Raw genomic sequence first — 55,304 nt, 5'->3', positions numbered from 1 at the left:
CTTGCAGTTCGCGCCATCCAATCATTGACCGGTACCGCGCGCCCGCTTTCCGGCTCCCGCCGAGCATGCACGTGTCGAGAATGCTGGCGGCCGTCGCTCAGCCCTCTCCGGACAGCCGGACGAAATCGTCGAACAGCGCCGAGACGAGCGCGCGATGGCGCGTGTCCTCAGTCGGCAAGCTCGCAGCATAGAGGTTGAGCAGATGGCGCGCCTTCACAGCGGCCTCCGGCCAGGACGCAGCGGGAACCGTCATCATGCGATGTTCGAGATCGGCCTCGCGCTCGCGCAGCTCTCTGACATGGGCCTCGACATCGGCCAGCGCGCGGCGCAGGTCGGTAGCCTTTTGCGCGGCCATGCCACGGCGCTTGTCGAGATCGACCGGCTGGTCAGTCATTGGCGATGCTCGCGTCTGCAGCTTGCGCATTCGCAAGATCGACAGAGCCGATCGACAGCATCTCCATGGCACCGCCCCCACCTTCGGCGGGCACGGTGATCATCGTGGCAACCCGGCGATAGGCGGCGAAGGTCAGGCCTTCGATCGTCTCCTCGTCGGTGACGACCTCATAGGCGCCGGCCGGCAAGATGCGCTCGATGCCGCGGATGTGGAACGGATGCCTGAAGGTGACGGTCTCTCGCCGCGAGCGGATGGTCATGCGCACGCCTGCCTTTCGCAAGTGAAGCCCCAACCGGTGCCGCTGGCGCGAGCATGCGCCTTTGGCGCGGCAATAGCCAGCATTATCGTTTCCGTTTCCGTACGAACGGTAATGTCGCGGTGCGACGGCAAGAGGCACTTAACGCTCGCTATTGTTTCGGCGCGGGCGTAGGATTGTTGTTGTTACCGCGCTTCTCGATGGCTTCGACCGGTGACCGAGGGCATGTGTGCTCCCGCCGAAGGCTTCGCAGGAGCGTTCGATGTCGCGTGTTCGAATATCGGAATGGATCGTGCCATCGATGATCGTTCCGCTTTTTCCTCTGCTTCTCGTGTGTGCAGCCGCGGTCCTCAATGGGTAGGACAACACGCGTGCCGTATCTGGTCAGCGGGACCAACGAATACGGCAGTTCCAATCTCGGCCGCGGGACTGCGGCGGTCGCGCTACGCCTCGCGGAAAAACTGCTTCGCGAGGGCTACATGGACGTCAGGGTCTGCACCCCGCGCGGCCGGATCCTGCAGCCGAACGAATTCGATGAACTTAAACCAGCAAAGGAGAGCGACATGGCAAAGGGCCAGCAACGCGGCAACCGCGAAGCCAAGAAGCCGAAGAAGGACAAAGCCAAGGTGATCGCCGCGGCCCCGTCCCGCAAGGATGTAGCGTGGCAGCCGGATTTCGGACCTGCGAAGAAGAAGTAGCGAGGAGCTGCATTTGAGGCGCGACAAACATGTCGCGCAGCGCTTGAAGGCACAGGTTCTGATGCGACGCCGATCCCCTCCGACGCCGCAACTCCGTGATCGCGCGCAAAGAAGCTGTCGGCGGGCATCGTGCCAGGATTGATCAGCCGGTGACGGATGCTCCAAGCAGGTGCGCGCTTTCACAAATGCACGATGGGCGGACGACGAGTTGTCGAGGCATTGAACGGAGATCGCGCGAGAGGCATCAAAATTCGTTGAAATCTCTTGTGAAAACGTCCTGTGAACGATAGCTGCGGCGAGGGGGCACGCGGCTAGCGTTCCAACGCGCAAATCTGGACCGTCGGTTGCCGATGTCGGATAATTGCGTGGGTCTGGTGCGGCGCCTCCGCTCCCCAGGCTCCTCACATATGAGACACTCTCCATGGCACAGGCGGGCGCCCTCGCGCAGAAGCTCGAACGGTTCTTGCATTTGAAGGATGCGCCGCCAACGCTGGTCACGCGTTCGCTGCGCAGCGCCGAGCTCGCGGTCACCGAGACACGGGATGACCATCCCATTACGCGTCTCTCCGAGTCGATGCCCTCGGAGGACGCCTATCTCGTCAGCCTCAAATTCCGCGACTTCGCTGATTGCGAGTGCTGGGAGCGCGGCCGATGCGTGATCAAGCGCGATATCCGCGCCGGTGCCACTTATCTGTACGACCTGAAACGCGATCCGCGCTACGTGATCGACAAGCCCTTCCATTCTCTGTTCTTCCATCTGCCCCGTTCGGCGTTGGACGACATGGCGAGGCAAAGCGGCGCGCCGCGGATCGGTGAGCTCGCCTATCAGCCCGGCGTTGGCCACGACGATATGACGATCCGCCATCTCGGCGCGTCGTTCCTGGCGGCGTTGCGGCAGCCTGAAGAGGCCAACCAGCTCTTCATCGACCACATGATGCTTGCGTTCACCGCACATGTTGCGACGACCTATGGCGGGTTGCGGCGCGCCGCCGAGCCGGCGCGCGGCGGCCTCGCCCCCTGGCAGGTGAAGCGGGCTTGTGAAAGGCTGGAGTCCGATCTCCGCGGAAAGCTTTCGCTGGAGAAGATCGCAGCCGAGTTCGATCTGTCGGTCAGTCATTTTTCGCGCGCATTTCGCGTGTCGACCGGCCTGCCGCCGCATCAATGGCTGCTGCGCCAGCGCGTGGACACGGCCAAGCAATTGATGACGGTGCGCGACCTGTCGCTGGCGGAGATCGCGATATCGGCCGGGTTCGCCAATCAAAGCCACTTCACCCGGGTGTTTTCCTCGGCGGTCGGCATCAGCCCGGGAATGTGGCGCCGTGAGGCGCAGGGCGTGCCGGACGGCGAAACGTGACCCCTCCGCTCAGCTGCGCCTTGTCTGAGAGATGGCGTAGGCGTCGCGCCGCGCCGCAAACATCTCGTCCGGCGGATGGCCGATGCCTTCGGCAAGATTGGCTGGATTGAAAACGGACGCGTCGCACGCTTCGTTTGGTTCAGTGCCCGTTATCACGATCGTTCCGAGGCGCACCGCTTCGCGTCCATCCTCGTCGGGCCAACGGATGGTCACGTCCATGACGGGATCGCCGGGACGGTCCAGCAGCGCCATCACGCTGAACCTGACATCGCGCGCCGCGATCCGGGAGTCGAGATCGCGCAGCAAGCCGGTGGACTTGGCCGCGTCCTCGGCCGACCTGCGTTCTTCGCCGACCGGCGCGACCTTGAACTTGATGAACCGTGTCTCACCCTTCGCGTTCGTTGCGGGAAAGGCGTGCACGCCCCAATAGGTCGTGCAGGCGAGGCTTGCCGGCGGCGGATTCGCGGCAAGGTAGCTTGCCTGACGCAGCGTCTCCGGATTGGCGGCGGAGAATGCCTCGACTCGAGCCATGTCCGGCTTGCCGTCCGGTCCCGGCATGCGCGCCTGCAGGAAAGCCAGCATCTGGTCGAGCGTTCTGGCGAAATGAACCGGGGCGCTCTGGGTGAGAATCTCGGACTTCTGATTGCCGCCGCCGAGCCGGAAGCTGAAGCCGCGCAGCGAGCGACCGTCCGTATCGACCGCGTTCGCGGAGACGCCGTCCGCCGAGAAACGCGCCAGCACCCGGGAGGGCATGGTGAAGCTGCGGGACTTGGTGATCTCCTTGGCCTGATCCGAGGGGGCATAGGTGCCGCGAACGCATCGGCCCCAGCAAAAACTCGCGCGCACCTTGGGCTGAAGACCGGCAACCGCCCTCAGGACATCGACAACGGACATCGGTGTGGCTGCGCCGTTCGGGGGCTGAGTCAGAACGGAACCTTTGGATTCGAGCGATGGGCTTGTTTGTGGCGCAGGGTGCGCCGAAAAATCTTTCCCAAAGCGGACATGCCTTGTCCGATCCTGCGACGAATCTCGCAACTCGCTGGCTCGGGACCAGCCGCTCGCTCGAGACACGACTAGGGCATGTCCTCAACAAGCGATGGCCGCCTGATGTTCGGTCTGCCGCCTACGCCGAAGAGCGAATGGTCTCGCAGGTCGCAGATGGGCCAGTAGCGGGACCTGCCATAGATGGCCGCTACAAACCTAATCGGCGACCGCTGCTTCCTGAAAGTCTCCTTGCCTTTCGCCGGTGTCAGAGCGACGGGATATTCGGTACCGGCCAGGCGATACGCCGTGATGTCGATGGAATAACTTCGAGAACGCCGCCGCTGTCTCGTAACCAACTCTGCTGGCAATTCGCGCGATGGGCTCATCGCTGGCTTCCAGCAGGAACGCCGCTTCCGCCATGCGGCGTTCGACCACATAACGGTGCATGGACTGGCCGACGAGCTTGGTAAAGCGCGCCGAAAACACCGAGCGGCCGAGCCCCACGCGGTGGCCAAGGTCGCTCAGGGTCCAGGGCTTCTCCGGGTTTTCGTGGATCAGCTTGAGTGCCGGTCCGATATGTGGGTCAGATATGGCACCGAGCCAGCCGCCTTGTCCGGGACTGAGAGACGCGATCCAACTTCGGAGCACCTCGACAAAGAGCACTTCCGTCAGTCGTGAGAGCGCGACGCGTTGACCGGGACGCTCAAGCGCGGACTCGCTGACCATGCGGCGCAGGATCGCTTCAAGCCAACCTCCGTCCGTTGTCGGCTTCAGCAGGAGCACGGGCGGCAGTAGCTCCAGCACACTGCCAAACAGCGGCCGTGACACTGTGAAATTGCCGCAGATCATCGTCGAGAGTGGCTTTGCTCGGCTGCCGTGGCGGATGACGCCAAACCGCGACGACGCTCGATCGATATCTATGATCCGCAGAGGCTTGGCCCGGCGATCCGAATAAAAGACATGGGGCTCGCCGCGTGTGATGACGACAAAATCGCCCTCGCTCATCTGGATTTCCGGACCCTGGCCGAGCGCCAGGGTCGCAGAGCCCTCGCTGAGATAGTGAAACAGGGCGTAGGGGCGCGCCGGCAACTCAAGATGCCAGGGATGGCCGAGCTCGAAGTGAAAGAGCAGCGTGCCGCCGAGGCGAACACGATCGAGCACTTGGGCGAGGATGTCCATGTCGCCAAAGCTAGACCAGTGGACGATCCGACACAACATCCGGACGATTGATCTCTATCGTCCGAACTGTCCGCGAACTAGGTCATGCCGCGGGCCGACGTCACGTACGGCAACCATCTTGCCGATGGCAGATGCAAGAACCGCGACCTTGCTGGAAACGCCTGTCCATTCCGCCGGACCGAGTTCGTCCGACATGCCAACAGGAATTATCAATGCGAAATATCCTCCTCTCAGTCGCCACCGTCCTTCTGGCCGGAACGGCCTTGGCTGGCTCCGTCCATTCCGCAGAACTCCCGAAGGGAGCAGCCCACAACATCGTGCTCGTGCACGGCGCTTTCGTGGACCAGACGAGCTGGCAGCCCGTTGCCAATATTCTCACGAAGAAGGGCTACAACGTTACGCTCGTGGAAAATCCGCTCACTTCGCTCGCCGCCGACGTCGATGCCACCAAACAGGCGCTCGCGAAGCAGGACGGCAGGACCGTATTGGTTGGCCACTCCTGGGGCGGCGTAGTGATCACGCAGGCCGGCAACGATCCCAAGGTTTCGGCGCTGGTCTATGTTTCGGCCTTCGCGCCAGAGGTCGGTGAATCCCTGGCGTCGCTGGCAAAGGCCGGTCCGCCGACCGAAGGCGGCAAAGCGATCCATCCCGACGCAAAGGGCAATTTGTACATCGATCCCAAGGTGTTTCCGTCAGCCGTCGCGGCTGACCTTCCTCCGGAAATCGCTGAGCACCTCGCCAACTCGCAGCTTCCGTTGAATCACGTTGCCTTCGAAGCCCCCGTCGACATTGCGGCCTGGCATGACAAGCCGACGTTCTATGTCATCAGCACGAAGGACAAGGTCCTCGCGCCGGAGGCGCAGAAGTCGTTCGCAGCCAGGATCAAGGCTCAGACGACGGAAGTCGCCGGTAGCCATGCCTCGCTCGTCGTCCATGCGAAGCAAGTCGCCGAGGCAATCGAAAAGGCCGCACTCGCTAAGTAACGGTACCGCTCCCGGTCCTTTCGCGCCGGGAGCGCGCCCGCTCGCTCAGAGAATGCAGAACGCGGACCGCGATGGCGAACCAGACAAAGCCGCGGAAGGGCCAGCGACATCCAAGGTCTCGATCGCGCGGCTAGGCCAATCCCCACTCGACTATTTACATCCGGAGGATGACATGACTCAACTCGACATCGCGAGCCACGACGCGGCCACGCTCGAAACGGCACCGACCCGTTACGTCGAAGGCCACGGAATCCGCTTCGCCTATCGTCGCCTCGGCCCCGCGACCGGAACGCCGCTAGTTCTCCTGCAGCACTTCTCCGGCAACATTGATGCGTGGGATCCCGCCGTCGTCAACGGTCTTGCCGCCGATCGCCCCGTCATCGCATTCGACAATGCTGGGGTCGGTCGCTCGACCGGCCAAACGCCTGACAATATCGCTGCGATGGCGAGGGATGCATTCGCCTTCATCAATCTCCTCAGCCTTTCTGAGGTTGACCTGCTGGGCTTTTCTCTCGGCGGCTGCGTCGCCCAACAGATCGCAGCTGAGCACGAAAGGCTGGTCCGGAAACTCATCCTCGTCGGCACCGCGCCAAGAGGCGGAGAGGAACACCTGTTAGCGGTTCTGCAGGAGGCGTTTTCCCAAACCGATGCGCCGGATCCCCGTCTACCGCTGTTCTTCACGAAGTCGTCCGCCAGCCGGTCGTCAGGCTTGGCCTTCCTGAAGCGGACGAAGTTGCGCAAGGACGATCGGGACACCGATAACGGCAACGCGGTTACCGATCCGCAGGCCAAGGCTCTGATCACCTGGTGCGCCACACCTGATCCCGAGCACGCCATTCTACGCGCCATCCGGCAGCCCGCTCTTGTGGTCAGCGGCAGCCACGACACCATGCTGCCCGCGAACAACGCCTACGCAATGTTCAAGGAACTCGGCAACGCTCAGTTGGTCCTCTATCCCGATTCAGGGCACGGTGCCCTGTTTCAGTATCCCGACATGTTCGTCAGCCACGTCAGGACCTTCCTGGAAGCACATCCCGCGGCTGCATGATCTCGCCGCGTTCCGACGCACCATCGGACGCACCTCATCAATGATAGTTGTCACGGAGGACAAAATGACAATCGCTAAAGTCGAGGTGGAACGTTTCAGCCTCACGAGCGCAAAGCCATTCGAGGCTGTTGTCGCCACCCTCAAGTCCGCGATCGGTCAACCTGACATGGTCAACTTTTTCAAAGAGACGAGGGCTACAAACTCCTTCCCGGATCTGGAGCGCGTCGTACAACGCGGCCTCGGCCGGACCGACCTTATGCTCTTCGCGGAATTCGACTTGGGCGACATTCTGCGTCGCGAAACTGGATCCAGGACGCCCAAGATCAAACGGTTCGTGGTAGGCAATCCACTCATCATGAAAGAAATGGTCAAGCACGTGCCCGATGCTGGATCTTATGCTCCAGTCACAGTACTCGTCGATGAGCGTCCCGATGGCGTGCACGTCTCTTACGATAAAATGGAGAGTTATCTACTGCATTATGGCAGCTCGAAAGCACTTGCCGTCGCCCGAGATCTCGATACGAAAATCACAACCTTGCTACGCGAGTGTGCAGGCTAAAACGCTCTGATGAAATCTTCGGCCGATGGAGTGGGTAACTCATATCAATCGCGGAACGCGACAGGCGTTATCATGACGCGAGCCAGACGTCGAAAGGGAATGCCCGCATGTACAAGACACTTGTTGTCACTGTCACTGCCTCGGTTCTTTCCGCCGGGGCTGTCGCGTCTGATTCCGCTATCAGGAAAGAGCCGCTGGATGCTGCGACCCTTAGCGCGATCAAATCGAAGTTCGGCAGGCTGATGGAATTGGCCAACAAGCACGATTTCAAGGCTCTCCATGAGATGTTCTGGCAATCGCCCTCCACACTATTGGTAGCTAAGAGCGCGATCCAGTCTGAGGGGAACTGGGCCGGCTTTTGGGGCAACGAGGCGATTGATCAGAAGCTTCACGATATCGGCAGCTCCGGTCCGGTCGTGCTTGAGCCGGATTACTCCAAGCTCAAGGTTGTCGGTCTGACCCGTGACGTCGCCGAGTCTTATGTGCCGATGAACATCACGGTCTCTTATGCGGGGCAGGACGGAACAGCCAAGCCGTTTCTAATGATTATCAATTGGCTTCGCGTCGAGAAAGATTGGAAGATCGCTTCCGAAATCATTCTGCCGGTGCCGCCCGTACCGACCGCGAAGGACTAGGCGCAAGGCTTCGACTGTTCGGCGGCGACGCCTCCGGCGGCAGGTCCGCTCGGGTCAATCGAGTCGGTTTGGCCCGGTCAAAGTGGCGTTCGGTTTACACCTCACGACCGATTGAGCGGTCGGCCGGAATTTGTCGCGACGAGGCCGCTGGCGAAAGTATGCGACGGGTCGAATGCCGCAAACGACCTGATGAGTCCACGCATCCATCCGATCGGTCTCCGACTACGGGTCAACCTAACCGACCGCGAGGTCGGAGGGGAATTCCTGTATTGGCCCGTGGAGCCGGTCGGTCCCGATGAGGCCCGATCAGGGCTCGACGCGGACCACTTCGACGTGGTCCGACGCCAATCCCGTCCTGCGCCTGAGATCCGTGATCGCGCGCAGGAAACTGTCGGCCGGCGTCGTCTCCGGATCGATCAGCCGGTGCAGGCGAAAGCCGTCTTCCAGCGCGAGCACGACGGAGGCCATCCAGGGCGGGTTCAGATTGTCGTTGCGCCCGTTGCTCTTCAATGTCGCCTCGACGATGTCGGCGACCAGCTTGCGCCGCGCGCGCAGGCGCTTGGCAAGCTCCGGGCGACGCTTTTCGGCGCGTGCGACGAACAGGATCATCTCCATGTGGAGGAGGGGCGAGCGGCCGAGCGGATCCTGCCGGCTGCGATCCATCGTCTTCAGCGCCGCGATGAAATCGTCGAGATTGTCGTGCTGCGCGAGGATGTCCATGTTGCGCCGGATCGACTGCTCGACATGGTCCTCGAGCATGGCGATGATCAGTTCGTCCTTGCTCTTGAAGTTGGAATAGAACGCCCCGCGGGTATAACCTGCCGCCGCCGCGATCGCCTCGATGCTGGCGCCGCCGATGCCGTCCTGTTCGAACACGCGGGCGGCCGCCTCGAACAGCCTGTCGCGCGTGTCGTCCCTGGTCGGTCTCGTTCTCACCCTTGACATCGGCACAGGTTAGGGCAGACTGCAATTCAATACAACAATGTATCGAGTTTCAGGGATGGTTACGCTGCGCATGAGGGGCTGCCCGGCGTATTCGATTCATGCGGCAACCGGTCTGAGGTCACCATGAACGAGCACGTGCAAGGCGCCGGAGGCGGACCGCTGTTCAACCCGCTCTCGCCGGACTTCATCCGCGATCCCTATCCGCATTACGACCGGCTGCGCACCCTCGATCCCATCCATGTGACGCCGTTCGGCCAGTTCGTCACCAGCCGCCACGCTGACGTCAGCCTCGTGATGCGCGACAAGCGCTTCGGCAAGGATTTCGTCGAGCGCACCACGCGCCGCTACGGCCCCGAGATCATGAACGAGCCGGTGTTTCGCAGCATGAGCTACTGGATGCTGCAAGCCGATCCTCCCGACCACACCCGCCTGCGCGGCCTCGTGGTGAAGGCCTTCACTGCCCGCCGGGTCGAGGACATGCGGCCGCGAATCCAGCAGATCGTCGATGAGGCCATCGATGCCGTGATCGATCGCGGCCACATGGACCTGATCGAGGATTTCGCCTTCCGCCTGCCCGTCACCATCATCTGCGACATGCTCGGCATCCCCGAGGAGCACCGCGAAGTCTTCTACAAGAGCTCGCGCGACGGCGGGCGGCTGCTCGATCCCGTGCCCTTGTCTGCGGAGGAGATCAAACAGGGCAACGCTGGCAACCTGATGGCGCAGATGTATTTCCAGCAATTGTTCGAGCTGCGCCGCCGCACTCCCGGGGATGATCTCATCACCCAGCTCGTGCAGGCCGAGGAGGACGGCAACAAGCTCACCAACGAGGAACTGACCGCCAACATCATCCTCTTGTTCGGTGCAGGCCACGAGACCACGGTCAACCTGATCGGCAACGGCCTGCTCGCGCTCCACCGCAATCCGGATCAGCTGGCGCTGCTCAAGGCGCGGCCGGAGCTGATGGAGGGCGCGATCGAGGAATTCCTGCGCTACGATTCCTCGGTGCAGATGACCGGGCGCGTCGCGCTGGAGGATGTCGACCTCGGCGGCGCGAAGATTCCCAAGGGCGAGACCGTGCTGTGCCTGCTCGGCTCGGCCAACCGGGATCCCGCGGTCTATCCCGATCGGCCCGACCGGCTGGACGTCACCCGCCAGAACGTGAAGCCGCTGTCGTTCGGCGGCGGCATCCATTTCTGCCTGGGTGCCCAGCTGGCGCGCATCGAGGCCGAGATCGCCATCGCCACGCTGCTGCGGCGGCTGCCCGACTTGCGCATCGACGACGTCGAAAACCCGGAATGGCGGCCGACCTTCGTGCTGCGTGGCCTGAAGCGGTTGCCGGCGAGCTGGTGAGGCCTGCCGGCGTTAACCTCCGCGCGCAACAGTCGCTGTGACTTCGCCACACTTCCCTCTATATAAGGGGCTGTTCCGGCGCGCCTGAGGCCCTCAGGTTCGGCCCGGGCCGGTTTGGCCGAGGGGAGACCCGTGCAGACGACGCTGCTCGGATTGGCGATTGCCTTCATCATTGCGCTGCTGGCCGCGCTCATCGGGCCTTACTACGTCGACTGGAACCAGTTCAGGCCCCAGTTCGAGGCGGAGGCCGGCAAGATCATCGGCGTGCCGGTACGGGTCGCGGGCGAGCTCGACGCGCGGCTGCTGCCGGCGCCGACCCTGCGGCTCCGCGGCGTCACCTTTGGCGGCAACAACGATCTCGGCCGCCTGCGCGCCGACAAGCTCGACGTCGAGTTCAGCCTGGGCTCCCTGATGCGCGGCGAGTGGCGCGCCACGGAGCTTTCGGTGGGCGGCATGGCGGTCGATCTCGGCCTGGATGCGCGCGGGCGGGTCGATTTGCCGTCGAGCGCGAGCGGCACCTTCAACCTGGCATCCCTCGCCATCGAGCGGCTGAATCTCACCGGCCGCATCGCCCTGCATGACGCTGCCAGCCGCTCGACGCTCGAATTGAACGACATCGCCTTCTCCGGCGACGTGCGCTCGCTCGCGGGCTCGGTGCGGGGCGACGGCAGTTTCAGCGCTGCCGGGGTGCGCTACCCATTCCGCGTCTCCTCCGGCCCGAGCGCCGACGGCAGCGCGACCCGTCTCCACTTCAACATCGATCCCGGCGAGCGCGCCATCCTCGCCGATCTTGAAGGTGTGCTCGCCTTCGACAACCGCCAGCCGAAATTCGACGGCGCGCTGACGCTCGCCGTGCCCGCGACAAAGAAGGCGGGAGAGGCGGGGCCGACGCCCTGGAAGCTCGCGACCAGGCTCAAGGCCGATCCGGCCGGCGCGAAATTCGAGCAGATCGACGCGAGCTTCGGCACGGAGGACACCGCGCTGAAGCTCGGCGGCGTCGGCGATCTCAGGTTCGGTGCCTCGCCGCTGCTCCGCGCGGTGCTGTCGGCGCGGCAGGTCGATGCCGACAGGTTGACGGCCAGGGACGATGCCGATGCGCAGCGCGTCCTGCCGGCGCTGCGGGCGGGCCTTGCGGCGATCCCGCAGACGCCGATCCCGGCACAGATCGAGTTCAACGCCGATCAGATCATGCTCGGCGGCCGTCCGCTCCAGAACATCGCGGCCGAGCTTCAGACCGACGGACGCTCCTGGACCTTCCGGCGGTTCGAGCTGCGCGCGCCCGGCATGACGCAGCTCTCGCTCAATGGCGCGGCTCCCGGCGCCGACAGTTTCAGCGGCCGGCTCAGCGTCGAATCGTCCGACCCGGACACGCTGGTGGCCTGGCTCCAGGGTCGCAGCGAGATCAGCCGCCGCAGCACGCGGCCGCTGCGCCTCGCCGGCGACGTGACCATCGCCGCCAATCACCTCGCCATCGACAGGCTGAAGGCCGACATCGACGGCGGCGCCGTCGAAGGCCGCATCGCCTTCGTGCAGACCGGCGCGAGCAAGGGCTCGCGGATCGACGCGGAGCTCAAGGCCGACCGGCTCGACCTCGATGCCGCCGCGAGTTTCGTCCGCGCGCTTGCGGGGCCGCAGGGCGAGTGGCCGGACGAGGCGAAACTCTCGCTCGCTATCGGCCGCGCGATCTCCGCCGGACAGGAGCTGCGGCCGTTCGCAGCCAAGCTCGCCTACAGCCCCGCATCGCTGTCGTTGGAGCAATTGCGCTTCGGCCAGGCCAGCGGCGTGACCACGGAGGCGAGCGGCAGCTTCGACCGCACCAAAGCCACCGGCAAGCTCGCGCTGAAATCCTCGGCCAATTCGCTGCGTGAGCTCACCGCGCTGATCGAGCCGTTTGCGCCAGCGGTGCGCGCTCGCTTCGATGCCCTGCCGTCATCACCCGGCGCGACCCGTCTCAAGCTCGATCTCAGCCTCGACAGGAACACCGAGCATGCCGATCGCAGCAATGCCCGGATCGTGCTCGACCTCGACGCGCCGCAGCTCAAGGCGACCACGACCCTGGTCGCGCAGACGCCGGCGGCCGCCATCGGAGGGATCGACCTCGAAAGGTTGCGCAACAGCGACTTCACGCTGGACACCAAGGGCTCGGCATCGCAGGCCGGCGCGCTGCTGGCGCTGCTCGGGCTCGATCGCGTCGTGGCCGCGGGCGAGGGCGCCTCGCAATTCGAAGGCCGGCTGAGCGGCGCCTGGCGGCGACCGCTGCAATTGAACGCGAAGCTCAGCGGCGGCGGGCTCGATGCGGATGCGCAAGGCAGCGTCGAATTGTCGGAGCCGAAGGCCAGCGTGAACCTGCGCGTGCGCAACGTCAATCTGGCGCCGCTGCTCGGCACCGGGCCGGCCGACACATCGGCGCAGAATGTCAGCCTGTCTTCCCGCCTCACGCTGTCAGGCAATCGCCTGACCTTCGACGATCTCGACGGCAATGCCGCGGGCTCGCATCTGCGCGGGCATCTTTCGATGACGCTCGATCAGGAGAAAAGCGTCGACGGCGAGGTCGGCCTCGACTCGCTCGATCTTGCGCCGGCGCTCGCAATCGCGATCGGCGCGGCCGGACATGAGTCCGGCGAGCCGTTCAGTCCGGGACTCGTCGGCGGCTGGCGTGGCCGCATCGCCTTCCAGGCCTTGCGCGGGACGTTGCCGGGCGGCATCGAGCTGCGCCCCTTCGGCGGCACGATCCGGAGCGACGGGCAGTCGCTCGCGTTCGATGCGCTCAAGGGCGGCGTCGGTGGCGGCGAGATGTCCGCGAGCCTCGACGCGCTCAACGGCGCGAATGGTCTTGCGCTGAACGCGCGCATCGAGCTCGGCAATGTCGATGCGGCGACGCTGCGCTATCGTGACCTCGCGCTGTCCAAGGGGCGCGCCTCGGTGCAGATGGCGCTGACCAGCCAGGGCCGCAGCGTCGCGGCCCTCACCGGCGCGCTCGCCGGCAACGGCACGGTGACGCTCGAGTCCGCGGAAATCAGCGGCCTCAATCCGCGTGCGTTCGAGATCGCGATCCGCGCCAGCGACGGCGGCCAGGTCGCCGACGACAACCGTCTGCGGCAGCTCGTCGAGCCCGCGCTGTCGGCCGCTCCCATTACGATCGCCTCGGCACAGATCCCGTTCACGATCCGCGACGGCCGGCTGCGCGTCGGCGCGACGTCGCTGGAGGCCAAGAACGCCCGCGCCATCGTTTCCGGCGGCTACGACATTCCCGCCGACCAGGCCGACATCCGCGCCAGCCTGACGCCGATCATGACCGGCCTCTCCGGCGCCCCGCCGGAGATCCAGCTGTTCGCGGCAGGGCCCCCCGACAGGCTGAGCCGCACCATCGACCTCACGCCGCTGTCGTCATGGCTTGCGGTGCGCACGATCGATCGCGAGACGCGTCGGCTCGATGCCATCGAACGCGGCGAGCCCCCGCCGGCCACCGCTGCGCTGCCGACGCTGGTGTCTCCGGATGCAGCGCCTGAGCAGGCGCCGGCCCATGTGCCCCTGCCGGGTCAGGACCCGCGCCGCATGCCGGCAAGGCCCAAGGCGGAGTCGAGGCCCGCGCCGACGCCGCGGGCGCCGCAGGCCGCTCCCGCCGCGCCCAGCCCGCCGCTCGCAAGCCAGCAGGCCGCTCCGCTGCCGCCGCCGATCGAGGTGAAGCCGGCTCCGGGCCCGCCGCCCGCCAAGCCCAGGCCGAAGCCGCCGCTGGTGCTGACGCCGCAGAATCCGTAGCGCGCTTTTGGTTTGCCCGGACCGAGCCGCGGGCTCGCTCACCTCTCCCGCTTGCGGGAGAGGTCGCGCCGAAGGCGCGGGTGAGGGCTTTCTCCTCCAGGGGAAAGTCCCATTGCGGAGACACCCTCTCCCCGACCCTCTCCCGCAAGCGGGAGAGGGAGCGCACCTCCCGCGCAGCACCTTGCTCTTCCGTTAACGCGTCCCCTCGCATTTGAACGAATTTTCGTCGGCAAAACTGATTTGCCGATTTTACTGAATTCTCGCGTTTCATCTCTAGCGTCGGTTCCCAGAGGAATTCGGCGTCGCGCCAAGAGCGGCGGGACGGCTTGCCAAACGGCTACCAAGAACTGGGGTGATCGAGATGAACGGGGCGAAATCGCTTCTACAGGATCTGGACGACGCGATCGCGCGCGGCACCGACGAAAGCCGGGCGAAGGCGTTGTGGCATGCGACCGATATCCTGATCACGGGCCGCTACAGCGACGACGAGATCTCCACGTTCGGCGAGGTCATCGGTCGGCTCGCCGAGGAGATCGAGGTCGCCGCGCGGGCGCAGCTCTCGGAGCTGATGGCGGCCTGCGATCACGCGCCGCTCAACGTCATCGAAAAGCTCGCGCTCGATGACGAGATCGAGGTCGCCGGTCCCGTGCTGCGCGAATCCAATCGTCTCGACGAGAAGATGCTGGTCGAGAGCGCCCTGACCAAGAGCCAGTCGCATCTGCTCGCGATCGCCCAGCGCAAGTCGATCGGCGAGGCCGTGACCGACGTGCTGGTCAAGCGCGGCAACCAGGAGGTCGTGACGTCGGTTGCCAGGAACGACGGCGCGCGCTTCTCCGGATCGGGCCTGTTGCACATGGTCCGCCGCGCCGAGGGCGACTCGATTCTCGCCGAACAGCTTGGCCTGCGCAAGGACGTGCCGCGCCACATCTTCCAGCAGCTCATCTCGAAGGCGTCGGAAGACGTCCGCCGCCGCCTCGAGACCGAGAGGCCCGAGATGATGGCGCAGATCCAGAGCTCGGTGACCGAGCTCACCGGCGATCTCCAGTCCAAGTTCGGCCCGTCCTCGCGCAGCTATTTCGTCGCCAAGCGCGTGGTCACGACGCAGTATCGGCAGGGCAACCTCAATCAGGACTCCATCTCGAACTATGCGCGCCAGCACCGCTTCGACGAGGTGCAGATCGGCCTGTCGCTGCTCTCGTCGCTGCCCGTGGACGTGATCGAGCGCGCGCTGATGGACCGCAACCGCGAGATGATCCTGGTCTTGTGCAAGGCGCTCGACTTCTCCTGGGACACGACGATGTCGCTCCTGTTCCTCGGTGCCAAGGATCACCTGATCACGGCGCGCGAGCTCCAGGACAACGAGCGCGAGTACGGCCGGCTCAAGATCGAGACCTCGCGCAGCATCTTGAAGTTCTACCAGTCGCGCAAGAATGGCGCGGGTGCCGAGACCGTTACGGGCCGTCAGCCCGAGTTCCAGGTCCACTAAAGCATGATCCGGAAAAGTGCGCAGCGGTTTTCCGAAAAGATCATGCTTAAACAACAACCTGAAGCGCGATGATTCATCCTGGTCGCATCGCGCTTTAGTCGGGTGCACTGAGCATCATCCCGGAATTCGAAGGGGAGTATTTGCAATGTTGCCTCAATTCGGAACCGCCGTTCGCAAGAAAAACCTCGGCAATGCCGTCACCGCCGATCTCGGCGGCGGAGCACCGGACAAGGCGTCGGTGGACGCCGCCTGGCTCGTGCTGGAAGCCGCCAACGATCTCGGCGACCACGCCGCCGTCGATGCCTGCCGTCGCGTCATCGACGCGGAGTTGAACGGCGCGGTCGCGGGCAGCTCGGATGTCGATCTCGTGCTGGGGTATTTCCGGTAGGCGTCGGTCAATCCTGCCTGACGCACCGAACCTCAAGAGTTCAGGAAAGAGCCGGAGCGTTTGGATTGCGTATCAATTTGAAGGGTCGACTTCGCGGCATTCAGCGCCGCGGCCAGCTCGTCGATGTGATACGGCTTGGCTAATATCTGGATACCCGCCGTTTCGGCTTCATGGATCGCGGCCTCGGCGTATCCGCTGGTCAGCAGTACGGGTATGTCGCTGCGCCGTCTCCTGATCTCCCGCGCGAGTTCCACGCCATTCATGCCGCCCGGCATCATGATGTCCGAAAAGACGAGATCGACAGAACGACCATCGGCCAGAGCACCGAGAGCAGCTGCAGCGCTGGCGGCCCGCGTGACTTCGTAGCCGAGCTGACCAAGCATCTCACCAACGAGTGCGGCCACCTCGTCGTCATCTTCGACCAGCAGGATTTGGCCCTGGCCGTTCTTCTTCGGCCGTACCGCCCTGTTGAAATCGATCAAGTGTCGTTGCTTGGAAGCGGGATTCAACGAGCGGGGCATGTAGAGCTCGATGCGGGTGCCCCGACCGACTTGAGATTTGATGCGGACTGTCCCGCGTGACTGGGTCGCAAACCCGTGGACCTGCGCGAGCCCCAGTCCGGACCCCTTGCCGACGTCCTTGGTCGTGAAGAACGGCTCGAAGACCCGCGACAGGATCTCCGGAGGCATGCCGACGCCCGTATCGATGACCGACAGTCGTACATAGTCGCCGGCGATCTCCCCGTCATTCAGATCAGGCAGATTCTCGGCGCGGACGACGATGGTGCCGCCGTTGGGCATCGCATCCCGGGCATTGACGGCCAGATTGAGAATGACCAGCTCGAGCTCGCCGGGATCGACCTCCACCGGCCAAAGAGCATCCGGGAAGTCGAATTCGACGTGGACGTCGCCTCGCAGGCTTCGATCGAGCAGCTCGCGCATACCGCCGATCTGCATGGCGACGTCGACGGCTTCGGGGCGCAGCCTCTGCCGGCGTGAGAATGCCAGCAGCTGCTTGGTCAGGCTGGCGCCGCGCTGCGCGGCCTGGACCATCCCGTCCATCAGGCGCCGGCGCCGGTTTGGATCCGTCTGGCGGTCGAGCATGTCGAGGCCGCCGGAAATCACCATCAGCAGATTGTTGAAGTCGTGCGCGACCCCGCCGGTGAGCTGGCCGATGGCTTCGATTTTCTGCGCCTGGCGAAGCGTCTCCTCGACGCGAGCGCGCTCGTTCATTTCGAGACGCAGTTGCTCGTTGGCCTCCTTCAGCTCTCGCGTGCGCTCGACCACCAGTTTTTCGAGCTCCTGCGCAGTCTGCTCGCGCGCTGCGATCAGGGCCCGGATCTCATATTGACGCCGCCGCGCCCGCATCGCCGATTGAACCGCGCTGGTCAGCGTGATCGGCTGGACCGGTCGTTCGAGCAGCGAAACGTTGCGAAGCAGGGCGACGATGTCGCGGCGCCAGGCGACGACCGCGGGCTGCTCTCGATGGCTGGTGAGAACGACAAAGGGGAGGTCGGACCATGGCGGTTGGCTCGCGATCCATTCAGCGAGCGGCGCCGTGTCTTTCCCGAATAGTCCTTCCTCGGCAAGAAAGACCGCGCCCACGCCGGCACTCATCTCGCTGACGAGTTCGGGCAGACTTCGGCAGTTGACCGCTTCGAGGCTCGCACCGCGGAAAAGCTCGGCCGACGCCGGGCCGTCGCGGCCGATCGGAGCGAAAATGAGAACACGGTGACCGCGGTCGGCGCTCATCAGGCCGATCCTTCGGGGATGTCCGTGCCGGTATAACGCGGATTGCCCGAAAAGATGCCCATGAAGTTCGTGAGGGGCGGGCCGAGCTTGACACCGGTGCTGCCGAGCCGAAATTCGCGGATGGTGTGCTCGTGGTTTCCGCTGCGCTTCTTGACGACAGACAAGGCGCGCCGCACCGATCCGCCGGACTCGAAATAGCGCAGCATGAGCACTGCGTCGCTCAAATAGCTGATGTCGAGCGGCGTATCCATCGGACCAACCAGCCCATGTTGAGCGAGGATCAGGATGGTGAGCACGCCCTGCTGCGCCAGGTAGGTCAGCAGTTCGTGCATTTGCAGGATGAGAAACCGCTCGTCCGGCATCGCGTTCAGGTAACCGTTGAGGCTGTCGATGATGACCACGCGGGCGTTGTCGATTTCCGCGCTCCGGCGCAGGGTTGCCGCGAACTCGCCCGGCGACAGCTCGGCTGGATCGATCTGTTGAAACCGAATAAGGCCGGACTCGACGTGCTTTTCGAGAGGCAGGCCAAGCGTCCGGGCACGAGCTTCCACGGTGCCACGACCTTCATCGAAGGCAAAAAACGCAGCGTGCTCGCCACGTTCCGCGGCCGCTATCGCATAAGTGAGCGCGAGCGAGGATTTGCCAACACCGGCAGCGCCGATGAACAGGGCGTTGGTGCCGCGCTCGAGCCCGCCTCCGAGGAGTTGGTCCAGCTCGGGATTGCCGCTGGGCGTGAACTCGCCGGGAAACGATTTGTGATGCTCGGCCGCCACGAGGCGCGGGAAGATCCGCAACCCGCCCTTTGCAATCGTAAAGTCGTGGAAGCCGCCGCGGAATCGAATGCCACGCATCTTGATCACGCGGATCCGTCGTCGCTCTGCCCCGTAATCGATCGCGAGCTGTTCGAGCATGACGACGCCGTGCGCAATCGAATGCAGTTGCAGATCGTCCTGGGAGGACGAGAGATCGTCGAGGAGCACGACGGTGCAATTGCGGTTGGTGAAGAAGTGCTTCAAGGCCAGCACCTGACGCCTGTAGCGAAGCGGGTTCTGGGCGAGCAGACGCAGCTCGGAGAGGCTGTCGAGCACCACGCGCGTGGGGTTGATCCGTTCGACTTCCTTGAAGATCAGACCCGTCGTTTCGCTCAATTCCATTTCGGCGGGATGGAAGACCGTGAGCTCCCGCTCCGGATCGAGCGTGGTCTCGGGCGGGACCAGCTCGAATATGTCCACCCCTTGCAGGGACCAGCCGTGCCGCTGCGCGACCACAGTCAGCTCCTGCTTGGTTTCGGACAGGGAAATATAGAGCACGCGTTCGCCATCACGCACGCCGCTGAGAAGGAATTGGAGCGCAATAGTGGTTTTGCCCGTGCCCGGCCGCCCCTCGTACAGATACATCCGATTGGCGTCGAAGCCGCCGCCCAGAATGTCATCCAGGCCGTCACTGCCGGTCGAAACTCTCGGTAAATCCTTGAGGGCGCTGTCTGGAGCGGCCCGGGATGGCCTAGTCATTGAACCCCTTACGCAGGTTTCGGAAGCACGCTGTTGCCCAAGCGTCTACAAGCTGGGCTGGACCAAGACAGGTCCGTACAAGGAACTCTTCAGCAGCGGCCGAGTTCCCGGCGAGCCGTGTCCTGCCGTTCAGAAGTAGGTGCGGATGACGCTCGTTCTGTCGGTTCAAAATTGAACACAAGCCGATCCGAACTTCAGCGCGCTCCAATCCGGTGATTGGGACATTCACAGCGGATGCGGTAGATCACCACGTCCTCGCCGTGGCGGTTCGTGCTCCGCTCGAGGAGGTAGTTCGAATTCTCCAGCACGCGGCGGGATGCACCGTTCTCGACATTCACGATGCCGATGACGGACGTTAGCGTGAGCTGTGTCAGTCCGATGCGCGTCATCGCCGTCGCGATCTCACCGGCAAGTCCCCGGCCCCAGAGACTGCGCGTGAACGCGTAGGCGATCTCGATCTCGTCGATGTCATCCACCAGGATGTGCCGGAGGCCCGCCCGTCCTGCGAACGCCCCGTCGCTCGTTCGCAGCGCCCACAGCCCAAAGCCATATCGGTCCCACTTCCGCATCGAGATGCAGCGCGACGAGGTCGGCGTGTTGACTGCTCACGGGATATGGTCGGGCAGCAGCTTGATCTGAATCAAGCACGCCGATGACAGCCGCACCAAAACGCATGGCAAAGGCTGGTGCCATCTTGGTGTGCGCAATGATCTCGACTTGGTACGTCACCTTTGAACTTCGAAAACGGGGTCTGCTCTTGAGAGCGCGGAGCCCGCGTGAGACGAAGACGTTTGCGACAGAGGCCGAGGCCAAGCTGTTCGCGCGCGCAAAGCTCGATGATGGCCTCGCTGTCTTCGCTGGCACGATCAATCCGCACCTTCCCCGGCGACTCATTCCAGCGTCCTGCATCGCCGCTTGGCTTGCCGAGGAAGAGGACGACGCCGCAGCGCCTCGAACGTCGGATGCCGATTAAGCACGTTACCATGCATAGCGATCGCCCTTGAGTGTTGCCATTTTGGTACGGGCCTGAAGTCCGCTCGCGCCTAAACTTTTGGATGTTCGCAGCACTTGTGCACGCCAGCCTGCATAAGAGCTCGTTTCAACGGAAGAATATACGAGCAAAGGGGATGAGACGATGAAGGGATTTTCAATAGCTGCGATCGGCTTCGCGGCGCTGAGCATGACGGCTCCGGCCATGGCAGCCGACATGGCCGTCAAAGCAATGCCGCCGCCGGCGCCGGTGGCGGCGGTCTACAACTGGAGCGGCTTCTACATTGGCGCCAACGGAGGCTGGGGGCAGAGCCATGGCTGCGTTGATTTCGTAACGCCCGCAGGGACAGTCGCAGGCGGTTGCGCCGATCGCTCCGGAGGCCTCGTGGGCGGACAGATCGGGTATCGCTGGCAAATCAATCAGTTTGTGCTCGGCCTGGAAGCGCAGGGCGATTGGGCCGAAATCAAGAACACGCGCGTCAGCCTGATCGATCCATTGATCTCGACCACAGGCAAGATCGACGCCATCGGGCTGTTCACGGCCCAACTCGGTTGGGCTTGGAACGCCTCGCTATTCTACGTGAAGGGCGGCGCAGCCGTGACGCGCAATCGCTTCGATGTATTCAACAACGTCACCGGGGTCGGCCTGGCCTCGGCAGGCCACACGCGCTGGGGCGGCGCTCTGGGTGTCGGCTGGGAATACAGCTTCACGCCGAACTGGTCGTTCGGCATCGAGTATGACCATCTCTGGATGGGTCGTGACAATTTCGGCTACGCAGGCGTGGTCACGCCCGGAGGGTTCATCCTCACCGGTAGCGGGGTCAGCCAGGATGTGGACCTGGTCACGCTTCGGTTGAACTACCGCTTCGGCGGATACGGGGCGCCGGTCGCGGCTCGCTATTGACCTCAAGTCTTCCCGGTGAACTCAGGCCCCGGCATCGACCGGGGCCTTTTTCACGGGCCGCCGAACATACGCGAGGGATGTCCGGCGCGTTCAACGCCAATTCTGCCGGTCGAGGTCGGCGAGTTGCCTTCTGTCCATGATGACGATGTGACGTTGGTTGTTGTCGATGAAGCGAAGGATGCCGAGCTTGCGCAAATACGACAGCGCCCGCGAGATGGTCTCGAGCGTCAGGCCGAGATAATCCGCGATGTCGCGCCGGGTCATCGGCAGCGCGAGAATGCCTGCCGCGGTGAGCCGCCTGTCCATTTCGATCAGGAAGGCGGCAACCCGCTCCATCGACGCGGATCAACGGGTCGCCAGAGTGGAGGCGAGTGACCGGTCTTGCGTTCTGGCGAGGCAAAGGGTCATTGGATCCTACGCACGGCAATCGACAAAATCAGGAGATGAGGATGACCCGCTTGCTTCTCCCAATTGTATCGGTTGGCTCAATTCTGGCGTCGATGGTGAGTGGCTCGAGATGGCCCAGTCATCCTCAAGATTGAACACAAGCAGGTCCGGACTTCAGCATGCTCCAATCCGGTGATTGGAACATTCACCGCCGGATACGGTAAATCACGACATCCTCGCCGTGGCGGTTCGTGCTCCGCTCGAGAAGGTAGTTCGATTTCTCCAGCACGCGGCGGGATGCACCGTTCCCGACATTCACGATGCCGATGACGGACGTTAGCGTGAGTTGTGACAGTCCGATGCGCGTCATCGCGGTCGCGATCTCACCGGCAAGTCCCCGGCCCCAGAGGTTGCGCGTGAACGCGTAGGCGATCTCGATCTCGTCGATGTCGTCCACCAGGATGTGCCGGAGGCCCGCCCGTCCTGCGAACGCCCCGTCGCTCGTTCGCAGCGCCCACAGCCCAAAGCCATACCAGTCCCAATGCGCCATGTTGACGTCGAGATATTCCTTCGTTGTCTCGGCCGAGCGCACGCCGCCGAGGTGACGGGACACCTCGGGATCGAGATGCAATGCGACGAGATCAGCAAGATCAGCCTCGCGCAGTCGTTCGGCGGTCAGTCGTTCGGTGACGAAGCGATCGATGGAGCCAGATGGACGCATTTCGAGAAGGTCGCCATGCCGTAGCGGGCCGATGATGCCATTATGCCGCTGTTTTGCCCGACGATGCAAGCGGACTTAGGATAATCCGTAAGTCATTGTTTTCACGGCTCCCGTCTACTGTGCATGGGGTTGTTTTCGCGTTTTTGATATGGCGAGGGCTATCCCGCCCCGAACGCGACAGCGACGTTGTACGTCACGAGGCTCGCCGCATAGGCCAGCACCAACATGTAGGCGAAGGTCACGGCCATCCAGGCCCAGCTTCCGGTCTCGCGCCGGATCACGGCCAGCGTCGAGGCGCATTGCGGGGCGAAGATGTACCAGGCCAGCAGCGACAGCGCGGTCGCCAGCGACCATTTCGTCGCCAGCACCTGGCCGATCTGCTCGGCCGCTTCCTTGCCGCCCTCGATCGCATAGACGGTGCCGAGGGCTGCGACCGCGACTTCGCGCGCCGCCATGCCCGGGATCAGGGCGACTGCGATCTGCCAGTTGAAGCCGACCGGCGAGAGCAGCGGTTCGAGCGCCTTGCCGATGATCGCGGCGAGACTGAAGTCGATGGCGGGTTCGGTGGCGCCCGCGGGCGGCTGCGGGAACGAGGCCAGGAACCAGATCAGCACCATCATCGAGAAGATCGTGGTGCCGGCGCGTTGCAGGAACATCTTGGCGCGGGTGTAGATGCCGATCGCGATCGATTTCAGCCGCGGCATCTTGTAGTCCGGCAGCTCCAGCATGAACGGCGCCGGCGCAAAGTCGCGCAGCATGAAGAATTTGATCAGGAACGAAACCAGCAGCGCACTGATGATGCCGGTCGCATAGAGGCCGAACATCACGAGGCCCTGGAGGTTGATGAAGCCCCAGACGTCCCTGGCCGGAATGAATGCCGAGATGATCAGCGTGTAGACCGGAATGCGCGCCGAGCAGGTCATCAGCGGCGCGATCAGGATCGTGGTCAGCCGGTCGCGCTTGTTGTCGATGACGCGCGTCGCCATGATGCCGGGAATGGCGCAGGCAAAGCTCGACAGCAGCGGAATGAAGGCGCGGCCGTGCAGGCCGGCGCCGCCCATGATGCGGTCCATCAGGAAGGCGGCGCGCGCCATGTAGCCGAAATCTTCCAGCAGCAGGATGAACAGGAAGATGATGATGATCTGCGGCAGGAACACGATCACGCTGCCGACGCCCGAGATCACGCCGTTCTGGAGGAAGCTCTGGAGCAGGCCGCCGGGCAGGGTGGCTTGGACGAACTCGCCCAGCGCGTCGAAGCCCGAATTGAGCAGGTCCATCAGCGGCTGCGCCCAGGCGAACACCGCCTGGAACATCACGAACAGGATCAGCGCGAGCACGATGAGGCCGCCGACCGGATGCAGCACCACGGCGTCGATCCGCGCGGTCCAGGTGTCGGGCCTGGCAGGCAGGCTGACGCAGTCGGCGATGATGCGGTCGGCCTCGCGCTGGGTGGCGCGCAATTCGCTGACGCTGAGCGCGCGCCAGCTGTTCTCCCGCGGCTCGGCGGCGAGCTTGGCCGAGATGTCGTCGGTCAGCTTGAGCAGATCGGCCGTGCCGCCCTTGCGCACCGCGATCGAGGTGACCACGGGCACGCCGAGCTCCTTGGCGAGCCGCTCCGCGTCGACGGTGATGCCGCGGCGGCTCGCGATGTCGAACATGTTGAGCACGAGGATCATCGGCCGTCCCGTGCGCTTGAGCTCGAGCAGCAGGCGGATGGTCAGGCGCAGATTGGTGGAATCGGCGACGCACAGCACGAGGTCGGGCACCGTCTCGCCGCTGGCCTTGCCGAGCACGAAGTCGCGGGTGATCTCCTCGTCCGGGCTGCGGCCGCGCAGCGAATAGGTGCCGGGCAGGTCGACCACCGAGACCTGGCGTCCCAAGGGGGTGACGAAGAAGCCCTCCTTGCGCTCGACGGTGACGCCGGGATAGTTCGCGACCTTCTGCCGGCTGCCGGTCAGGGCGTTGAACAGCGAGGTCTTGCCGCTGTTCGGCGTGCCCACCAGGGCGAGATGCAGCAGGGGTAGTTCCATGTGATCAGGGCCCGGATGAGGCGTCCCGTCGCTATCTAGGCGACGATGATGGCCATGGCTTCGCGACGGCGGACCGCGATGGTGATGCTGTCGACCCGTACGGCGATCGGATCGCGCCCGACCAGCCCCTCATGCAAGATCTCGACCCGGGCGCCCTCGACGAAGCCGAGTTCGATCAGGCGGCTTTCGAGCTCGACGTCCGAGAGCGCCGAGCCCGCCTGCTTGGCGGAAAGGTGCTGGATGACGCCGGTATAGCCACGCTGGGCCAGACCCAGCGGCATGTGCGGACGCGTGTCAGTGGTGTCGGTCATGCCCTGTATTTTCAACGCAAGGCATTGAGGTCAAGCGCGCACGCCCGCGGAAGCTGCACCTTAGAGTGATTTTAAAGTGTCGCAGCCGGGGTGCCGTCGTGGGCACCCCCGAAGGCTACTGGGCCGGGACCTTGTCCGGCTGGGCGGCCATGGCGCGGCTCTTGAAGTAGTCCAGGACGAAGAGGCGGATCGCCGACGACAGATTGCCTTGCTGGCGGTTGTTGTCGATCTCGCCGACCAGCTCGGACAACGTCATGTTGCGCAGGCCGGAGATCTCCTTCATGCCGTTCCAGAACGCCTCTTCCAAGCTGACGCTGGTCTTGTGGCCGGCGACGACGATTGACCGCTTCACGACGGGCGACTTCATGGCTGCTCCTCGTGATCGATCCGGTGCTGGTCCAGATGCTCCTTGGCCTGGTCCGCCCGCTTCTCCTCCGCCGAGCGTGCCGCCTTCGTGCGACCGAATTTCGCCCGGTTGGCGTCCGCCTGCTTCGCCGAGGCTTCCCGCTCGGCGCGCTTCCTGAATCGATTCAGGTTGATGACGTTCCCCATGCCGCGTCTCCATCATCCGATCCTCGCTAGGCAGGATGAAACATTCAGAAACAGGGTGCCGCGTTGCGCCCCGAAAGACTTGATCGCCATTCGCTCGTCCTCGTCAATCGGCCCATCGGACCATCAAACGATGAATTTCGCCCGTCGAGGGCAGTAGAGCTGCGTAACACGCCGCTCCGCCGTAACATTGACGGTAATCAAATCCCTCCCCCAAAACCGCATATTTCTGGAGGGCCGAGGCTCCGTATCATTACGGATGGCTGTCGGAATTCGGAAATCTATCCCGGGCTGGTCATCTTCTCGGGGCGTACCAGACGGTCGAACTCGGCGGCCGAGACGAAGCCGAGCCGCAACGCCTCCTCCTTCAGCGTGGTGCCGTTGGCATGCGCCGTCTTGGCGACCTTTGCCGCGTTGTCGTAGCCGATCTTCGGGGCCAGCGCCGTGACCAGCATCAGCGAGCGCTCCATCAGCTCCTTGATGCGCTTTTCGTCGGCGCGGATGCCGCTGACGCAATGTTCGGTGAAGGAGCGTGCGGCATCCGCCAGCAGGCGGATCGAGTGGAGCATGTTGTAGGCGAGCACGGGCTTGTAGACGTTGAGCTCGAAATGGCCCTGGCTGCCGGCGACGGTGATGGCGGTGTGATTGCCGAACACCTGGCAACACACCATGGTCATCGCCTCGCATTGGGTCGGATTGACCTTGCCGGGCATGATCGAGGAGCCCGGCTCGTTTTCCGGCAGGATCAGCTCGCCGAGGCCCGAACGCGGGCCGGAGCCGAGCAGGCGGATGTCGTTGGCGATCTTGAACAGGCCGGTCGCGATCGAATTGATGGCGCCGTGCGCCAGCACATAGGCGTCGTTCGAGGCCAGCGCCTCGAATTTGTTGGCGGCGCTGGTGAACGGGAGCTTCGTGATGCGGGCAACATGCTTTGCGAACAGTTTTGCAAAGCGCGGCTTCGAGTTGAGGCCGGTGCCGACGGCGGTGCCGCCCTGCGCCAGCGGATAGAGGTCCTTCACCGCGACCTTGAGCCGGGCAATGCCGCTTTCGACCTGCGCGGCATAGCCGGAAAATTCCTGGCCCAGCGTCAGGGGCGTCGCATCCTGGGTGTGGGTGCGGCCGATCTTGACGATCTTTGCGAACTCCTTCTCCTTCTTGCGCAGCGCGCGGAGCAATTCGCCGAGGGCAGGGACGAGATCGGCATTGATGCGGCTTGCGGCCGCGATGTGCATCGCGGTGGGAAACGAGTCGTTCGACGACTGGCTCATGTTGACGTGGTCGTTGGGATGCACCGGCTTCTTGGCGCCAAGCTCGCCGCCGAGCAGCTCATTGGCGCGGTTGGCGATCACCTCGTTGAGGTTCATGTTGCTCTGCGTGCCGGAGCCGGTCTGCCACACGACAAGCGGAAAATGATCGTCCAGCCTGCCTTCGATCACCTCGCGCGCGGCGCGGATGATGGCGCCCGCGCGGCGCTGGTCGAGCAGGCCGAGCTCGAGGTTGGACTGCGCGGCAGCGAGCTTGACGATGCCGAGGGCATGCACCAGCGAGATCGGCATGCGATCGGCGCCGATGCGAAAATTCTGGCGCGAGCGTTCGGTCTGGGCCCCCCAATAGCGGTCGGCGGGGACCTCGATGGGACCGAAGCTGTCGGTTTCGATGCGGGTCGCGGAGCGTGAGGGGCGGGTCGTCTTGGCGGTCGTCTTGGCCATGAGCACATCCATTTTGCCGCGCGAAAGCCGCACGGCCTTTTCGTGTGCTTCTCTATATAGGCAGTTTGGCTCTGTGCGACGGGCTCGGGCCCAGTCTAGATCATTTCTTGCGGAAACGATCGAGCCGCACGACCTCGGCGCCGCCTTGGCTCGGCGGGGTCGGCTCGTCGGTGGCTTCCGCTGTCTCGGTCGCAGGTGCCGGCACCGATACAGCCGACGGCGCGGGCGCTGCAGGCAGAGTCTCGGATGGCACCTCGGCGACGTCGGAGGTGTCGAACTGGAGGCCGAACTTCACGGACGGATCGAGGAAGCTCTTGATGGCACTGAACGGCACCACCAGCCGCTCCGGAATGCCGCCAAAGGACAGGCCGACCTCGAAGCGGTCCTCGAGCACGGTCAGGTCCCAGAACTGGTGCTGGAGGATGATCGTCATCTCTTCCGGATATTGCGCGAGCAGTCGCGGCGACAGCTTCACGCCCTCGGCCTTCGACACGAAGGTGATGAAGAAATGGTGCTCGCCCGGCAGGCCATGGGCCGCGGCATCGGTCAGCACCTTCCGCAGCACGCCGCGCAGCGCGTCGCGGGCCAGCACATCATATCGGATATGATCGGTCGCCATGGTGGTCCTGTTGCATCCCCGAAGCCGGACCCTGCCGGCCCGACTCGCCAAGCCGCAATAGTACCGCGCCTGAGGGGTGAGCAGGAGTCCCCGCCGGGGAAGAAATGAAAGAGTTAAAGTGGAGGCTTCTGTTGCCAGGTGCCTCCGAACCCCGCCTAACGGAGCTTAACCCGCTAGGACTTTAGAGTGGTCTTTCAAACTGCGTTACGCAGCCTGAGCAACCGGAGCAAAGTTGTCGTTGGCAACTATTGCAGTAGCCCGATAACGGCGGAACAATACCGGGAAAAAGTACGCCCTTTACGCCCTCGTCGATCCTATTTCGCCCCCGCCAAAACCCGCTTCTGGGCTAGCCCGATGGTGGGCTTTGGTGGAGGCGCCGGGTACCGCCCCCGGGTCCGAATGGTTTATTGCGACGACCGTTTATTTCCATAGCCGGCGAACCGGCATCCCCAATATAGGGCGCAAAGCTTTCGAAAAACAGGGGTTTCGAGCGGATTGGCTGCGGTTCCCTTTGGATAGGTTCCGGTTCGTCTTGGCCGCGGCGCGACCCTCGTTCTAAGCTCCTGACATGTCCTCGGATTCAGCACCGGCCGTCCAAGAGCCGGATCTCGCCACCGCACCGCCAAGCCTGATCGCGCTGTTTCTGGCCTTCGCCAGGATGTCGCTGGCCGGTTTCGGCGGGGTCCTGGTGTTTGCCCGCCGCGCGATCGTCGAGCAGCACCGCTGGATGACCGCGGACGAGTTCAACGAGACCTTTGCGCTCTGCCACTTCCTGCCCGGGCCCAACATCGTCAATCTGTCGATGGTGTTCGGATCGCGGCTGCGCGGCATCGCCGGCGGCATTGCCGCCTTCGCCGGGCTGTTGCTGCCGCCGACGCTGATCATGACGGTGCTTGCGATCGCTTACGCCCGATTCGGCGATATCGAGGTGCTGCGCCGTATCCTTGCCGGCATCTCCTGCGCGGCGGTCGGCCTCTTGATCGCCGTGGTCTTCCGCATGATGACGCCGCTGCTCAAGCGGGCGGATCCCTTCGCGGTGATCCTGATGCTCGGCGTGTTCCTCGCCATCGGCGTGCTTCGCCTGCCGCTCCAGGCGGTGCTGCTGGTCGCGATCCCCATCAGTATCGGCCTCACTTATTTCCTGCGGCGGAAAGTAGCAGCATGACCGGCCACAGCCCGATCTGGTCGCTGATCTCCACCTTCGGTCTGATGTCGCTATTCGCCGTCGGTGGGGCTGCGGCAGCGGTGCCCGAGATGCACCGTATCGCGGTCGAGGTGCATCACTGGATGACGGACAAGCAGTTCGCGGACGCCTATGCGATCGCGCAGCTCTCGCCAGGTCCGAACGTGCTTATCGTGACGTTAATCGGCTATGCCGTGGCCGGCATCCCCGGCGCGCTGGCGGCGACGCTGGCGATGTGCCTGCCGACGGCGCTGCTTGCCTATTATGTCAGCCGGCTCCTGAATCGCCCCAGCCAATCGCGCTGGCCCGGCCTGATCCAGGCTGCATTGGTTCCGCTCTCGATTGGCTTGATGGCGGCGAGTGCCCTGATCCTGGCCCAGTCCACCGATCGCAGCATTGCTGCACTGCTTCTGACCGCAATGGTTGCGGTGATGGCATCCGTCTCGCGCGTCAATCCACTGTGGCTCCTGCTCGCCGGGGGCGTGTTGGGTTTTGCTGGCATTGTGTAATGAAAATCGCTAGGCAGTGATCCGGGCGGGGGATCCAGTTCCAGCCGATTTAGAACAACAGTGCTCGTGACTTACGGGTCGCGGAGGAGACAGGCATGGCCGACACGATGGGCCACTCAGCGACAGCCATCCGAAACACAAAGGTGGCGCTCGGCTTTTGTCTGCTGGCGATTGCGCCGCAGATTTTCGAATTGATCTGGTCGACCGGAACACTCTTCGGCTGGGGGACCGGCCGCGGCCCGGCGACGGTCGTCACCAGCCACGCGACGGCGCTGCTCGCCGGCGCACCCGGTGCCATATTCGGATCGTTCGGCGGCGGCACCAAGAAGATGTCGTCCGAGGTGCTGCTGGCGCTGATCTATTCCTATCCGCTGTTCGCGGTGGCGATCCTCACGCTGTTCATGACGATCCGCTCGGCGCAGGACTATGTCGGTGGCGTCGTCCTGATGGCGGTCGCCCTGCTCGCCCTGTGGGCGTCGAGTGATTTGCAGGGCATGCGGGGCTTCTCCTTTGGCGCAGGGACCGCGCCGCGCATGTTCGGCGGACTGCTGGTCGCCTTGTCCGCCGGCATCGCCCTGACCGGCCTTCTGACCGATGGGCCTGCGATGGCCCATTACTCCTGGCGCGGACCGCTGTTCGTGGTGGCCGCGATCCTCTTCTTCGCGCTGGCGATTCGGCCGCTCGGCGTCGTGGTCACGGCCTTCGCGAGTTTCATGATCGCGGCGACGGGCTCGCACGAGACGCGGTGGCTCGAAGCGGCGATCGTCGGCGCCTGCCTGACGCTCGGTTGCGCCATCCTGTTTCCATACGTGCTCGGGCTGCCGATGCCGATGTTTCCGCGTTTCCTGATCCAGTGAGGGCGTGATGGATATCTTTGCCAACCTCGCTCACGGCTTCGCCGTCGCCTTCTCTCCGATCAATCTCCTGATGTGCCTGATCGGCGCCCTCGTCGGCACGCTGGTCGGCGTTCTCCCGGGCATCGGCACCATCGCGACCGTCGCGATGTTGCTGCCGATCACCTTCGGACTGCCGCCGGTCGGCGCGCTGATCATGCTCGCCGGCATCTATTACGGTGCGCAATATGGCGGCTCGACCACGTCGATCCTCGTCAACATACCCGGTGAGGCGACATCGGTCGTCACCGCCATCGACGGCCACCAGATGGCCAAGCAGGGCCGCGCCGGCCCGGCGCTGGCAATCGCCGCGATCGGCTCGTTCTTCGCCGGCTGCGTCGCGACGGTCTTGATTGCCATCCTCGGCGCGCCGCTCACGAAACTCGCGCTTGCGTTCGGCCCGGCCGAATACTTCTCTCTGATGGTGCTCGGCCTGATCTTCGCGGTGGTGTTGGCCAAGGGCTCGGTGCTGAAGGCGATCGCGATGATCGTGTTCGGCCTGCTGCTGTCGATGGTCGGCTCGGACATCGAGACCGGCGCCTCGCGCATGGCCTTCAACATTCCCGAACTCGCCGACGGTCTCGGCTTTGCGACGGTCGCGATGGGCGTGTTCGGCTTTGCCGAGATCATCCGCAACCTCGACCATGGCGCCGGGATGAACCGCGACCTCGTGCAGCAGAAGATCACCGGCCTGATGCCGACCAGGAAGGACCTGATCGACTCGACGCCGCCGATCCTGCGCGGCACCGTGCTCGGCTCGATCCTCGGCATCCTGCCCGGCGGCGGTGCGGTCATCGCATCGTTTGCGGCCTATACGCTCGAGAAGAAGCTGGCCAAGGACCCGTCGCGGTTCGGTCGCGGCGCGATCGAGGGCGTGGCGGGGCCGGAGAGCGCCAACAACGCCGCGGCGCAGACCTCCTTCATCCCGCTGCTGACGCTCGGCATCCCGCCGAACGCGGTGATGGCGCTGATGGTGGGCGCGATGACCATTCACGGCATCGTGCCGGGTCCGCAGGTGATGCAGAAGCAGCCGGATCTCGTCTGGGGCATGATCGCCTCGATGTGGATCGGCAATCTGATGCTGATCATCATCAACCTGCCGCTGGTCGGAATCTGGGTGCGCCTCTTGCGCGTGCCGTACCGGCTGATGTTCCCCTCGATCGTGATCTTCTGCGCGATCGGCATCTATTCGGTGAACAACGCACCGGTCGACGTCATCCTGGCCGGTATCTTCGGTCTCGTCGGCTACTGGCTGATCAAGCACGATTTCGAGCCGGCGCCGTTGCTGCTCGGCATGGTGCTGGGACCGCTGATGGAAGAGAACCTGCGCCGCGCGCTGCTGATCTCGCGCGGCGACTGGAGCGTGTTCCTGACGCGTCCGTTGTCGGCGGTGCTGCTGGCGGTTGCGGCGGGCCTTCTTGTCCTTACGGTGCTACCGGCGTTGCGCGCCAAGCGCGACGAGGTGTTCACCGAGTCCGAGAACTGAGGTCGCCGCCCAACGGCGCGCCGCGTCCTGCGTCGGCGCGCCGCATTCGGAAGTCGAATCGACTCGTGTGACGGCTTCGTGAAATGAAAATAGCGGCCTTTGGGCCGGCAGTGTGTTTGTGTCCAAGGGGATCCACATGACCTTTCTTCGCGCGCTCACGGGCGCATGTGCCGCAGCGCTTGCTTCGCTGGGCACCTTCATCGCGGCGGCCGAGGCGCAGACCTACCCGACGCGCAGCATCACCATGATCGTGCCGTTCGCGGCCGGCGGGCCGACCGACGTCGTCGCGCGCATCGTCACCTCGCACATGGCGCAGACACTGGGACAAAGCATCATCATCGAGAACGTCGTCGGTGCCGGCGGCACCACCGCGACCACGCGCGCCGCGCGCGCGGCCAATGACGGCTATACGCTGATCACCGGTCATATGGGCACGCATGCCGCATCTGTGCCGCTCTATCCAAAGCTCGCCTACCATCCCGAGAAGGACTTCGAGCCGATCGCGCTGCTCGCAGGCACGCCGATCCTGATCCTCGCGCGCAAGGACTTTCCGCCGAAGGACCTGAAGGAGTTCGTCACCTATGTGAAGGCGAATGCCGAGAAGGTGAACGCCGCGCATGCCGGCGTAGGCTCGGTCTCGCATGTCTCCTGCGAATTGCTGCACTCGATCCTCGACATCAAGCCGGTCGGTGTGCCCTTCAACGGTACGGGACCTGCGATGAACGCACTGGTGGCGGGCCAGGTCGATTACATGTGCGACCAGATCGTCAACGCCGTGCCGCAGATCAACGCCGGCACCATCAAGGCCTATGCAATCGCAACGCCGGAGCGCAATCCGTCGTTGCCCAACGTGCCGACGACGGCCGAAGCGGGCCTGCCGAAGTTCCAGGCCCAGGCCTGGAACGCGATGTTCGCCCCCAAGGGAACGTCGCCCGCGATCGTAGCGAGCCTGAACGCTGCGGCCGTCAAGGCGCTCGATGACGAGACCGTGCGCAAGCGCCTGCTCGAGCTCGGCAGCGTCATCCCCGGCCCCGCCGAACGGACGCCGGAATCGCTGGCCGCCCTCGTCAAGAACGAGATCGCGAAGTGGACCCCGGTGCTCAAGCCGGCAACTTAGGCAATCCGATCAAGCTGATAGGCAGAAGGGCGGAACGCAGGTTCCGCCCTTGTCGTTTGTGCCGGGGACACTCATTTTTCCGGGTATAATCACCGCGGACAGCGAATCGCAGCTGTTGCAGCATGGGGGTGGCCGTTAACTTCGCCGCCTCCCCCGAGGCTGCCGTCTTCCTAAGGTTTTTGGCACATGCACCAGTATCAGGACCTGCTCGAGCGGATTCTTTCAGACGGCGCCGAGAAGACCGACCGGACCGGTACCGGCACGCTTTCCGTGTTCGGCCACCAGATGCGTTTCAATCTGTCCGCCGGCTTTCCGATGCTGACCACCAAACGGCTGCCGCTGAAGGCGATCGTGCACGAGCTGTTGTGGTTCCTGAAGGGCGACACCAACATCAAATATCTGCGCGACAACGGTGTCACCATCTGGGACGAATGGGCGGACGCCAATGGTGATCTCGGCCCAGTGTACGGCCATCAATGGCGCTCCTGGCCCACGGCCGACGGGCGCAGCATCGACCAGATCGCCAATGTCGTCGACATGATCAAGCGCACTCCCGATTCCCGCCGGCTGATCGTCACCGCCTGGAATCCGGCCGACGTCGAGAAGATGGCGCTGCCGCCCTGCCACCTGCTGTTCCAGTTCTATGTCGCGAACGGCAAACTGTCGTGCCAGCTCTATCAGCGCTCGGCCGACGTCTTCCTCGGCGTGCCCTTCAACATCGCCTCCTATGCGCTGCTCACCATGATGGTGGCGCAGGTCACCGGGCTGAAGCCCGGCGACTTCGTGCACTCGCTCGGCGACACCCATCTTTATTCCAACCATCTGGAGCAGGCCAAGCTCCAACTCACCCGCGCGCCGCGCGCGCTGCCGGTGATGCGTATCAACCCTGATGTAAAGGACATCTTCTCCTTCCGCTTCGAGGATTTCGAGCTCGTCGGCTACGATCCGCATCCGCACATCAAGGCGGAAGTCGCGGTCTAGTGCAGATGTCGTTGGCCATCCGTCGTGCGCAGGCCGGAGAAGCCGGCCTCGTTCTGTCCTTCATCCGCGAGCTTGCCGAATACGAAAAGCTCTCGCACGAGGTGGAGGCGACCGAGGCTGACATCGCCGACGCGCTGTTCGGTGAAAGGCCGCAACTCTATTGCGCGATCGCCGAGTGGAACGGTGAGCCGGTCGGCTTCGCGGTGTGGTTTGCGAATTTCTCCACCTTCAGCGGCCGCCACGGCATCTATCTCGAAGATCTCTACGTGCGGCCGTCGCATCGGGGCAGGGGCCTCGGCAAGGCGCTGCTGGTCCATCTCGCCAGGGAATGCGTCGAGAACGGCTGGTCGCGCCTGCAATGGGCGGTGCTCGACTGGAACGCGCCGTCGATCGCGTTCTACAAGTCGCTGGGCGCAGTCATGATGGACGACTGGACGCTGTGCCGCGTCACCGGGCCTGCGCTGAGGCGGCTTGCCGGGAGTGCGCCCTGATGGAGATCGTCTTCGTCGTCGCGATTGCGGAGAATGGCGTCATCGGCGCCGGCAACGCCATTCCGTGGCGATTGAAATCCGACATGGCCCGCTTCAAGGCACTCACGATCGGCAAACCGGTGATCATGGGCCGCAAGACCTTCGAATCCCTGCGCCGGCCGCTGCCGGGCCGCACCAACATCGTGATCACGCGCGATGCGGCGTATCGTGCCGCGGGCGCCGTCGTCACGACATCGGCTGCGGAGGCGGAGGCGGTCGCGCGCGGCGATGCCCTGCGGCGTTCGGTCACTGAGATCGCGGTGATCGGCGGCGCCGAGATCTACCGGCAATGGCTCGATCGCGCCGATCGCCTCGAAATCACCGAAGTGCATGCGCGGCCCGAAGGCGACACGCGTTTCGACATCGACAAGGCCGGGTGGGAGGAGACCACGCGCATCCGTCATCCTGCCGGACCCGACGACAGCGCCGATTTCTCCTATGTGACATATCGTCGGCGGGCGGCCATTAACCGCATTCGCCAATGTTTACATTGACTTTTTCGTGCCTGAGCATAGCTCGGAAGACGGCCCGGGTTGCGTTGTAAGGGACCTGCCTGTCCCCTATAAAGCCGGACCGGACAAAGCGGGCGGGGGCAATTCCACCCTGCCGAGGAGATCATCGAATGCCGTGGAAGAATCAGGGCGGTGGCCCGTGGGGCTCGGGTCCAAAGGGACCATGGGGCTCAGGCCCGCAACCGGTCGGGCCGAGGCCGCCGGATCTGGAAGACCTTCTGCGGCGCGGCCAGGACCGCCTCCAGCAGATCATGCCGGGCGGCTATTTCTCCGGCATCGGCATCACGCTGATCATCCTGCTGATCGTTGCATTCTGGCTGCTGTCGGGCTTCTTCCGCGTGCAGTCCGAAGAGCTCGGCGTCGTGCTGCGCTTCGGCAAGCATGTCCGCACCGTGCAGCCGGGCCTGAACTATCATCTGCCTTATCCGATCGAGACCGTGCTGCTGCCGAAGGCGCTGCGCGTCAACACCACCTCCATCGGCATGACGCTGATCGACGATCCGGCGCGGCGCGGCCGCTCCATTCGCGACGTGCCTGAAGAGAGCCTGATGCTGACCGGCGACGAGAACATCGTCGACGTCGACTTTACCGTGCTCTGGCGCATCAAGCCGGACGGCGTCGGCGACTTCCTCTTCAACATCCAGAATCCCGAAGGCACCGTGAAGGCGGTCGCCGAGAGCGCGATGCGCGAGGTGATCGGCCGCTCGCAGATCCAGCCGATCCTGACCGGCGCGCGGAACGTCACCGAGCAGAACGTGCACGAACTGATCCAGAAGACCCTGGATAGCTACGGCGCGGGTATCCAGATCAGCCAGGTGCAGATGCAGAAGGTGGATCCGCCGGCGCAGGTGATCGACGCCTTCCGCGACGTACAGGCGGCGCGCGCCAATCTCGAGCAGCTGCAAAACGAAGCGCAGACTTACGCCAATCAGGTGGTGCCGCAGGCGCGCGGCCGTGCCGCGCAGATCCTGCAGGCTGCCGAAGGCTACAAGGAGCAGGCGGTCGCCGAGGCCAAGGGCCAGAGCGCGCGCTTCCTGAAGGTTTACGACGAGTACAAGAAGGCGCCCGACGTGACGCGTGAACGGATCTATCTGGAGACCATGGAACGCGTGCTCGGTGGCGCGGACAAGCTCATTTATGACGGCGGCAGCGCGTCGGGGCAGGGCGTCGTGCCCTATCTGCCGCTTCCCGAACTGACGACCAAGCGGCCGCCTACCACCGGTCCGCAGTCGAGCGGAGGCAGCCGATGAGGTCTCCGGTCACAGGTTTCGTCACGCTGCTCGGGCTGCTTCTGGTCCTGATCGTAGCTTACATGTCGCTGTTCACGGTGCAGCAGACCGAGCAGACGATCGTGCTCCAGTTCGGCCGGCCCGTCGACGTCGTCACCGCGCCCGGCCTGCATTTCAAGGCGCCGTGGAATTCGGTGATCAACATCGACAAGCGGATCCTCGACCTGGAGAATCCGTCGCAGGAAGCGATCGCGTCCGACCAGAAGCGGCTCGTGGTCGACGCCTTCGCGCGCTACCGCATCAAGGACGCGTTGCGCTTCTATCAGAGCATCGGCTCGATCCAGGCTGCCAACGTCCAGCTCACCACGCTCCTGAACGCGGCGCTCCGCCGCGTGCTCGGCGAGGTCACCTTCATCAACGTGGTGCGCGACGACCGCGAGAAGCTGATGCAGCGCATCCGCGACCAGCTCGATCGCGAGGCCGACGGCTACGGCATCGAGGTCGTCGACGTCCGGATCCGCCGCGCCGACCTGCCGGATCAGAACAGCCAGGCGGTCTACCAGCGCATGAAGACCGAGCGCGAACGCGAGGCCGCCGAGTTCCGTGCACAGGGCGGTCAGAAGGCGCAGGAGATCAAGTCCAAGGCCGACCGCGAGGCCACCGTGATCGAGGCAGAGGCAAGGTCGCAAGCCGATCAAACGCGCGGCATTGGCGACGCCGAGCGCAACCGCCTGTTCGCCGAGGCCTACGGCCAGGACCCCGACTTCTTCGCCTTCTACCGGTCGATGACGGCCTATGAGAACGGGCTCCGTTCGAACGACACCCGCTTCCTGCTGCGACCGGATTCGGATTTCTTCCGGTACTTCAGCAACCCGTCCGGCAAGATGGCGACCGAGACGCCGGCGAAGCCGTAAGCTAGACAAGGGCGGCCGGTCTGGCCGCCCTTTGTCCAGACAAGAACAGTATAGCGGGGAGGTTCCATTCCGATGAGGTCCATTGCGTTCGCCGACTTCCTCATCGGCCTAGGCATCCTGTTCGTGCTGGAAGGCTTGATGTTCGCGGCCAGTCCCAACTGGATGCGCAAGGCCATGAAGAGCGCTATCGCTACGCCGGACAACGTCCTGCGGGCGGTTGGGATCGGTTCGGCCGTGGCCGGTCTGGTCCTGATCTGGGTAATCCGGCGCCCGATTTAGGGCATCAGGCCAACGCCAAAGTGAAGGCGTCAGACCGGTTTTCGTCGTATTGTCGGGGTCTTGAGGCCCGTTAAGCTCCGCGCTTGCGCCGTGCCCCCGTTCGAGCGCAGTCTGGCGCCGAATCCCTTTGTCTGGAGATCACAATGACCGCTGCCACCACTGCCCCGTCCCGCTCGCGCCGTCGCGTGCGACTTGGTGTGCGAATTGGGCTGGCCGCGCTCGCCGTCGGTGCTTTCAGCGCGTTCGGCACGCCGGCCTATGCGCGCGGACCGGATGGCATCGCCGATGTCGCCGAGAAGGTGATCGACGCGGTCGTCAACATCTCGACTTCCCAGACGGTCGAGGCCAAGGGCGGCGGCGGCAGCAACACTATGCCGCAACTGCCGCCCGGCTCGCCGTTCGAAGAGTTTTTCGACGACTTCTTCAAGAACCGCCGGGGTCCCGGAGGCGGCAGCAAGGGCGGCGACAACCCGCCGCGCAAGACCAACTCGCTCGGCTCCGGCTTCATCATCGACGCATCAGGCGTCGTCGTCACCAACAACCACGTCATTGCGGACGCCGACGAGATCCACGTCATCCTCAACGACGGCACCAAGATCAAGGCCGAGCTGGTCGGCGTCGACAAGAAGACCGATCTCGCCGTGCTCAAGATCAAGCCGCCGAAGCCGTTGGTCGCGGTCAAGTTCGGCGACTCCGACAAGCTGCGCCTGGGCGACTGGGTGGTCGCGATCGGCAATCCCTTCAGCCTGGGGGGCACGGTGACCGCCGGCATCGTCTCGGCCAAGAACCGCGACATCTCATCAGGACCGTACGACAGCTACATCCAGACCGACGCCTCCATCAATCGCGGCAATTCCGGCGGTCCGCTGTTCAACCTCGACGGCGACGTCATCGGCGTCAACACGCTGATCATCTCTCCATCCGGCGGCTCCATCGGCATCGGCTTCGCCGTGCCGTCGAAGACGGTGGTGGGCGTCGTCGATCAGCTCCGCCAGTTCGGCGAGCTGCGCCGCGGCTGGCTTGGGGTGCGGATCCAGAGCGTCACTGACGAAATCGCCGAGAGCCTCAACATCAAGCCGGCGCGCGGTGCGCTGGTCGCCGGCGTCGACGACAAGGGTCCGGCCAAGCCCGCCGGCATCGAGCCCGGCGACGTCGTCGTCAAGTTCGACGGCAAGGACGTCAAGGATCCGAAGGACCTCTCCCGCGTCGTCGCCGACACGGCGGTCGGCAAGGAGGTCGACGTCGTCATCATCCGCAAGGGGCAGGAAGAGACCAAGAAGGTCACGCTGGGTCGCCTCCAGGATCCCGACAAGGTGCAGGCCGCGGTGAAGACCGACGAGCCGGCGCCGGAGAAGCCGGTGACGCAGAAGGCGCTTGGCCTCGATCTCGCAACGCTGAACAAGGATCTGCGCACGCGCTACAAGATCAAGGACAGCGTCAAGGGCGTGGTCGTCACAAATGTCGACACCAATTCCGACGCAGCCGAGAAGCGCCTGTCCGCCGGCGACGTCATCGTCGAGGTGGCGCAGGAAGCCGTTTCCAGCGGTGCCGACATCCAGAAGCGGGTCGATCAGCTCAAGAAGGACGGCAAGAAATCGGTGCTGCTGCTGGTCTCCAACGGCGACGGCGAGCTGCGCTTCGTGGCCCTGAGCGTGCAGTAGGAAACGCACGGTGCCGTAAGGTGGGCAAAGCGAAGCGTGCCACCATCCTTCTCTCCACCATCACGGCGTGAAATGGTGGGCACGGCGCAAGGGCGCCTTTGCCCACCCTACGGCCGCTGAGTGTGCGGCAAGAGGCTACACGTCGACGAACTCGTCGCGCCGATAGCCCTGCGCATACAGCAGCGCGGTGAGATCGCCGTGATCGATCCGCGCTGCCGCGGCAGCCGCCACCGCGGGCTTGGCGTGATACGCCACGCCGAGCCCGGCCGCCTGAATCATCGCGAGATCATTGGCGCCGTCGCCAACCACGACCGAGTCGATGTCGTCGAGATCGAACGACTCCATCAAGTCCACCAGCGTCGCTAGCTTTGCCGCGCGGCCGAGGATCGGCTCCTTCACCTCGCCGGTGAACTTGCCGTCGCGCACGACGAGCTCGTTGGCTCGGTTCTCCTGGAAGCCGATCTTGGTGGCGACCGCGGTCGTGAACAGCGTGAATCCGCCGGAGACGAGGCAGGTGTAGGCGCCGTTCGCGCGCATGGTCGCGACCAGTGTTCTGCCGCCCGGCGTCAGCGTGATGCGCTTGGCCAGCACCTCGTCGACCACGCTTGCGGGCAGGTCCTTGAGCAGCGCGACGCGCTCGCGCAGCGCCGGCTCGAACTCGATCTCGCCACGCATCGCGCGCTCGGTGATGGCGGCGACATGCGCCTTGACGCCGACGAAATCGGCGAGCTCGTCGATGCATTCCTGGCCGATCATGGTGGAATCCATGTCGGCGAGAAAAAGCTTCTTGCGCCGGGCGCCGGCTGGCTGCACGACGATGTCGATGGGCTGGTCGCCGCGGAGCTCGCGCAACCGCTGCTCGATGGCGTGACGGTCGCCTTCGAGGTTACTGTCGGTGCCAAAGGGGATGTCGACCGCGACGCCGTCGAACAGCCAGTGCGCGGGCGCCGCCTGTGGCAGCACGGCGCGGGCGCCGTCGACGATGGTCGAGTCGAGTGCGGGATTGTCAGGGTTGCAGATCAGCGTGGCAACGAGGGACATTGAGGTTTTCGTGAGCGAGGGGCATTCAAGCAAGGCCGTGCTTATCGCAGGCCCGACCGCCAGCGGCAAGTCGGCGCTGGCGCTCGAGCTTGCCCTCGCCACTGGCGGCGTCGTCATCAATGCCGATTCCATGCAGGTCTACCGCGACCTCCGCATCATCACGGCACGGCCGACGGCGGCGGACGAGGCGCTCGTGCCGCATCGCCTCTATGGCCATGTCGATGCGGCCGTGAATTTCTCGGCTGGTGCCTGGGTCAGCGACGCGGCGAAGGCGCTCGATGAAGCAAGGGCTCAAGGCCGTCTGCCGATCTTCATCGGCGGCACCGGGCTCTATTTCAAGGCTCTGACGGCCGGCCTCTCCGTGGTGCCGCCGATCCCTGCCGAGGTGCGCGACGATGTGCGTGCGCGGTTGGAACGGAATGGCGTCGAGGCGCTGCACGCGGAACTTGCGCGCCGCGACCCAGCTGCCGCCGAGCGATTGAACCTGCGCGACCGCACGCGGATTGCGCGCGCGCTCGAGGTCATCGAGGCGACCGGGCGTTCGCTGCTCGACTGGCACCGGGAGGGACAGCCACCGCTGCTGCCGAAGGACAGTTTTCGCGCGGTGTTTCTCGCGCCCGAGCGCGACGAGCTCTATGCCCGCATCGATGCCCGCTTCGGCGCCATGTTGGGAGCCGGCGCGTTGAGGGAAGTCGAACGGCTCGCCGCCAGACACCTCAATCCGCTGCTGCCGGCGATGAAAGCCCATGGCGTGCCGGCCTTGATCCGGCATCTGCGCGGCGAGCTCAGCCTGGAGGAGGCCGCCAGCATCGGCCGCGCCGACACCCGCCATTACGCCAAGCGGCAATTCACCTGGTTCCGGCACCAATTGCCGGAATTCGAATGGGTCAGGCCGGAGGAGGCGAGGGGTTGGCTCGCGGCGGTCGTGAAGGCGGGCAAGGCTTCCGACTGACGCGCTTTTGTGCCGGGTTCCCCGAATTTACCTCTCGCCGAGCTGCGGGAACACCGCTACACTGCCAAAATCGCGTGGGAATGGCCGCATTGCCTTGACATCCGGGCTTTGGCCGCTATGTTTCGCGCAACCTTTGGGAAGCCGAGCCCTGCCATGCGTAACATTATTACCAAACTCCTTATCGCCGTCGTACCCAGGCACACCGCCGGGGATGGCTAGCTGCCATCCACAAGACAGGCGGTGTGCATGGGCCCTCTTCGGGGCCTTTTTTATTTCCCGAACCCGACACGAACGAAGCCACTGACAACAGCGCATCCGGAGCAAGCCAATGAGCGACAAGAGCCACGATCCGAACCAGATGACCGGCGCCGCGATGATCGTCCGTGCGCTCATCGATCACGGCGTGACCGACATTTTCGGCTATCCCGGCGGCGCGGTGCTTCCGATCTATGACGAGATCTTCCAGCAGAGCGAGGTCCAGCACATCCTGGTCCGCCACGAGCAGGGCGCGGGCCATGCCGCCGAGGGCTATGCGCGTTCGACCGGCAAGCCGGGCGTTGCGCTGGTCACCTCCGGTCCCGGCGCCACCAACATGGTCACGCCACTCACCGACGCGCTGATGGACTCGATCCCGCTGGTTTGCATCTCCGGCCAGGTGCCGACGCATCTGATCGGCAACGACGCGTTCCAGGAATGCGACACCGTCGGCATCACGCGCCCCTGCACCAAGCACAATTGGCTGGTGCGCGACGTCAACGATCTCGCCAAGGTGCTGCACGAAGCCTTCTATGTCGCGACCTCCGGCCGTCCCGGCCCGGTGCTGGTCGACGTGCCCAAGGACGTGCAGTTCGCGACCGGCACCTATCACCCGCCCCGCAAGTCCGACGTGCACCGCTCCTATGCGCCGCGTGTGAAGGGCGATGCGACGCAGATCCGCAAGGCCGTGGCGCTGCTGGCCAATGCCAAGCGCCCCGTGATCTACAGCGGCGGCGGCGTCATCAATTCCGGCCCCGAGGCGACCAAGCTCTTGCGCGAGTTGGTCGAGGTCACCGGCTTCCCGATCACCTCCACCCTGATGGGTTTGGGGGCGTACCCGGCCTCGGGCAAGAACTGGCTCGGCATGCTCGGCATGCACGGCACCTACGAGGCCAACATGACCATGCATGATTGCGACGTCATGCTGTGCGTCGGCGCGCGCTTCGACGACCGCATCACCGGCCGCGTCGATGCGTTCTCGCCCGGCTCGAAGAAGATCCACATCGACATCGATCCGTCCTCGATCAACAAGAACATTCGCGTCGACGTGCCGATCATCGGCGATTGCGGCAACATCCTCGGCGACATCCTCCAGGTGTTTAAGGCGGAGGCGAAGAAGCCCGACATCAAGAGCTGGTGGCAGCAGATCGCGCAGTGGCGTGCCCGCAACTCGCTCTATTACAAGAAGAGCAACGACGTCATCCTGCCGCAGCACGCGATCCAGAGCCTGTTCGAGGCGACGCGCGGCAAGGACACCTACATCACGACCGAGGTCGGCCAGCACCAGATGTGGGCGGCGCAGTTCTACGGCTTTGAGGAGCCGCATCGCTGGATGACGTCGGGCGGACTCGGCACCATGGGCTATGGCCTGCCGGCGGCGGTCGGCGTGCAGGTTGCCCATCCCGACAGTCTCGTCATCGACATCGCGGGCGATGCCTCGGTGCAGATGACGATGCAGGAGATGTCGACGGCAGTGCAGTACGAGCTGCCGATCAAGATCTTCATCCTGAACAACCAGTACATGGGCATGGTGCGGCAGTGGCAGCAGCTGCTGCACGGCAACCGCCTGTCGCATTCCTACTCGGAAGCGCTGCCGGATTTCGTCAAGCTCGCGGAAGCCTATGGCGCCGTCGGCCTCCAGGTGCACAAGCCCGCCGATCTCGAGGGCGCCATCAAGGAGATGATCTCGGTCAAGCGCCCAGTGCTGTTCGACTGCCGCGTCGCCGCGCTGGAGAACTGCTTCCCGATGATTCCCTCCGGCAAGGCGCACAACGAGATGCTGTTGCCGGAACAGGCGAACGATGAAGCCACCGCGAAGGCATTCGCCGGCGGCAAGGCGCTGGTGTGAGCGCGATGTCCGCAAACTCCGATGTCATCGCCCGGTCCGACCGGGCGCTCCAGTCCGCTGTGGCAGGTGCGGAACGCTCAGGCGCCGGTGATGACTGGATTCCCGCCTTCGCGGGCATGACGAGAGACTTTCGAAGGGGACGACAATGAACCAGCCCGCATCCGCCTATTTCATCGAGGATCGCCACGATCCCAACGAGACGCACACGCTTGCGGTGCTCGTGCAGAACGAGCCGGGCGTGCTCGCGCGCGTCATCGGCCTGTTCTCCGGTCGCGGCTACAACATCGAGAGCCTTACGGTCTCGGAGACCGAGGCCCAGAAGCATCTGTCGCGCATCACCATCGTCACCACGGGTACGCCGATGGTGATCGAGCAGATCAAGCACCAGCTCGATCGCATGATCCCGGTCTACCGCGTCGTCGACATGACCCTGACGAAGCGTTCGATCGAGCGCGAGCTGGCCATGGTGAAGGTGCGCGGGCAGGGCGAGCACCGGGTCGAGGCGCTCAGGTTGGCGGATGCGTTCCGCGCCCGCGTGATCGACGCCACCACCGAGAGCTTTGTGTTCGAGATCACAGGCAATACGGACAAGATCAATCAATTTATCGACCTGATGCGCCCGCTCGGCCTTGTTGAGGTGTCGCGTACCGGCGTCGCCGCGATCGGTCGCGGACCTGAGGGGATGTGAGCCATGTTGGCGCGCGACTGGTACTACAACGAGCGGAACCGGATGGGGATCGAGCCCGCTGTGGCATCGATCTACGACAGCCATGACGATGCCGATCTGCGGGCGCGCGCCGCGCTGAAAATGCTCGGTGTGCAGCGCGGCTGGCGTATCGCCGATATCGGCTGCGGCAACGGCGTGCTCGCCACCGAAGCTGCGCTGATGGGCGCAGAGGTCGACGCCATCGACATCTCGCCGGCGATGCTGGCGCTCGCCGAGATCTACGCCCGCGACCGCAAGGCCCCGGTGCGCACCCAGTCGGCGGGCCTGCTCAGTTTCGCCTACCGGCCGGCCTCCTATGACCTGATCGTCAGCGAGTTCACGCTGCACCATCTGCCGGATTTCTGGAAGGCGGTGGCGATGTCGCGGATCTATCGCGCGCTGAAGCCGGGTGCGAGCTTCTACCTGCGCGACATCGTCTACACCGCGATGCCCGACGCGGTCGAGCGTGACGTCGAGCAATGGGCCGACTTCCAGATCAAGAACCACGATTTCGCGCGGGAGAGCGTGGTGACGCATATGCGCGACGAATATTCCACCTTCGGCTGGGTGATGGAGCGGATGCTGGCCGACGTCGGCTTCATGCTGGTCTCGGCCGACTACCATGCACCCATGCACGGCACGTATCTGCTGCGCAAACCGAAAGCCGGCGAGCAAGGCTAGAGCTGTGAGAGCAGGCTGTCACTACAACATAGCTGCGCTCCCTCCCCCGCTTGCGGGGGAGGGCTGGGGAGAGGGTGTCTCCACAAGCGAGAACGCTCCAGAGGAGAAAGCCCTCACCCGGCGCTTCGCGCCGACCTCTCCCGCAAGCGGGAGAGGTTAAGGGGGGTGGAATGAAGCCCGCCGACATCCTCATCGCCGCCACGGTGGCGACCATCTGGGGACTTGCCTTCGTGGCAAGCCGGATCGCGCTCGACGAGCTGTCGCCGGAGTTGATGACGGCGCTACGCTTCACCATTGCCGCGGTGCCGTGCCTGTTCGTTCGCAAGCCGAAGGTCGCCTGGTCGCTGCTGCTGGCGATCAGCTTCACGCTGTTCCTCGGCCAGTTCCTGTCGCAGGCCTACGGCATCGCCCATGGCGTGCCGGTCGGCTTGACCAGCGTGGTCGTGCAGAGTCAGGCGCTGTTCACCATCGGCTTTGCCGCGCTGGCGTTCGGCGAGCGGCCGACGCCGCTGCAGACGCTGGGCATCGTCGTTGCCGCAGCGGGCCTGCTGATGATCTGCGGCACCGTTGGCTATGATTTCAGCGTCGCGGCCTTCGCGGTGCTGATGATCTCGCCGCTCAGCTTTGCCGTCGGCAATCTCCTGCTGCGCAGCGCCCGCGGCGTGCCGATGTTCGACCTGTTCGCCTGGCTATGTCTCGCCGCGGCGGTGCCGCTGTTCGCGCTGGCGCTGATCGCCAATGGGCCGGCGCCGACCTGGACGTCGCTGACCCACCTATCGCTGACGTCGGCGCTCTGCATGCTGATGCTCGGCGGCATCTCCACCAGCATCGCCTATTGGCTGTGGGGCCGCCTGCTGCGCGACTATCCCGCCGCGCAAGTGGTGCCGTTCGCGCTGCTGGTGCCGTTCGTCGGCTCGGCCGCCTCCAGCATCGTGTTCGGCGAGCGGTTCGGACCGTTGCGCCTCGCCGGCATGCTGACCGTGATCGGCGGCATCGCTGTGATGGTGCTGGCGAAGCGCCCGCAAGTCCTGCCGAAGACCGCGTGAGGTGAATGTGACCTACTCGCTGTTCTACGCCTTCCTCGCCTTCATGGTGGTGATGTACTTCACCCCGGGGCCGAACAACATCATGCTGTTGTCCTCCGGCCTGACCTACGGCTTCCGGCGCACGATCCCGCATATCGTCGGCATCGTCATCGGCTTCGCCTTCATGATCGCAGCCGTCGGCCTCGGGCTCGGCACCGTGTTCCTGGCCTATCCGATCCTCCAGACCATCCTGAAATATGCCGGCGCCGCCTACCTGATTTACCTGGCCGCCGTGATCGCCATGTCCGGCCCGGCGAAGCCGGGCGAGGAGAAGGCCCGCGGCCCGATGACCTTCTGGGGCGCGGCGATGTTCCAGTGGATCAACGCCAAGGGCTGGGTGATCGTGATCGGCACCATCACCGCCTATACCGCGATCGCCCAATTCCCGCTCAACATCGCCATCCAGACCGTGATCAGCCTCGTCGTCGGCACGGTCTCGACCGTGGTCTGGGCCCTGTTCGGCACCGCGCTACGGCCGGTCCTGACCTCCGAGCGGCTGGTCCGCGCCTTCAACATCCTCATGGCGGTCCTGCTGCTCGCTTCCCTCTACCCCGTTTTCATGGATGCATGATGTCGCGGATTTCCATGCAGAAACGGGTTTCCCTCAGGGCTGAAAATGCTCTAGACAGCCCCCGAAATCCGCAAATTTCACCCTTCGGACACTGACCATTGGCCGATTTTTGGCCCTGAACGAGGAAACGACCATGCGTGTTTACTACGATCGCGACGCCGACCTGAACCTGATCAAGGGCAAGAAGGTCGCCATCGTCGGCTATGGCAGCCAGGGCCACGCCCATGCGCTCAACCTGAAGGATTCCGGCGTCAAGGAAGTCGCCATTGCGCTGCGCAAGGGTTCGGCCTCGGCCAAGAAGGCGGAGAACGCCGGCTTCAAGGTGATGGAAGTCGCCGAAGCCGCCAAATGGGCCGACCTCGTCATGATGCTGACGCCGGACGAGCTCCAGGGCGACATCTACCGCGAGCACCTGCACGACAACATGAAGAAGGGCGCCGCCCTCGTGTTCGCGCACGGCCTCAACGTCCATTTCAACCTGCTCGATCCGCGCGCCGACCTCGACGTGCTGATGATCGCGCCGAAGGGCCCCGGCCACACCGTCCGCTCGGAATATCAGCGCGGCGGCGGCGTGCCCTGCCTGATCGCGATCGCCAAGGACGTCTCGGGCAACGCCCATGACCTCGGCCTGTCCTATGCTTCCGCCATCGGCGGCGGCCGCGCCGGCATCATCGAGACCACCTTCAAGGAAGAGTGCGAGACCGACCTGTTCGGCGAGCAGGTCGTGCTCTGCGGCGGCCTGGTCGAGTTGATCAAGGGCGGCTACGAGACCCTGGTCGAAGCCGGCTATGCCCCGGAGATGGCCTATTTCGAATGCCTGCACGAAGTGAAGCTGATCGTCGACCTGATCTACGAAGGCGGCATCGCCAACATGAACTACTCGATCTCCAACACCGCCGAATATGGCGAGTACGTCACCGGCCCGCGCATCATCACCGACGAGACCAAGAAGGAGATGCGTAAGGTTCTGGCCGACATCCAGGGCGGCAAGTTCGCTCGCGACTGGATGCTCGAGAACAAGGTCAACCAGACCTCGTTCAAGGCGACCCGCGCCAAGCTCGCCCAGCACCCGATCGAGGAAGTCGGCGCCAAGCTCCGCGACATGATGCCCTGGATCAAGAAGGGCGCGCTGGTCGACAAGAGCAAGAACTAAGTCGTCGTTCCCCGGACGCAGCGCATCACGCAGTGGTGCGCTGCTGATCCGGGATCCATTGTTGCGTCTCTGGGTCCCGGCTCTGCGGCGCTTGCGCGTTGCGCCTTGTCCGGGACACGAGTGACCACGAGCTTCGCTCGCCAAACCAAATCTTAAATCTTAGCGGCTATGGTCGAGTGAGATCGCAAACAGCGATCTCGCTCTTTCCATCCCGCGCGAAGCATTGCTGCTTCATTCAAACTCTTCGCGAGTTGACGCGCAGCCTGAACGCGAAGAACTGACCTTTAAACCACATTCTTGGCATCGCGTCGTTTCTCGCACTTTCTCGTGGCGTTCCGAACATCAAAACCTCTGCGTCTTCAGGGCCAAGGATTCGGCTCTTCATCCGCATTCTCATCTCGCGTCCACTGAGAGCCAGGCCGTTGCTCACCGGCCGAGCGCATCGCCGAAATCGCGCTCAAGGCGCTGACCGCGGCAGATCCCAAGGTGCGCCATCAGATCACGCCGGAGCCGATGCGCCACCTGATCGGGGCCGTGCTGCCGAAGCGGACGCTCGAGCCACGCGGCCCGGGTGGCTGCCGCGTGTTGATCGATGCTGCGCTGCAACTTGCGGCGGAGGGAGTCGAAGTCTCATCCGTGAGGCCGCGCTCTCCGGAGCTGGCGCGCGACAACGCCGAGCCGGTCGCGCTGACCGGGCGGAGGCTGACTGACGCCGCAGAGCAGGGCCTTCTGCGGTCGGCCGACCTCAAGCGCATCCAGATCGCCGGCCGCGCCCTGGTCTACGGTTTTGCTCGGATGAATCTCGACGGCCACCTTCCACGTTGGCGCGTGGAGGAGAATGAAGTCGAGCGGGTGGCGGAAGGGGTGCTCGACCTGTTCATCGCGGGCGTTGCAAAGCCGTAGCAGCTTCGCCGCTCGCTAACATTAAGCGAAGGTCGGGCCGCCCCGCGCGTTGCCTGTCCTTGACCATTCCGTTACAGTTTTATGACACGGTGCAGGCTTCCGGCTGCGCCGGACGCCCTGACCCGTCGGTCAGACGTGTCATCGGGCCGGACTTGAAGTTCAGCGTATTGTCGATGGCGTCCGCGCCCAATCCAGGTCCTTCTGCCACGACTGCCGTGCTGGCGAGCGTCGCCGCGCTCGGCATCTGGCGCCTGCTCGCGGTTGCAGCGCCGCATCTCGCTGCGCTCGCCCTGATGTACGAGACCGAGACCGATTTCGGCTCGCGCCTGTCCTTTGCGCTCGCCTGGGGCCTCCTTAATTTCTTCTGGATCACGCTGCTGCGGCGGCCGGCGCTCTCGGGCGCATTGTCGCTGACCATGGTCGTCGTGCTGGTGCTGCTGTCGCAGCTCAAGCACGAGGTCGTGCAGATGACGGTCAACTTCATCGACCTGATGATGATCGACCGCGACACCGTCGCGTTCCTGTTCACGATCTTCCCGAACTTGCGCTGGTCGGTGATTCTGGCCGGCCTGGTCACGCTGCCGTTGATGTATTCGCTGTGGTGGCTCGACCCTTTCCGCGTCCGCCGCCTGCCAGCGCTGGCCTGCAAGCTCGCCTGCCTCGCCGGGCTTGTCGGGTATTCGCTCTACCATCCGGATGAAGCCTGGCGCAGCTATTACGACGACGGCTATCTCTCGAAATTCTTCCGCTCGGGCGTCAGCGCGGTGTCGGATTTCGCGCAGTACGGCCTCATGGAGGCGGCCGCTTCGACCAGTGAACGGCTCAACATGCCGCTGGTCGATGCCTGCCATCCCGCCGGCCGCCGTCCCAACATCATCATGATCCATGATGAATCGAGCTTCGACATCCGCGCGGCGCAGGGCATCAAGGTGCCGCAGGGCTATGGCAGCCACTTCACGTCCTGGGACGGCAAGCAGCGCACGTTCCTGGCCGAGAGCAATGGCGGACCGAGCTGGTTCACTGAATACAACGTGCTCGCGGGGCTTTCCTCTCGCTCGTTCGGACGCTTCGCCTATTTCGTGACGCGCATTGCCTCGAGCCGGGTTGAGCGCGGCCTGCCGCTGGCGCTGCGCCGCTGCGGCTACGAGACGCTGTCGCTCTATCCCGCCAATGGCGGCTTCATGGGCGCGCGCAGCTTCCAGATGACGACCGGCATCGAGCGCTTTCTCGATTCGAAGGACCTCGGCGCGAAGGATGTCGAACCCGACAGCTTCTTCTACGACAAGGCGCTCCAGCTGATGGGCCTGCAGCCGCCGAACAAGCCGCTGTTCACCTTCATCTATCTCGGCGCCAATCATTTCCCCTGGGAGACGCGCTTCCGCCCCGACCTGCTGCCGACCTGGCGCGCGCCGGGCAATGCGCCGACGATCGACGAATATCTGCGCCGGCAGGCCATGAGCGCCGAGCAGTACAAGGCCTTCGTCGCCGGGCTGAAGAAGAAATTTCCGGGCGAGCCCTTCCTGATCGTGCGCTACGGCGATCACCAGCCGGAATTCGCACCGCAGATCCTCGAGCCTGGGCTCGACGAGGGCGCTCTCGGCAAGAAGCTCGACAATTACGATCCGCGTCTCTACGCGACCTATTATGCGATCGACGCCGTCAATTTCGAGCCGGTGAAGAGCGCGGCCGTGATGGACACGATCGACGGCCCCTATCTGCCGCTGGTGATCCAGGAAGCCGCCGGCATCCCGCTCGACCCGTCCTTCGCCGAGCAGAAGGAGATCATGCTCCGCTGCAAGGGCATCTTCTACGGCTGCAAGGACGGCGCCGAGGCGCGGCGACTGAACCGGCTGCTGATCGACGCGGGGATGATCAGGGGACTGTAGCCGTCCTCATTGCCGCCTGATCTTCCCCCACAGCCACTTCGCCACCGCATCCGGCGACGAATTCGCGTCGTTGCCGCTGGCGCGCAAATTGGCTTCGCGCATGGTGGCGTTGTCGATCTTGCCGAGCAGCGGCCTCAGCGCCGCCTGCAATCGCTCGTCACCGGCGCGTTTCGGCGCGAGCAGCAGGATGGCGTCATAGGGCGGGATGGCGTGCCTGATATCGTCGAGCGCGACGAGATCGTACTTCGCGATCAGGCCGTCACTGGTGTAGCCGGCGATCACGTCGACCTCGCCGCTGGCGGCGGCCGCATACATGAAATCCGGCTGCATCTGGCGTTGGGCGCGGAACGAAAGGCCGTAGGCCTTTTGCAGGGCTGCCCATTCGGGCCGCGAGAAGAATTCGTAGTCGCCGGCAATCGACATCGTCGATGCGTGTGCGGCGAGATCGGTGATGGTGCGGATGCCGAGCGCCTCGGCGCGCTTCCTCGGCATCACCAGCGCATAGGCGTTCTCGAAGCCGAGGTCGCCGAGCAGGGTGATGTTGTCCCTGGCGAGCGCTGTTTTGAGTTCCGCGAGCAGCTCGGTGCGCGGCTTGATATCGCCGCGATGCAGCTGGTTGGCCCAAAGCGTGCCGGAATAGTCGACATAGAGATCGATGTCGCCGGCCTTTAGCGCCTCGAAGATCACGCTCGAACCGAGGCTCGAGCGCGCCGTCGCGGACAGGCCGGCGGCCTGGAGACGGTCCCTGAGCAGCGCGGACAGCACATATTGTTCAGCAAATGTCTTGGCGCCGACGACGTAGCCCTGCGAGGAGCGGCCCATTGTCGGCACCAATGTTGCGGCAAGGAGAGCTGCGATCCCGACGCAGCCGAGCGCTGCGCGCAGACGGCTGCGACGGCGCAGACCGTTCTCGATCAGGCCAAGCAGTTGATCGACGGCGAGCGCGAGCAGGGCCGAGGCCAGGCAGCCGAACAGCACGAACACCCAGTTCTGGGTCTGGAGCCCGGCAAAGATGTAGTTGCCGAGGCTGGTCTGCCCGATCGGGGTCGACAGCGTCGCGGTGCCGATCACCCAGACTGCGGCGGTGCGGATGCCCGCCATCATCACCGGCAGCGCCAGCGGCAGCTCGACCATGAGCAGCGACTGGCGCCCGGTCATGCCGACGCCCTTGGCGGCCTCGATCAGCGCGGGATCGATGCCGTTGAGCCCGGTGATGCCGTTGCGCAGCACCGGCAGCATCGAATAGAGCGCCAGCGCCAGCATCGCCGGCAGGAAGCCGAACGCGGAGAAGGAAACGCCGAACCAGGCCAGCGCGACCGAGGCCGCCGCGAGCAGCAGCGGATAGAACAGTGCAAGCAGCGCCAGTCCGGGCACGGTCTGCACGATGCTGGCGAACGCGAGCAGCATGCCGCGCGGCGCCGGGCGATTGCGCGTGAGGATGGCCAGCGGCAGGCTGACGGCGAGACCGAGCGCCAGTGCGGCAAGGCTGACCTGCACATGGTTGCCGAGATAGTCGGGCAGATGCGCCAGCGCCTCGCCCCAGCGTGGATCGGCGAGGAGGCTCATGCCGCACCGCTCTGCGGCAACAGCGCTTTCAGCCGCTCGGCCTGGCGCCGCGGCGTGCGCAGCAGCTCGAGCACGTAGTCGTCGCCGCTCTTGGCGAGCTCATTGGGCGTGCCCTGCGCGAGCAGTCGTCCGCCGCGCATCACTGCGATGCGGTCGGCGAGCAGAATCGCCTCCGTCATGTCATGGGTGATCATCACGGTGGTCAGCCCGAGCTTGCGATGCAGCGAGCGATAGTCGTCGCCGAGCGCATCGCGGGTGAGGGGATCGAGCGCGCCGAAGGGCTCGTCCATCAGCACGATGCGAGGCCTTGCCGCAAGCGCCCGCGCGACGCCGACGCGCTGGCGCTGGCCGCCGGAGAGCGCTTCCGGCAGACGGTCGCGATGCGCCGCACGGTCGAGCTGCACCAGCTCGAGCAGCTCGTCCACACGCGCCGCGATATCCGCCGCCGACACACCCAGCAGTTTCGGTGTGATCCCGATATTGTCAGCGACGCTCAAATGAGGGAACAGCCCGCCGCTCTGGAACACGTAGCCGATCCGCCGCCGCAGCGCGACCGGATCGACATTTCTCACGTCCTCGCCCTCGACGGTGATGGTACCGCCGTCGGCCTCGATCAGCCGGTTGGCGAGCCGCAGCAGCGTGGTCTTGCCCGAGCCCGAGCCGCCGACGATCGCCACAAACTCGCCCTCGGCGATCTCGAGCGATACATCGTTCAGAGCCTTGAGGGAGCCGAAGCTCTTTGTGGCGTGTGCATAGCCAATCATGGGACTGGACGGCATCAGACGTGCGCTCGGCTCGGTTGCCTCTGAGGGGTGGGCGGGGTGACGGGTCCCATGCGTAGCACGCTTGGCGCCTTGATTGAACTTGGCCGCGCGAGCGGCTAAGGCATCGGCCTGAATTCGGAGGAAGCACATGACGACGCCCACGGCGGTGGCGCTGGAAGATGCCAAGGTCGCGTTCCGCCTCGGGGACGGGCGGGTCTATACGGCAGTCGAGAAGGCTCATCTCAGGGTCGCCCAGGGCGAGTTCGTCGCCATCGTCGGCCCGACCGGCTGTGGGAAATCGACGCTGCTCAACGTCGCGGCCGGGCTGCTGAAGCCCGCGGCCGGCAGCGTCCGGATTTTCGACCGGCCGCTGGCGGGGCTGAACCGGGACGCCGGCTACCTGTTCCAGGCCGACGCGCTGTTCCCGTGGAAGACCGCGCTCGACAATGTTGCGATCGGACTCGAGATCAAGGGCACGCCGCGCGCCGAAGCGCTGCCGCGGGCGCAAAAATGGCTGACGTCAGTCGGCCTCGGCGCCTTTGCGGGCCGCTATCCGCACATGCTCTCCGGCGGCCAGCGCAAGCGTGTGGCGCTGGCGCAGGTGCTGATCCGCGATCCAAAAATCCTGCTCATGGATGAGCCGTTCGGGCCACTCGATGCGCAGACCCGCCAGGTCATGGGCAACCTGCTGCTCGATTTGTGGAACGCCGACCGCAAGGCTGTGCTGTTCGTGACCCATGATCTGGAAGAGGCGATCGCGCTCGCCGATCGTGTCGTGATCATGTCGGCCGGGCCGTCCTCGCGCATCATCGGCGACTGGCGCGTGAGCCTGCCGCGCCCGCGCGACATCTTCGAGGTGCGGCTCGACAAGGAGTTTCACTCACTGCATCGCGAGATCTGGAGCGTGCTCAAGGACGAGGTGATGAAGGGCTACGCGCAATCCACGCAAGCGGCGGAGGCGGTCTGATGTCGCGCGTGACGCTGCTGGCGTTGCAGATCCTGGTCGCCATCGTTTGCCTCGCACTGTGGCAATTGCTCGCCACCGTGCCGGTCTTCGGCAAGATCCTGTTGCCGCCGTTCTTCTTCTCCAATCCGGTCGACGTGTTCAGCCAGATCGTGAAATGGTTCTCGTCCGGCGTGATCTGGAAGCATCTCGGCATCACATTGGCGGAATCGATCCTCGCCTTCGTGATCGGATCGCTCGGCGGCGTGCTGGTCGGCTTCTGGTTCGCGCGCCAGCCGCTGGTCGCTGCGGTGTTCGATCCCTACGTGAAGATGGTCAATGCACTGCCGCGCGTCGTGCTGGCGCCGATCTTCGCGCTGTGGCTCGGGCTCGGCATCTGGTCCAAGGTCGCGCTCGGCGTCACGCTGGTGTTCTTCATCGTGTTCTTCAACGTCTATCAGGGCGTGAAAGAGGTCAGCCGCACCGTGCTCGACAACGGCCGCATGCTCGGCATGAGCGAGCGGCAGTTGATGCAGCACGTCTATTGGCCGTCGGCGCTGTCATGGATGTTCTCCTCGCTGCACACTTCCGTCGGCTTCGCCGTGGTCGGCGCTGTCGTCGGCGAGTATCTGGGATCGGCGGCGGGGCTCGGCTATCTGATCCAGCAGGCCGAGGGCGTGTTCGACGTTGCCGGTGTGTTCGCAGGCATGTTCGTGCTCTCGGCCTTCGTCATCCTGATCGACTTCGGCGTCACGCTGGTGGAGCGGCGTCTCCTGGTGTGGCGGCCGACCGCGTCGGATGGGCGTGGTTAAGCTGCCTCGTTGCGCGCTGACATTTATGTGATCGGCAGGCCGGAATAGAACGCGCGGCCGCGCGTCAAACCCCCATGCGACCACCCGCATGGGAGTTCTTGATGTACCCGTCACAGTTTCGCTGCGCCGTAGCGGCGCTCTCAGCCAGATGTCGATGGCCCAGGTCCGGATTCGGCGCGGCGTTCCTCGCCGCGCGCATTCTCGTCGCGTTCGCGGTGCCTCCGCTCGCGTTCGCGCATGAGTCCCATCCGGCCAGCCCGCCGGCTGCGCTGAGCACGGAGGAACGGGCCTTTCTGGAAGAAAATGAAGCCGCCATGACCAAGATGATGAACGACATGGCGGTCAAGCCGACCGGCGACGTCGATCGCGACTTCGTCGCAATGATGAATCCGCATCATCAGGGCGCGATCGACATGGCAGTCATCGAATTGCGCTATGGCAAGAACGAGCAGCTGCGGCGCATCGCCCAGGAAATCATTGTCGACCAGATGCAGGAGATCGCGGCCATGAAGCTCGCCATAGGCGAGCCGGCCACGGACACCGCACCTGCTCCGACGCAACCGGCATCCGCTCCGGTGGCCAACGCTCATCATCATTCGGGCATGCAGATGGATATGCCCGCCGGAATGAAGAAGTAGGAGCTACATACATGAACACATCGAAATGCAGGGTTGTGAGAAGCATTTTCCTGGCCGCCACGATGCTTGCTGGCGGATCCGCTGCATGGGCGGGGCAGGCACCGGGCGCGCTGTCCGCCCCCGACATTCCGATCAGCCACCACGACCGCGTTTACGCCGCAGAACAATTCTCGAATACGGTTTCGGTCACCGACCCCGTCGACAACAAGCTGCTTGGTGTGATCCGACTGGGCGACCCGCAACCCGGCAATTTTAGCCCGCTCTACAAGGGCCAGGTCCTCGTGCACGGCATGGGCTTCTCGCCGGATCACAAGACGCTCGCCGTGGTCTCGATCGGTTCGAACTCCGTGAGTTTCATCGATACCGCGACCAACGCGGTCAAGCACGTGACCTACGTCGGGAGGTCGCCACACGAGGCGTTCTACACGCCGGACGGCAAGGAGGTGTGGGTCACCGTCCGCGGCGAAAACTACATCTCCGTCATCGACCCGACCAGCTTCAAGGAGAAAACCCGCATCACGACCCCGAACGGGCCCGGCATGCAGATTTTCTCACCCGACGGCAAGTATGGCTACATCTGCTCGTCCTTCAATCCCGAGACCGACGTGGTCGCTGTTGCCGAGCACAAGATCATAGCGAGGGTGAAGCAGGAGAGCCCATTCTGCCCGAACATCGCGGCGACGCCGGATGGGAACCAAGTGT

Annotated in this window: 55 protein-coding genes, 1 other RNA gene and 1 pseudogene (1 of these 57 running past the window's edge); 36 read left to right on the top strand and 21 right to left on the bottom strand. The window is 64.4% G+C overall.

The features are described 5' to 3' along the window. Nucleotides 1-97: 97 nt before the first annotated feature. Together ACM42_RS27790 and ACM42_RS27785 are read right to left on the bottom strand one after the other, a co-directional pair. The gene (locus ACM42_RS27790) at nucleotides 98-394 is read right to left on the bottom strand and encodes a hypothetical protein (RefSeq protein ID WP_271530843.1); all 297 of its coding nucleotides are present in this window, start codon (nucleotides 392-394) and stop codon (nucleotides 98-100) included. After that, nucleotides 387-653, bottom strand: a complete 267-nt coding sequence (locus ACM42_RS27785) for a hypothetical protein (RefSeq protein WP_028181642.1) — start codon at nucleotides 651-653, stop codon at nucleotides 387-389. Before ACM42_RS27785 ends, ACM42_RS27790 begins: the two co-directional genes overlap by 8 nt. Nucleotides 654-1,021: 368 nt before the next feature. Here ACM42_RS27785 and ACM42_RS27780 point away from each other — a divergent pair, with 368 nt between their 5' ends. Together ACM42_RS27780 and ACM42_RS27775 are read left to right on the top strand one after the other, a co-directional pair. After that, a complete protein-coding gene (locus ACM42_RS27780) occupies nucleotides 1,022-1,348 on the top strand; it encodes a hypothetical protein (protein ID WP_063709774.1) in 327 nt (108 codons plus the stop codon). 421 nt (nucleotides 1,349-1,769) lie between these two features. Then, nucleotides 1,770-2,702: an AraC family transcriptional regulator gene (locus tag ACM42_RS27775; protein ID WP_271530842.1), complete on the top strand. Its 933-nt coding sequence runs from the start codon at nucleotides 1,770-1,772 to the stop codon at nucleotides 2,700-2,702. A gap of 9 nt (nucleotides 2,703-2,711) precedes the next feature. On the opposite strand, the gene ACM42_RS27770 is transcribed toward ACM42_RS27775, so the two are convergent. Both ACM42_RS27770 and ACM42_RS27765 read right to left on the bottom strand, forming a co-directional pair. Then, on the bottom strand, nucleotides 2,712-3,629 hold the full coding sequence (locus ACM42_RS27770) for a catalase (RefSeq protein WP_271531174.1): 918 nt from the start codon (nucleotides 3,627-3,629) through the stop codon (nucleotides 2,712-2,714). 273 nt (nucleotides 3,630-3,902) lie between these two features. Further along, entirely contained in the window at nucleotides 3,903-4,865 is a 963-nt protein-coding gene (locus ACM42_RS27765) for an AraC family transcriptional regulator (protein WP_271530841.1), read from the bottom strand. A gap of 212 nt (nucleotides 4,866-5,077) precedes the next feature. Between ACM42_RS27765 and ACM42_RS27760 the strand changes: the two genes are divergently transcribed. The 4 genes from ACM42_RS27760 (at nucleotide 5,078) to ACM42_RS27745 (ending at nucleotide 8,090) form a co-directional block, all read left to right on the top strand. Beyond that, nucleotides 5,078-5,848: an alpha/beta fold hydrolase gene (locus tag ACM42_RS27760; RefSeq protein ID WP_271531173.1), complete on the top strand. Its 771-nt coding sequence runs from the start codon at nucleotides 5,078-5,080 to the stop codon at nucleotides 5,846-5,848. Between the two features lie 172 nt (nucleotides 5,849-6,020). Then, on the top strand, nucleotides 6,021-6,896 hold the full coding sequence (locus ACM42_RS27755; protein ID WP_271530840.1) for an alpha/beta fold hydrolase: 876 nt from the start codon (nucleotides 6,021-6,023) through the stop codon (nucleotides 6,894-6,896). 64 nt (nucleotides 6,897-6,960) lie between these two features. After that, complete coding sequence (locus tag ACM42_RS27750) at nucleotides 6,961-7,455, top strand: DUF302 domain-containing protein (protein ID WP_028181672.1); 495 nt, start codon at nucleotides 6,961-6,963, stop codon at nucleotides 7,453-7,455. 107 nt (nucleotides 7,456-7,562) lie between these two features. Beyond that, entirely contained in the window at nucleotides 7,563-8,090 is a 528-nt protein-coding gene (locus tag ACM42_RS27745) for a hypothetical protein (RefSeq protein ID WP_271530838.1), read from the top strand. A gap of 306 nt (nucleotides 8,091-8,396) precedes the next feature. Here ACM42_RS27745 and ACM42_RS27740 read toward each other — a convergent pair whose 3' ends face one another. Further along, nucleotides 8,397-9,035 (bottom strand): TetR/AcrR family transcriptional regulator, encoded by a 639-nt coding sequence (locus ACM42_RS27740; RefSeq protein ID WP_271530836.1) that lies wholly within the window; start codon nucleotides 9,033-9,035, stop codon nucleotides 8,397-8,399. 123 nt (nucleotides 9,036-9,158) lie between these two features. Here ACM42_RS27740 and ACM42_RS27735 point away from each other — a divergent pair, with 123 nt between their 5' ends. The 4 genes from ACM42_RS27735 to ACM42_RS27720 all read left to right on the top strand — a co-directional run bounded on the left by ACM42_RS27735 (nucleotide 9,159) and on the right by ACM42_RS27720 (nucleotide 16,021). Then, nucleotides 9,159-10,388, top strand: a complete 1,230-nt coding sequence (locus tag ACM42_RS27735) for a cytochrome P450 (protein WP_271530835.1) — start codon at nucleotides 9,159-9,161, stop codon at nucleotides 10,386-10,388. Nucleotides 10,389-10,520: 132 nt separating this feature from the next. Further along, nucleotides 10,521-14,147, top strand: coding sequence for an AsmA family protein (locus ACM42_RS27730; RefSeq protein ID WP_271530834.1), 3,627 nt, complete (start codon nucleotides 10,521-10,523; stop codon nucleotides 14,145-14,147). A 361-nt stretch (nucleotides 14,148-14,508) separates the two neighbouring features. Further along, the gene (locus tag ACM42_RS27725) at nucleotides 14,509-15,633 is read left to right on the top strand and encodes a DUF2336 domain-containing protein (protein ID WP_197967870.1); all 1,125 of its coding nucleotides are present in this window, start codon (nucleotides 14,509-14,511) and stop codon (nucleotides 15,631-15,633) included. A gap of 145 nt (nucleotides 15,634-15,778) precedes the next feature. Next, nucleotides 15,779-16,021: a hypothetical protein gene (locus ACM42_RS27720; protein ID WP_271530833.1), complete on the top strand. Its 243-nt coding sequence runs from the start codon at nucleotides 15,779-15,781 to the stop codon at nucleotides 16,019-16,021. 32 nt (nucleotides 16,022-16,053) lie between these two features. Here ACM42_RS27720 and ACM42_RS27715 read toward each other — a convergent pair whose 3' ends face one another. The 4 genes from ACM42_RS27715 to ACM42_RS27695 form a co-directional block, all read right to left on the bottom strand. Further along, on the bottom strand, nucleotides 16,054-17,772 hold the full coding sequence (locus tag ACM42_RS27715) for an ATP-binding protein (RefSeq protein ID WP_271530832.1): 1,719 nt from the start codon (nucleotides 17,770-17,772) through the stop codon (nucleotides 16,054-16,056). Next, nucleotides 17,772-19,283: an ATPase domain-containing protein gene (locus tag ACM42_RS27710; RefSeq protein WP_271530831.1), complete on the bottom strand. Its 1,512-nt coding sequence runs from the start codon at nucleotides 19,281-19,283 to the stop codon at nucleotides 17,772-17,774. Before ACM42_RS27710 ends, ACM42_RS27715 begins: the two co-directional genes overlap by 1 nt. Before the next feature lie 194 nt (nucleotides 19,284-19,477). Continuing rightward, a complete protein-coding gene (locus ACM42_RS27705; protein ID WP_271531172.1) occupies nucleotides 19,478-19,858 on the bottom strand; it encodes a GNAT family N-acetyltransferase in 381 nt (126 codons plus the stop codon). Between the two features lie 403 nt (nucleotides 19,859-20,261). After that, nucleotides 20,262-20,465 carry a hypothetical protein gene (locus ACM42_RS27695; protein WP_271531184.1) on the bottom strand — a complete coding sequence of 68 codons (204 nt, stop codon included), beginning with the start codon at nucleotides 20,463-20,465 and terminating at the stop codon, nucleotides 20,262-20,264. Here ACM42_RS27695 and ACM42_RS27690 point away from each other — a divergent pair. Then, nucleotides 20,419-21,177 (top strand): outer membrane protein, encoded by a 759-nt coding sequence (locus ACM42_RS27690; protein ID WP_271530829.1) that lies wholly within the window; start codon nucleotides 20,419-20,421, stop codon nucleotides 21,175-21,177. The two genes, ACM42_RS27695 and ACM42_RS27690, sit on opposite strands and share 47 nt — an antisense overlap. A gap of 90 nt (nucleotides 21,178-21,267) precedes the next feature. Here ACM42_RS27690 and ACM42_RS27685 read toward each other — a convergent pair. The 9 genes and pseudogenes from ACM42_RS27685 to ssrA form a co-directional block, all read right to left on the bottom strand. Then, nucleotides 21,268-21,516 (bottom strand): annotated as a pseudogene (locus ACM42_RS27685) (helix-turn-helix domain-containing protein); the annotation flags it as partial. A gap of 253 nt (nucleotides 21,517-21,769) precedes the next feature. Then, nucleotides 21,770-22,267: a GNAT family N-acetyltransferase gene (locus ACM42_RS27680; RefSeq protein ID WP_271531171.1), complete on the bottom strand. Its 498-nt coding sequence runs from the start codon at nucleotides 22,265-22,267 to the stop codon at nucleotides 21,770-21,772. Nucleotides 22,268-22,443: 176 nt separating this feature from the next. After that, nucleotides 22,444-24,315: a ferrous iron transporter B gene (gene feoB / locus ACM42_RS27675; protein WP_271530828.1), complete on the bottom strand. Its 1,872-nt coding sequence runs from the start codon at nucleotides 24,313-24,315 to the stop codon at nucleotides 22,444-22,446. A gap of 35 nt (nucleotides 24,316-24,350) precedes the next feature. After that, a complete protein-coding gene (locus ACM42_RS27670; RefSeq protein WP_061879324.1) occupies nucleotides 24,351-24,626 on the bottom strand; it encodes a FeoA family protein in 276 nt (91 codons plus the stop codon). A 115-nt stretch (nucleotides 24,627-24,741) separates the two neighbouring features. Then, the gene (locus ACM42_RS27665) at nucleotides 24,742-24,993 is read right to left on the bottom strand and encodes a ribbon-helix-helix domain-containing protein (RefSeq protein ID WP_025038043.1); all 252 of its coding nucleotides are present in this window, start codon (nucleotides 24,991-24,993) and stop codon (nucleotides 24,742-24,744) included. Further along, on the bottom strand, nucleotides 24,990-25,178 hold the full coding sequence (locus tag ACM42_RS27660) for a DUF4169 family protein (protein WP_028177109.1): 189 nt from the start codon (nucleotides 25,176-25,178) through the stop codon (nucleotides 24,990-24,992). Before ACM42_RS27660 ends, ACM42_RS27665 begins: the two co-directional genes overlap by 4 nt. A gap of 278 nt (nucleotides 25,179-25,456) precedes the next feature. Continuing rightward, nucleotides 25,457-26,896: a class II fumarate hydratase gene (gene fumC / locus ACM42_RS27655; protein ID WP_271530826.1), complete on the bottom strand. Its 1,440-nt coding sequence runs from the start codon at nucleotides 26,894-26,896 to the stop codon at nucleotides 25,457-25,459. Nucleotides 26,897-26,984: 88 nt separating this feature from the next. Then, nucleotides 26,985-27,503: an SspB family protein gene (locus ACM42_RS27650; RefSeq protein ID WP_028177111.1), complete on the bottom strand. Its 519-nt coding sequence runs from the start codon at nucleotides 27,501-27,503 to the stop codon at nucleotides 26,985-26,987. Nucleotides 27,504-27,620: 117 nt separating this feature from the next. After that, nucleotides 27,621-27,987: a transfer-messenger RNA gene (ssrA, locus tag ACM42_RS27645) on the bottom strand. An 84-nt stretch (nucleotides 27,988-28,071) separates the two neighbouring features. Between ssrA and ACM42_RS27640 the strand changes: the two genes are divergently transcribed. The 12 genes from ACM42_RS27640 to ACM42_RS27585 all read left to right on the top strand — a co-directional run bounded on the left by ACM42_RS27640 (nucleotide 28,072) and on the right by ACM42_RS27585 (nucleotide 38,797). Beyond that, entirely contained in the window at nucleotides 28,072-28,668 is a 597-nt protein-coding gene (locus ACM42_RS27640) for a chromate transporter (protein ID WP_271530825.1), read from the top strand. Next, nucleotides 28,665-29,195 carry a chromate transporter gene (locus tag ACM42_RS27635; RefSeq protein WP_271530824.1) on the top strand — a complete coding sequence of 177 codons (531 nt, stop codon included), beginning with the start codon at nucleotides 28,665-28,667 and terminating at the stop codon, nucleotides 29,193-29,195. The genes ACM42_RS27640 and ACM42_RS27635 overlap by 4 nt, the downstream gene beginning before the upstream one ends. Nucleotides 29,196-29,290: 95 nt before the next feature. Then, complete coding sequence (locus ACM42_RS27630; protein ID WP_271530823.1) at nucleotides 29,291-30,052, top strand: tripartite tricarboxylate transporter TctB family protein; 762 nt, start codon at nucleotides 29,291-29,293, stop codon at nucleotides 30,050-30,052. 7 nt (nucleotides 30,053-30,059) lie between these two features. Further along, a complete protein-coding gene (locus tag ACM42_RS27625; RefSeq protein WP_271530822.1) occupies nucleotides 30,060-31,574 on the top strand; it encodes a tripartite tricarboxylate transporter permease in 1,515 nt (504 codons plus the stop codon). A 136-nt stretch (nucleotides 31,575-31,710) separates the two neighbouring features. After that, entirely contained in the window at nucleotides 31,711-32,691 is a 981-nt protein-coding gene (locus ACM42_RS27620) for a tripartite tricarboxylate transporter substrate binding protein BugD (protein ID WP_271530821.1), read from the top strand. Nucleotides 32,692-32,877: 186 nt separating this feature from the next. After that, on the top strand, nucleotides 32,878-33,672 hold the full coding sequence (locus tag ACM42_RS27615; RefSeq protein WP_271530820.1) for a thymidylate synthase: 795 nt from the start codon (nucleotides 32,878-32,880) through the stop codon (nucleotides 33,670-33,672). Nucleotides 33,673-33,677: 5 nt separating this feature from the next. Continuing rightward, the gene (locus tag ACM42_RS27610) at nucleotides 33,678-34,163 is read left to right on the top strand and encodes a GNAT family N-acetyltransferase (protein WP_028177117.1); all 486 of its coding nucleotides are present in this window, start codon (nucleotides 33,678-33,680) and stop codon (nucleotides 34,161-34,163) included. After that, the gene (locus tag ACM42_RS27605; RefSeq protein WP_271530819.1) at nucleotides 34,163-34,696 is read left to right on the top strand and encodes a dihydrofolate reductase; all 534 of its coding nucleotides are present in this window, start codon (nucleotides 34,163-34,165) and stop codon (nucleotides 34,694-34,696) included. The genes ACM42_RS27610 and ACM42_RS27605 overlap by 1 nt, the downstream gene beginning before the upstream one ends. Before the next feature lie 128 nt (nucleotides 34,697-34,824). Then, nucleotides 34,825-35,964 (top strand): FtsH protease activity modulator HflK, encoded by a 1,140-nt coding sequence (gene hflK / locus ACM42_RS27600; protein ID WP_271530818.1) that lies wholly within the window; start codon nucleotides 34,825-34,827, stop codon nucleotides 35,962-35,964. Further along, nucleotides 35,961-36,857, top strand: a complete 897-nt coding sequence (gene hflC / locus ACM42_RS27595; protein ID WP_271530817.1) for a protease modulator HflC — start codon at nucleotides 35,961-35,963, stop codon at nucleotides 36,855-36,857. Before hflK ends, hflC begins: the two co-directional genes overlap by 4 nt. 72 nt (nucleotides 36,858-36,929) lie before the next feature. After that, complete coding sequence (locus ACM42_RS27590) at nucleotides 36,930-37,136, top strand: DUF2065 domain-containing protein (RefSeq protein ID WP_028177121.1); 207 nt, start codon at nucleotides 36,930-36,932, stop codon at nucleotides 37,134-37,136. A 143-nt stretch (nucleotides 37,137-37,279) separates the two neighbouring features. Continuing rightward, a complete protein-coding gene (locus ACM42_RS27585; protein ID WP_271530816.1) occupies nucleotides 37,280-38,797 on the top strand; it encodes a Do family serine endopeptidase in 1,518 nt (505 codons plus the stop codon). Between the two features lie 135 nt (nucleotides 38,798-38,932). Here the strand turns inward: ACM42_RS27585 and serB are convergent, their stop codons facing one another. Next, nucleotides 38,933-39,838 (bottom strand): phosphoserine phosphatase SerB, encoded by a 906-nt coding sequence (serB, locus tag ACM42_RS27580; protein WP_271530815.1) that lies wholly within the window; start codon nucleotides 39,836-39,838, stop codon nucleotides 38,933-38,935. Between the two features lie 10 nt (nucleotides 39,839-39,848). On the opposite strand from serB, the gene miaA reads away from it, so the two are divergent. The 9 genes from miaA to ACM42_RS27535 all read left to right on the top strand — a co-directional run bounded on the left by miaA (nucleotide 39,849) and on the right by ACM42_RS27535 (nucleotide 49,879). Further along, nucleotides 39,849-40,790 carry a tRNA (adenosine(37)-N6)-dimethylallyltransferase MiaA gene (gene miaA / locus ACM42_RS27575; protein ID WP_271530814.1) on the top strand — a complete coding sequence of 314 codons (942 nt, stop codon included), beginning with the start codon at nucleotides 39,849-39,851 and terminating at the stop codon, nucleotides 40,788-40,790. Nucleotides 40,791-41,118: 328 nt separating this feature from the next. After that, the gene (locus tag ACM42_RS27570) at nucleotides 41,119-42,894 is read left to right on the top strand and encodes an acetolactate synthase 3 large subunit (RefSeq protein WP_271530813.1); all 1,776 of its coding nucleotides are present in this window, start codon (nucleotides 41,119-41,121) and stop codon (nucleotides 42,892-42,894) included. Nucleotides 42,895-43,039: 145 nt separating this feature from the next. After that, nucleotides 43,040-43,582: an acetolactate synthase small subunit gene (gene ilvN / locus ACM42_RS27565; RefSeq protein ID WP_061879307.1), complete on the top strand. Its 543-nt coding sequence runs from the start codon at nucleotides 43,040-43,042 to the stop codon at nucleotides 43,580-43,582. Between the two features lie 3 nt (nucleotides 43,583-43,585). Further along, nucleotides 43,586-44,281 carry a class I SAM-dependent methyltransferase gene (locus ACM42_RS27560; protein WP_271530812.1) on the top strand — a complete coding sequence of 232 codons (696 nt, stop codon included), beginning with the start codon at nucleotides 43,586-43,588 and terminating at the stop codon, nucleotides 44,279-44,281. A 170-nt stretch (nucleotides 44,282-44,451) separates the two neighbouring features. Then, on the top strand, nucleotides 44,452-45,327 hold the full coding sequence (locus ACM42_RS27555; protein WP_271530811.1) for an EamA family transporter: 876 nt from the start codon (nucleotides 44,452-44,454) through the stop codon (nucleotides 45,325-45,327). 7 nt (nucleotides 45,328-45,334) lie between these two features. After that, the gene (locus tag ACM42_RS27550; RefSeq protein WP_271530810.1) at nucleotides 45,335-45,937 is read left to right on the top strand and encodes a LysE family translocator; all 603 of its coding nucleotides are present in this window, start codon (nucleotides 45,335-45,337) and stop codon (nucleotides 45,935-45,937) included. A 133-nt stretch (nucleotides 45,938-46,070) separates the two neighbouring features. Continuing rightward, nucleotides 46,071-47,090, top strand: coding sequence for a ketol-acid reductoisomerase (gene ilvC / locus ACM42_RS27545; protein WP_257176015.1), 1,020 nt, complete (start codon nucleotides 46,071-46,073; stop codon nucleotides 47,088-47,090). Between the two features lie 486 nt (nucleotides 47,091-47,576). After that, nucleotides 47,577-47,993, top strand: coding sequence for a hypothetical protein (locus ACM42_RS27540; RefSeq protein ID WP_271530809.1), 417 nt, complete (start codon nucleotides 47,577-47,579; stop codon nucleotides 47,991-47,993). A 173-nt stretch (nucleotides 47,994-48,166) separates the two neighbouring features. After that, nucleotides 48,167-49,879, top strand: coding sequence for a sulfatase-like hydrolase/transferase (locus tag ACM42_RS27535; protein WP_271531170.1), 1,713 nt, complete (start codon nucleotides 48,167-48,169; stop codon nucleotides 49,877-49,879). A gap of 6 nt (nucleotides 49,880-49,885) precedes the next feature. Here the strand turns inward: ACM42_RS27535 and ACM42_RS27530 are convergent, their stop codons facing one another. Then, nucleotides 49,886-51,445 (bottom strand): glycine betaine ABC transporter substrate-binding protein, encoded by a 1,560-nt coding sequence (locus ACM42_RS27530; protein ID WP_271530808.1) that lies wholly within the window; start codon nucleotides 51,443-51,445, stop codon nucleotides 49,886-49,888. Further along, on the bottom strand, nucleotides 51,442-52,224 hold the full coding sequence (locus ACM42_RS27525; protein WP_271530807.1) for an ATP-binding cassette domain-containing protein: 783 nt from the start codon (nucleotides 52,222-52,224) through the stop codon (nucleotides 51,442-51,444). Before ACM42_RS27525 ends, ACM42_RS27530 begins: the two co-directional genes overlap by 4 nt. A 133-nt stretch (nucleotides 52,225-52,357) precedes the next feature. Here ACM42_RS27525 and ACM42_RS27520 point away from each other — a divergent pair, with 133 nt between their 5' ends. The 4 genes from ACM42_RS27520 to ACM42_RS27505 all read left to right on the top strand — a co-directional run. Continuing rightward, the gene (locus ACM42_RS27520) at nucleotides 52,358-53,176 is read left to right on the top strand and encodes an ABC transporter ATP-binding protein (RefSeq protein ID WP_271530806.1); all 819 of its coding nucleotides are present in this window, start codon (nucleotides 52,358-52,360) and stop codon (nucleotides 53,174-53,176) included. Beyond that, nucleotides 53,176-53,964 carry an ABC transporter permease gene (locus ACM42_RS27515; protein WP_271530805.1) on the top strand — a complete coding sequence of 263 codons (789 nt, stop codon included), beginning with the start codon at nucleotides 53,176-53,178 and terminating at the stop codon, nucleotides 53,962-53,964. The genes ACM42_RS27520 and ACM42_RS27515 overlap by 1 nt, the downstream gene beginning before the upstream one ends. Nucleotides 53,965-54,065: 101 nt before the next feature. Next, nucleotides 54,066-54,602 carry a DUF305 domain-containing protein gene (locus ACM42_RS27510; protein WP_271530804.1) on the top strand — a complete coding sequence of 179 codons (537 nt, stop codon included), beginning with the start codon at nucleotides 54,066-54,068 and terminating at the stop codon, nucleotides 54,600-54,602. Between the two features lie 11 nt (nucleotides 54,603-54,613). Beyond that, nucleotides 54,614-55,304, top strand: the start of a protein-coding gene (locus ACM42_RS27505; RefSeq protein WP_271530803.1) for a YncE family protein. Its footprint extends 779 nt past the window's final position; only the first 691 of its 1,470 coding nucleotides appear in the window; the start codon lies at nucleotides 54,614-54,616; the stop codon falls past the right edge of the window.

Source organism: Bradyrhizobium sp. CCBAU 25338 (genome assembly GCF_028128965.1).
Classification (GTDB): domain Bacteria; phylum Pseudomonadota; class Alphaproteobacteria; order Rhizobiales; family Xanthobacteraceae; genus Bradyrhizobium; species Bradyrhizobium liaoningense.
This window is presented reverse-complemented; position numbering and strand designations above follow the sequence as displayed.

What these genes read in the sequence shown, in the direction of transcription:
- ACM42_RS27790 (WP_271530843.1), bottom strand. Translation starts at nt 394, where the DNA reads ATGACTGACCAGCCGGTCGATCTCGACAAGCGCCGTGGCATGGCCGCG.
- ACM42_RS27785 (WP_028181642.1), bottom strand. Translation starts at nt 653, where the DNA reads ATGACCATCCGCTCGCGGCGAGAGACCGTCACCTTCAGGCATCCGTTC.
- ACM42_RS27775 (WP_271530842.1), top strand. Translation starts at nt 1,770, where the DNA reads ATGGCACAGGCGGGCGCCCTCGCGCAGAAGCTCGAACGGTTCTTGCAT.
- ACM42_RS27765 (WP_271530841.1), bottom strand. Translation starts at nt 4,865, where the DNA reads ATGGACATCCTCGCCCAAGTGCTCGATCGTGTTCGCCTCGGCGGCACG.
- ACM42_RS27760 (WP_271531173.1), top strand. Translation starts at nt 5,078, where the DNA reads ATGCGAAATATCCTCCTCTCAGTCGCCACCGTCCTTCTGGCCGGAACG.
- ACM42_RS27755 (WP_271530840.1), top strand. Translation starts at nt 6,021, where the DNA reads ATGACTCAACTCGACATCGCGAGCCACGACGCGGCCACGCTCGAAACG.
- ACM42_RS27750 (WP_028181672.1), top strand. Translation starts at nt 6,961, where the DNA reads ATGACAATCGCTAAAGTCGAGGTGGAACGTTTCAGCCTCACGAGCGCA.
- ACM42_RS27745 (WP_271530838.1), top strand. Translation starts at nt 7,563, where the DNA reads ATGTACAAGACACTTGTTGTCACTGTCACTGCCTCGGTTCTTTCCGCC.
- ACM42_RS27740 (WP_271530836.1), bottom strand. Translation starts at nt 9,035, where the DNA reads ATGTCAAGGGTGAGAACGAGACCGACCAGGGACGACACGCGCGACAGG.
- ACM42_RS27735 (WP_271530835.1), top strand. Translation starts at nt 9,159, where the DNA reads ATGAACGAGCACGTGCAAGGCGCCGGAGGCGGACCGCTGTTCAACCCG.
- ACM42_RS27725 (WP_197967870.1), top strand. Translation starts at nt 14,509, where the DNA reads ATGAACGGGGCGAAATCGCTTCTACAGGATCTGGACGACGCGATCGCG.
- ACM42_RS27720 (WP_271530833.1), top strand. Translation starts at nt 15,779, where the DNA reads ATGTTGCCTCAATTCGGAACCGCCGTTCGCAAGAAAAACCTCGGCAAT.
- ACM42_RS27715 (WP_271530832.1), bottom strand. Translation starts at nt 17,772, where the DNA reads ATGAGCGCCGACCGCGGTCACCGTGTTCTCATTTTCGCTCCGATCGGC.
- ACM42_RS27710 (WP_271530831.1), bottom strand. Translation starts at nt 19,283, where the DNA reads ATGACTAGGCCATCCCGGGCCGCTCCAGACAGCGCCCTCAAGGATTTA.
- ACM42_RS27690 (WP_271530829.1), top strand. Translation starts at nt 20,419, where the DNA reads ATGAAGGGATTTTCAATAGCTGCGATCGGCTTCGCGGCGCTGAGCATG.
- ACM42_RS27695 (WP_271531184.1), bottom strand. Translation starts at nt 20,465, where the DNA reads ATGCTCAGCGCCGCGAAGCCGATCGCAGCTATTGAAAATCCCTTCATC.
- feoB (WP_271530828.1), bottom strand. Translation starts at nt 24,315, where the DNA reads ATGGAACTACCCCTGCTGCATCTCGCCCTGGTGGGCACGCCGAACAGC.
- ACM42_RS27670 (WP_061879324.1), bottom strand. Translation starts at nt 24,626, where the DNA reads ATGACCGACACCACTGACACGCGTCCGCACATGCCGCTGGGTCTGGCC.
- ACM42_RS27665 (WP_025038043.1), bottom strand. Translation starts at nt 24,993, where the DNA reads ATGAAGTCGCCCGTCGTGAAGCGGTCAATCGTCGTCGCCGGCCACAAG.
- ACM42_RS27660 (WP_028177109.1), bottom strand. Translation starts at nt 25,178, where the DNA reads ATGGGGAACGTCATCAACCTGAATCGATTCAGGAAGCGCGCCGAGCGG.
- fumC (WP_271530826.1), bottom strand. Translation starts at nt 26,896, where the DNA reads ATGGATGTGCTCATGGCCAAGACGACCGCCAAGACGACCCGCCCCTCA.
- ACM42_RS27650 (WP_028177111.1), bottom strand. Translation starts at nt 27,503, where the DNA reads ATGGCGACCGATCATATCCGATATGATGTGCTGGCCCGCGACGCGCTG.
- ACM42_RS27640 (WP_271530825.1), top strand. Translation starts at nt 28,072, where the DNA reads ATGTCCTCGGATTCAGCACCGGCCGTCCAAGAGCCGGATCTCGCCACC.
- ACM42_RS27635 (WP_271530824.1), top strand. Translation starts at nt 28,665, where the DNA reads ATGACCGGCCACAGCCCGATCTGGTCGCTGATCTCCACCTTCGGTCTG.
- ACM42_RS27630 (WP_271530823.1), top strand. Translation starts at nt 29,291, where the DNA reads ATGGCCGACACGATGGGCCACTCAGCGACAGCCATCCGAAACACAAAG.
- ACM42_RS27625 (WP_271530822.1), top strand. Translation starts at nt 30,060, where the DNA reads ATGGATATCTTTGCCAACCTCGCTCACGGCTTCGCCGTCGCCTTCTCT.
- ACM42_RS27620 (WP_271530821.1), top strand. Translation starts at nt 31,711, where the DNA reads ATGACCTTTCTTCGCGCGCTCACGGGCGCATGTGCCGCAGCGCTTGCT.
- ACM42_RS27615 (WP_271530820.1), top strand. Translation starts at nt 32,878, where the DNA reads ATGCACCAGTATCAGGACCTGCTCGAGCGGATTCTTTCAGACGGCGCC.
- ACM42_RS27610 (WP_028177117.1), top strand. Translation starts at nt 33,678, where the DNA reads ATGTCGTTGGCCATCCGTCGTGCGCAGGCCGGAGAAGCCGGCCTCGTT.
- ACM42_RS27605 (WP_271530819.1), top strand. Translation starts at nt 34,163, where the DNA reads ATGGAGATCGTCTTCGTCGTCGCGATTGCGGAGAATGGCGTCATCGGC.
- hflK (WP_271530818.1), top strand. Translation starts at nt 34,825, where the DNA reads ATGCCGTGGAAGAATCAGGGCGGTGGCCCGTGGGGCTCGGGTCCAAAG.
- hflC (WP_271530817.1), top strand. Translation starts at nt 35,961, where the DNA reads ATGAGGTCTCCGGTCACAGGTTTCGTCACGCTGCTCGGGCTGCTTCTG.
- ACM42_RS27590 (WP_028177121.1), top strand. Translation starts at nt 36,930, where the DNA reads ATGAGGTCCATTGCGTTCGCCGACTTCCTCATCGGCCTAGGCATCCTG.
- ACM42_RS27585 (WP_271530816.1), top strand. Translation starts at nt 37,280, where the DNA reads ATGACCGCTGCCACCACTGCCCCGTCCCGCTCGCGCCGTCGCGTGCGA.
- serB (WP_271530815.1), bottom strand. Translation starts at nt 39,838, where the DNA reads ATGTCCCTCGTTGCCACGCTGATCTGCAACCCTGACAATCCCGCACTC.
- ACM42_RS27570 (WP_271530813.1), top strand. Translation starts at nt 41,119, where the DNA reads ATGAGCGACAAGAGCCACGATCCGAACCAGATGACCGGCGCCGCGATG.
- ilvN (WP_061879307.1), top strand. Translation starts at nt 43,040, where the DNA reads ATGAACCAGCCCGCATCCGCCTATTTCATCGAGGATCGCCACGATCCC.
- ACM42_RS27560 (WP_271530812.1), top strand. Translation starts at nt 43,586, where the DNA reads ATGTTGGCGCGCGACTGGTACTACAACGAGCGGAACCGGATGGGGATC.
- ACM42_RS27555 (WP_271530811.1), top strand. Translation starts at nt 44,452, where the DNA reads ATGAAGCCCGCCGACATCCTCATCGCCGCCACGGTGGCGACCATCTGG.
- ilvC (WP_257176015.1), top strand. Translation starts at nt 46,071, where the DNA reads ATGCGTGTTTACTACGATCGCGACGCCGACCTGAACCTGATCAAGGGC.
- ACM42_RS27535 (WP_271531170.1), top strand. Translation starts at nt 48,167, where the DNA reads ATGGCGTCCGCGCCCAATCCAGGTCCTTCTGCCACGACTGCCGTGCTG.
- ACM42_RS27530 (WP_271530808.1), bottom strand. Translation starts at nt 51,445, where the DNA reads ATGAGCCTCCTCGCCGATCCACGCTGGGGCGAGGCGCTGGCGCATCTG.
- ACM42_RS27525 (WP_271530807.1), bottom strand. Translation starts at nt 52,224, where the DNA reads ATGCCGTCCAGTCCCATGATTGGCTATGCACACGCCACAAAGAGCTTC.
- ACM42_RS27520 (WP_271530806.1), top strand. Translation starts at nt 52,358, where the DNA reads ATGACGACGCCCACGGCGGTGGCGCTGGAAGATGCCAAGGTCGCGTTC.
- ACM42_RS27515 (WP_271530805.1), top strand. Translation starts at nt 53,176, where the DNA reads ATGTCGCGCGTGACGCTGCTGGCGTTGCAGATCCTGGTCGCCATCGTT.
- ACM42_RS27510 (WP_271530804.1), top strand. Translation starts at nt 54,066, where the DNA reads ATGTACCCGTCACAGTTTCGCTGCGCCGTAGCGGCGCTCTCAGCCAGA.